General features: G+C 65.2%; 55 protein-coding genes (2 of these 55 running past the window's edge). 35 read left to right on the top strand and 20 right to left on the bottom strand.

Annotated features, from left to right (window positions below; translation table 11 throughout):
- The 9 genes from gntA to SPHI_RS04770 form a co-directional block, all read right to left on the bottom strand.
- Positions 1-26, bottom strand: the start of a protein-coding gene (gntA, locus tag SPHI_RS04810) for a guanitoxin biosynthesis heme-dependent pre-guanitoxin N-hydroxylase GntA (RefSeq protein ID WP_076743756.1). Its footprint begins 682 nt before the window's first position; 26 of the gene's 708 nt are visible here — the first part of the coding sequence; its start codon is at positions 24-26; its stop codon lies beyond the left edge, outside the window.
- Between the two features lie 160 nt (positions 27-186).
- On the bottom strand, positions 187-933 hold the full coding sequence (locus SPHI_RS04805) for a sigma-70 family RNA polymerase sigma factor (RefSeq protein ID WP_076743755.1): 747 nt from the start codon (positions 931-933) through the stop codon (positions 187-189).
- Positions 930-3,026 carry a flagellar biosynthesis protein FlhA gene (flhA, locus tag SPHI_RS04800; protein WP_076743754.1) on the bottom strand — a complete coding sequence of 699 codons (2,097 nt, stop codon included), beginning with the start codon at positions 3,024-3,026 and terminating at the stop codon, positions 930-932. The genes SPHI_RS04805 and flhA overlap by 4 nt, the downstream gene beginning before the upstream one ends.
- 4 nt (positions 3,027-3,030) lie before the next feature.
- Complete coding sequence (locus tag SPHI_RS04795; protein WP_076743753.1) at positions 3,031-3,903, bottom strand: lytic transglycosylase domain-containing protein; 873 nt, start codon at positions 3,901-3,903, stop codon at positions 3,031-3,033.
- Between the two features lie 221 nt (positions 3,904-4,124).
- Positions 4,125-4,436 carry a flagellar protein FlgN gene (locus SPHI_RS04790; protein ID WP_076743752.1) on the bottom strand — a complete coding sequence of 104 codons (312 nt, stop codon included), beginning with the start codon at positions 4,434-4,436 and terminating at the stop codon, positions 4,125-4,127.
- Positions 4,423-4,701 (bottom strand): flagellar biosynthesis anti-sigma factor FlgM, encoded by a 279-nt coding sequence (gene flgM, locus SPHI_RS04785; RefSeq protein ID WP_076743751.1) that lies wholly within the window; start codon positions 4,699-4,701, stop codon positions 4,423-4,425. Before flgM ends, SPHI_RS04790 begins: the two co-directional genes overlap by 14 nt.
- A 69-nt stretch (positions 4,702-4,770) precedes the next feature.
- Positions 4,771-5,274: a flagella basal body P-ring formation protein FlgA gene (locus SPHI_RS04780; protein ID WP_076743750.1), complete on the bottom strand. Its 504-nt coding sequence runs from the start codon at positions 5,272-5,274 to the stop codon at positions 4,771-4,773.
- A complete protein-coding gene (locus tag SPHI_RS04775) occupies positions 5,271-5,789 on the bottom strand; it encodes a flagellar motor protein MotB (RefSeq protein WP_198927813.1) in 519 nt (172 codons plus the stop codon). Before SPHI_RS04775 ends, SPHI_RS04780 begins: the two co-directional genes overlap by 4 nt.
- On the bottom strand, positions 5,786-6,451 hold the full coding sequence (locus tag SPHI_RS04770; RefSeq protein ID WP_076743749.1) for a motility protein A: 666 nt from the start codon (positions 6,449-6,451) through the stop codon (positions 5,786-5,788). Before SPHI_RS04770 ends, SPHI_RS04775 begins: the two co-directional genes overlap by 4 nt.
- A 473-nt stretch (positions 6,452-6,924) precedes the next feature.
- On the opposite strand from SPHI_RS04770, the gene SPHI_RS04765 reads away from it, so the two are divergent.
- From SPHI_RS04765 to SPHI_RS04705, 13 genes are all read left to right on the top strand, one after another.
- Positions 6,925-7,263 carry a flagellar basal body rod protein FlgB gene (locus SPHI_RS04765; protein WP_076743748.1) on the top strand — a complete coding sequence of 113 codons (339 nt, stop codon included), beginning with the start codon at positions 6,925-6,927 and terminating at the stop codon, positions 7,261-7,263.
- A 3-nt stretch (positions 7,264-7,266) separates the two neighbouring features.
- A complete protein-coding gene (gene flgC, locus SPHI_RS04760) occupies positions 7,267-7,677 on the top strand; it encodes a flagellar basal body rod protein FlgC (RefSeq protein ID WP_076743747.1) in 411 nt (136 codons plus the stop codon).
- Positions 7,678-7,680: 3 nt separating this feature from the next.
- Positions 7,681-8,361: a flagellar hook assembly protein FlgD gene (locus tag SPHI_RS04755; protein WP_076743746.1), complete on the top strand. Its 681-nt coding sequence runs from the start codon at positions 7,681-7,683 to the stop codon at positions 8,359-8,361.
- 44 nt (positions 8,362-8,405) lie between these two features.
- Positions 8,406-9,653 carry a flagellar hook protein FlgE gene (locus SPHI_RS04750; RefSeq protein WP_076743745.1) on the top strand — a complete coding sequence of 416 codons (1,248 nt, stop codon included), beginning with the start codon at positions 8,406-8,408 and terminating at the stop codon, positions 9,651-9,653.
- Between the two features lie 125 nt (positions 9,654-9,778).
- Positions 9,779-10,531, top strand: coding sequence for a flagellar basal body rod protein FlgF (locus tag SPHI_RS04745; RefSeq protein WP_076743744.1), 753 nt, complete (start codon positions 9,779-9,781; stop codon positions 10,529-10,531).
- Between the two features lie 31 nt (positions 10,532-10,562).
- The gene (flgG, locus tag SPHI_RS04740) at positions 10,563-11,351 is read left to right on the top strand and encodes a flagellar basal-body rod protein FlgG (protein ID WP_076743743.1); all 789 of its coding nucleotides are present in this window, start codon (positions 10,563-10,565) and stop codon (positions 11,349-11,351) included.
- A 5-nt stretch (positions 11,352-11,356) separates the two neighbouring features.
- Positions 11,357-12,031, top strand: coding sequence for a flagellar basal body L-ring protein FlgH (locus tag SPHI_RS04735; RefSeq protein WP_076743943.1), 675 nt, complete (start codon positions 11,357-11,359; stop codon positions 12,029-12,031).
- A gap of 193 nt (positions 12,032-12,224) precedes the next feature.
- On the top strand, positions 12,225-13,331 hold the full coding sequence (locus SPHI_RS04730) for a flagellar basal body P-ring protein FlgI (RefSeq protein WP_198927822.1): 1,107 nt from the start codon (positions 12,225-12,227) through the stop codon (positions 13,329-13,331).
- On the top strand, positions 13,328-13,723 hold the full coding sequence (locus tag SPHI_RS04725) for a rod-binding protein (protein WP_083719789.1): 396 nt from the start codon (positions 13,328-13,330) through the stop codon (positions 13,721-13,723). Before SPHI_RS04730 ends, SPHI_RS04725 begins: the two co-directional genes overlap by 4 nt.
- A gap of 7 nt (positions 13,724-13,730) precedes the next feature.
- On the top strand, positions 13,731-15,068 hold the full coding sequence (flgK, locus tag SPHI_RS04720) for a flagellar hook-associated protein FlgK (RefSeq protein ID WP_076743742.1): 1,338 nt from the start codon (positions 13,731-13,733) through the stop codon (positions 15,066-15,068).
- A complete protein-coding gene (flgL, locus tag SPHI_RS04715) occupies positions 15,068-15,958 on the top strand; it encodes a flagellar hook-associated protein FlgL (protein WP_076743741.1) in 891 nt (296 codons plus the stop codon). Before flgK ends, flgL begins: the two co-directional genes overlap by 1 nt.
- Before the next feature lie 248 nt (positions 15,959-16,206).
- Entirely contained in the window at positions 16,207-17,070 is an 864-nt protein-coding gene (gene motA, locus SPHI_RS04710) for a flagellar motor stator protein MotA (RefSeq protein ID WP_076743740.1), read from the top strand.
- A gap of 223 nt (positions 17,071-17,293) precedes the next feature.
- A complete protein-coding gene (locus SPHI_RS04705; protein ID WP_076743739.1) occupies positions 17,294-18,199 on the top strand; it encodes a flagellar motor protein MotB in 906 nt (301 codons plus the stop codon).
- A gap of 15 nt (positions 18,200-18,214) precedes the next feature.
- On the opposite strand, the gene SPHI_RS04700 is transcribed toward SPHI_RS04705, so the two are convergent.
- The gene (locus SPHI_RS04700) at positions 18,215-18,688 is read right to left on the bottom strand and encodes a winged helix-turn-helix transcriptional regulator (RefSeq protein ID WP_076743738.1); all 474 of its coding nucleotides are present in this window, start codon (positions 18,686-18,688) and stop codon (positions 18,215-18,217) included.
- A gap of 156 nt (positions 18,689-18,844) precedes the next feature.
- Between SPHI_RS04700 and SPHI_RS04695 the strand changes: the two genes are divergently transcribed.
- Together SPHI_RS04695 and SPHI_RS04690 are read left to right on the top strand one after the other, a co-directional pair.
- Positions 18,845-19,204 carry a CC_3452 family protein gene (locus SPHI_RS04695; RefSeq protein ID WP_076743737.1) on the top strand — a complete coding sequence of 120 codons (360 nt, stop codon included), beginning with the start codon at positions 18,845-18,847 and terminating at the stop codon, positions 19,202-19,204.
- Between the two features lie 109 nt (positions 19,205-19,313).
- Complete coding sequence (locus tag SPHI_RS04690) at positions 19,314-21,419, top strand: RelA/SpoT family protein (RefSeq protein WP_076743941.1); 2,106 nt, start codon at positions 19,314-19,316, stop codon at positions 21,417-21,419.
- A 131-nt stretch (positions 21,420-21,550) separates the two neighbouring features.
- Here SPHI_RS04690 and SPHI_RS04685 read toward each other — a convergent pair whose 3' ends face one another.
- Complete coding sequence (locus tag SPHI_RS04685) at positions 21,551-22,882, bottom strand: MFS transporter (RefSeq protein ID WP_076743736.1); 1,332 nt, start codon at positions 22,880-22,882, stop codon at positions 21,551-21,553.
- A 155-nt stretch (positions 22,883-23,037) separates the two neighbouring features.
- Here SPHI_RS04685 and cyoA point away from each other — a divergent pair, with 155 nt between their 5' ends.
- The 8 genes from cyoA to SPHI_RS04645 all read left to right on the top strand — a co-directional run bounded on the left by cyoA (position 23,038) and on the right by SPHI_RS04645 (position 31,596).
- Positions 23,038-24,201 carry a ubiquinol oxidase subunit II gene (gene cyoA, locus SPHI_RS04680; protein WP_076743735.1) on the top strand — a complete coding sequence of 388 codons (1,164 nt, stop codon included), beginning with the start codon at positions 23,038-23,040 and terminating at the stop codon, positions 24,199-24,201.
- Between the two features lie 15 nt (positions 24,202-24,216).
- Complete coding sequence (cyoB, locus tag SPHI_RS04675) at positions 24,217-26,205, top strand: cytochrome o ubiquinol oxidase subunit I (protein ID WP_076743734.1); 1,989 nt, start codon at positions 24,217-24,219, stop codon at positions 26,203-26,205.
- A 1-nt stretch (position 26,206) separates the two neighbouring features.
- Entirely contained in the window at positions 26,207-26,869 is a 663-nt protein-coding gene (gene cyoC, locus SPHI_RS04670; protein WP_076743733.1) for a cytochrome o ubiquinol oxidase subunit III, read from the top strand.
- Positions 26,866-27,267, top strand: coding sequence for a cytochrome o ubiquinol oxidase subunit IV (cyoD, locus tag SPHI_RS04665; RefSeq protein ID WP_076743732.1), 402 nt, complete (start codon positions 26,866-26,868; stop codon positions 27,265-27,267). The genes cyoC and cyoD overlap by 4 nt, the downstream gene beginning before the upstream one ends.
- Entirely contained in the window at positions 27,264-27,968 is a 705-nt protein-coding gene (locus SPHI_RS04660; protein ID WP_076743731.1) for an SURF1 family protein, read from the top strand. The genes cyoD and SPHI_RS04660 overlap by 4 nt, the downstream gene beginning before the upstream one ends.
- A 115-nt stretch (positions 27,969-28,083) precedes the next feature.
- Positions 28,084-29,385 (top strand): ATP-binding protein, encoded by a 1,302-nt coding sequence (locus SPHI_RS04655; protein WP_076743730.1) that lies wholly within the window; start codon positions 28,084-28,086, stop codon positions 29,383-29,385.
- Between the two features lie 126 nt (positions 29,386-29,511).
- Entirely contained in the window at positions 29,512-30,048 is a 537-nt protein-coding gene (locus SPHI_RS04650; RefSeq protein WP_076743729.1) for a response regulator transcription factor, read from the top strand.
- A gap of 72 nt (positions 30,049-30,120) precedes the next feature.
- Complete coding sequence (locus SPHI_RS04645) at positions 30,121-31,596, top strand: diguanylate cyclase domain-containing protein (RefSeq protein WP_076743728.1); 1,476 nt, start codon at positions 30,121-30,123, stop codon at positions 31,594-31,596.
- Positions 31,597-31,789: 193 nt separating this feature from the next.
- Here SPHI_RS04645 and SPHI_RS04640 read toward each other — a convergent pair whose 3' ends face one another.
- The 3 genes from SPHI_RS04640 to SPHI_RS04630 form a co-directional block, all read right to left on the bottom strand.
- A complete protein-coding gene (locus tag SPHI_RS04640) occupies positions 31,790-32,182 on the bottom strand; it encodes a DUF1801 domain-containing protein (RefSeq protein ID WP_233130691.1) in 393 nt (130 codons plus the stop codon).
- Positions 32,183-32,311: 129 nt separating this feature from the next.
- Positions 32,312-32,716 (bottom strand): DUF6165 family protein, encoded by a 405-nt coding sequence (locus SPHI_RS04635; RefSeq protein ID WP_076743726.1) that lies wholly within the window; start codon positions 32,714-32,716, stop codon positions 32,312-32,314.
- Positions 32,673-33,593, bottom strand: coding sequence for a glycosyltransferase family 9 protein (locus SPHI_RS04630; RefSeq protein ID WP_076743725.1), 921 nt, complete (start codon positions 33,591-33,593; stop codon positions 32,673-32,675). Before SPHI_RS04630 ends, SPHI_RS04635 begins: the two co-directional genes overlap by 44 nt.
- Before the next feature lie 353 nt (positions 33,594-33,946).
- Between SPHI_RS04630 and SPHI_RS04625 the strand changes: the two genes are divergently transcribed.
- From SPHI_RS04625 to SPHI_RS04605, 5 genes are read left to right on the top strand one after another with little or no spacing between them, the layout of a single operon-like run.
- Positions 33,947-34,750, top strand: a complete 804-nt coding sequence (locus SPHI_RS04625; protein ID WP_076743724.1) for a TIGR04290 family methyltransferase — start codon at positions 33,947-33,949, stop codon at positions 34,748-34,750.
- A complete protein-coding gene (locus SPHI_RS04620; protein ID WP_076743723.1) occupies positions 34,747-35,673 on the top strand; it encodes a glycosyl hydrolase in 927 nt (308 codons plus the stop codon). The genes SPHI_RS04625 and SPHI_RS04620 overlap by 4 nt, the downstream gene beginning before the upstream one ends.
- A gap of 1 nt (position 35,674) precedes the next feature.
- Positions 35,675-36,649 (top strand): Gfo/Idh/MocA family protein, encoded by a 975-nt coding sequence (locus SPHI_RS04615; protein WP_083719778.1) that lies wholly within the window; start codon positions 35,675-35,677, stop codon positions 36,647-36,649.
- A 6-nt stretch (positions 36,650-36,655) separates the two neighbouring features.
- A complete protein-coding gene (locus SPHI_RS04610; protein ID WP_076743721.1) occupies positions 36,656-37,717 on the top strand; it encodes a polysaccharide pyruvyl transferase family protein in 1,062 nt (353 codons plus the stop codon).
- Positions 37,704-39,257, top strand: coding sequence for a Coenzyme F420 hydrogenase/dehydrogenase, beta subunit C-terminal domain (locus SPHI_RS04605; protein ID WP_408640473.1), 1,554 nt, complete (start codon positions 37,704-37,706; stop codon positions 39,255-39,257). The genes SPHI_RS04610 and SPHI_RS04605 overlap by 14 nt, the downstream gene beginning before the upstream one ends.
- 92 nt (positions 39,258-39,349) lie before the next feature.
- Here SPHI_RS04605 and SPHI_RS04600 read toward each other — a convergent pair whose 3' ends face one another.
- Positions 39,350-40,246, bottom strand: a complete 897-nt coding sequence (locus SPHI_RS04600; RefSeq protein ID WP_076743719.1) for a thymidylate synthase — start codon at positions 40,244-40,246, stop codon at positions 39,350-39,352.
- A 96-nt stretch (positions 40,247-40,342) separates the two neighbouring features.
- Between SPHI_RS04600 and SPHI_RS04595 the strand changes: the two genes are divergently transcribed.
- Entirely contained in the window at positions 40,343-40,711 is a 369-nt protein-coding gene (locus SPHI_RS04595) for a JAB domain-containing protein (RefSeq protein WP_076743718.1), read from the top strand.
- Here the strand turns inward: SPHI_RS04595 and SPHI_RS04590 are convergent.
- The 4 genes from SPHI_RS04590 to SPHI_RS04575 form a co-directional block, all read right to left on the bottom strand.
- Complete coding sequence (locus SPHI_RS04590; protein ID WP_076743717.1) at positions 40,634-41,407, bottom strand: class I SAM-dependent methyltransferase; 774 nt, start codon at positions 41,405-41,407, stop codon at positions 40,634-40,636. The genes SPHI_RS04595 and SPHI_RS04590 overlap by 78 nt on opposite strands.
- 29 nt (positions 41,408-41,436) lie before the next feature.
- On the bottom strand, positions 41,437-42,564 hold the full coding sequence (gene prfB, locus SPHI_RS04585; protein ID WP_076743716.1) for a peptide chain release factor 2: 1,128 nt from the start codon (positions 42,562-42,564) through the stop codon (positions 41,437-41,439).
- 115 nt (positions 42,565-42,679) lie between these two features.
- On the bottom strand, positions 42,680-45,187 hold the full coding sequence (locus SPHI_RS04580) for a penicillin-binding protein 1A (protein ID WP_076743715.1): 2,508 nt from the start codon (positions 45,185-45,187) through the stop codon (positions 42,680-42,682).
- A gap of 180 nt (positions 45,188-45,367) precedes the next feature.
- Complete coding sequence (locus tag SPHI_RS04575; RefSeq protein WP_076743940.1) at positions 45,368-46,600, bottom strand: N-acetylmuramoyl-L-alanine amidase; 1,233 nt, start codon at positions 46,598-46,600, stop codon at positions 45,368-45,370.
- Between the two features lie 454 nt (positions 46,601-47,054).
- Between SPHI_RS04575 and SPHI_RS04570 the strand changes: the two genes are divergently transcribed.
- The 6 genes from SPHI_RS04570 (at position 47,055) to SPHI_RS04545 (ending at position 56,455) form a co-directional block, all read left to right on the top strand.
- Positions 47,055-49,754, top strand: coding sequence for a ribonuclease E/G (locus SPHI_RS04570; RefSeq protein WP_408640472.1), 2,700 nt, complete (start codon positions 47,055-47,057; stop codon positions 49,752-49,754).
- A gap of 110 nt (positions 49,755-49,864) precedes the next feature.
- Positions 49,865-51,229 (top strand): M48 family metalloprotease, encoded by a 1,365-nt coding sequence (locus SPHI_RS04565; RefSeq protein WP_076743714.1) that lies wholly within the window; start codon positions 49,865-49,867, stop codon positions 51,227-51,229.
- Complete coding sequence (locus SPHI_RS04560; protein WP_076743713.1) at positions 51,226-51,948, top strand: DsbA family protein; 723 nt, start codon at positions 51,226-51,228, stop codon at positions 51,946-51,948. Before SPHI_RS04565 ends, SPHI_RS04560 begins: the two co-directional genes overlap by 4 nt.
- 133 nt (positions 51,949-52,081) lie before the next feature.
- A complete protein-coding gene (locus SPHI_RS04555; RefSeq protein ID WP_076743712.1) occupies positions 52,082-53,899 on the top strand; it encodes a DUF885 domain-containing protein in 1,818 nt (605 codons plus the stop codon).
- 78 nt (positions 53,900-53,977) lie between these two features.
- Positions 53,978-55,417, top strand: coding sequence for a M48 family metalloprotease (locus SPHI_RS04550; protein WP_076743711.1), 1,440 nt, complete (start codon positions 53,978-53,980; stop codon positions 55,415-55,417).
- A gap of 21 nt (positions 55,418-55,438) precedes the next feature.
- Positions 55,439-56,455 (top strand): glycosyltransferase family 2 protein, encoded by a 1,017-nt coding sequence (locus SPHI_RS04545; RefSeq protein ID WP_076743710.1) that lies wholly within the window; start codon positions 55,439-55,441, stop codon positions 56,453-56,455.
- 198 nt (positions 56,456-56,653) lie between these two features.
- Here the strand turns inward: SPHI_RS04545 and SPHI_RS04540 are convergent, their stop codons facing one another.
- On the bottom strand, positions 56,654-56,768 hold the final stretch of the coding sequence (locus tag SPHI_RS04540) for a class I SAM-dependent methyltransferase (RefSeq protein WP_076743709.1). It continues 614 nt past the right edge of the window; only the last 115 of its 729 coding nucleotides appear in the window; its start codon lies off the right edge, out of view; it ends in the stop codon at positions 56,654-56,656.

Here is a 56,768-nt window from a genome sequence, read left to right as displayed (position 1 = left end):
AACAAGGGTGTGACAGGCGCAGGCATGGGTGGAAGATACGCGTAGGCGGGGCGCCGTGTTCCCGGGATTCGGGCTGATCTGGGTTAGGAGCCCTCCCCGCTCGCCCTGAGCCTCTCGAAGAGCTGCCTTATCTTTCCAAGAAAGTGCAGGGTTTCGACAAGCTCAGCCGAATGGGGTTGAGGGTGCTCAGCCCCGCAGCAGCGCCTTCTTGAGCTTCGCGTGCGCGGCGCTCTTGATCTGGCAGACGCGGGCGGCGCCGACCCCCAGTACCTCGCCGATTTCCTCGAGGTTCAGTTCCTCGACGTGGTAAAGCTGGATCACCATCTGCTCCCGCTCGGGCAGTGCGGTGATCGCCGCAATCAGGCGGTCGCGCTGCTGGCCTTCGGCAAGCTGGTCGAAGGCGCTGGGTTCGTCGCTGGCGAACCAAGGTTGGTCGTCGGCATAGACTTCATCGATCGAATCGAACTTCACCGCGTCCGCCGTGGCATAATCCGCGCGCAGCTTTTCGACGGTGATGCCGATGCGGGTCGCGATCTCGCCTTCCCCCGGCGCCCGGCGCAGCTCGGCAGTGAGCGCTTTCACCGCATTGTTATAGTCGCGGCGGCGCTTGATCGCACCGCGCGTCATGGCGGCATGACGGCGCAGTTCGTCAATCATCGCGCCGCGCAGGCGGGTGGTGAGATATTGCTTGAACGTGACCTGCCCCCGATCCTCAAAGGCGGTCGCCGCCTCGACCAACGCCACCAAACCTGTCTGCACGAGATCCTCCACCTCGACCGCTGTCGAGACGCTGCCGTGAATGTGCCAGGCGAGCCGGCGGACGAGCGGCAGATGCTCGCGCACCAGCGCCCCCTCCTCGCGTGCGCGCGGGCGCGGAGAATAGGTGAGCGGGGTCGCGTTCTCAAAGGCTGAGCGCATCGGCAGCGCGCTCATGCTGCCAGCGCCTGCGGCTGATGGCCGCCGATTGCCGGATGCGTGTCGTTGGCGCCGATCACGGCGACGACCTCGACGGCCTTGTCCTCGGGAACTTCGAAGAAGCTCATGACGGGGGTATCCGGCAGGACGGTCTTGACCAATTTGCGCACCGCCACGCGGATCGCGGGCTGGACGACGAGCGCGAAGGGCTTTGCCTCGGCAATCATCGGCTGAGCGGCGCGCTGAAGCGCATCGACGATGCGGCGGCCGAGATCGGGCTCAATGACGTGGCGGCGCGACGGATCGGCGCGCATCGCCTGACCGAGCAGGCCCTCGAGCCCGCCCTCCAACGTCATCACCCGCAGCGGCTCGCGCACGCCGCAGAGCTTCTGGATGATGAGAGGCCCAAGTTCCGGGCGGATCAGCTCGACGATCTCCTCGGCATCCTGCGTGCGCTGCGCGATCACCGCCACGGCGGCGGCGATGCGGCGGAATTCCTTGAGGGTGATGCCCTCGTTGAGGAGTGCCTTGAGCACGCTGGTGAGCGTGGTTAGCGAGAGCGGCGACGGGCACAGCGAGGCAACGAGCTGCGGATTGCGCTCCTTGAGGCCCTCGAGCAGCGCCTGCACCTCGTCGGCGCCGAGCATGTCGGCGGCATTGGCGCCGAGGGCGTGGTTAAGGTGGGTGGCGATGACGGTGCCGGAGTCGACCACGAGGAAGCCGGCGCCGGTGGCGGCATCGGCGTCGCCGGGCGCGATCCAGGTCGCGTCGAGGCCGAAGGTGGGGTCCTTGGCCTTCTTGCCCTTAAGCTCGCCGAAGCCGGTGCCAGTGTCGAGCGCCAGCATCTCGTCGGGCGAGACCTGGTCCTCGCCGACCACCACGCCGCCGACGACGAGACGATAGGTGTAGGGCGCGAGGTTGATGTCGTCGCGCACCTTTACCTGCGGGACGACGAAGCCGAGTTCCTTGGACAGCTGGCGGCGCACGCCAGTGATCCGCGCCATTAGCGGCGCGCCCTTGCGCTCATCCACCAAGGGCACGAGGCCGTAGCCGATGTCGAGGTTGACGAGCATGCCATCGGTCACTTCCTCCCAGCCGATGCGGGACTGGTCGATGGGCTCGGCAGGTGCGGCTTCTTCGATCGGGGCGGGGCGCTGGGCGATCTTGTGCAGCTTCCAAGCGGCGAAGCCGGCGATTCCGGCGGCGGGAAGCAGGATCATGTGCGGCATGCCGGGGAGCACACCGAGCAGGCCGAGGATGCCAGCGACGGGTGCCCATGTGCGCGGGCTGCCGAACTGGCTGCCGATCTGGCCGGCGAGATCCTTTTCGCTCGACACGCGGGTGACGATGGCGGCGGCGGCGATCGAGAGCATCAGCGCGGGGAGCTGCGCGACCAGCGCGTCGCCGATCGCGAGCAGCGTGTAGGTCTTGGCGGCGTCGGCAATCGATAGGCCGTGGCTGACCGGGCCGAGGATCAGGCCGCCGATGATGTTTGCGGCGAGGATCAGGATCGCGGCGATCGCGTCGCCCTTCACGAACTTCGACGAACCATCCATCGAGCCGTAGAAATCGGCTTCCGTCGCGACTTCGACGCGGCGCTTCTTGGCTTCGTCGGGGGTCATCAGGCCAGCGTTCAGATCGGCGTCGATCGCCATCTGCTTGCCGGGCAATGCATCGAGGGTGAAGCGGGCGGAGACTTCGGAGACGCGGCCGGCGCCCTTGGTCACCACGATCAAGTTGATGACCATCAAGATCGCGAAGACGAAGATGCCGACGATGTAATCGCCGCCGATCAGGAAGCTGCCGAACGCCTCGATGACATGGCCGGCCGCCGCCTCGCCCTCATGGCCATGGACCAGCACGACGCGGGTGGAGGCGACGTTGAGGCCGAGGCGGAACAAGGTGGTGAATAGCAGGACGGTCGGGAAGGACGAGAAATCGAGCGGCTTCTGCGCGTTCAGCGCGACCATCAGCACCGCGAGGCTGATCGCGATGTTGGTGACAAAGAAGATGTCGAGCAGGAAGGCCGGGATCGGCACGACCATGACGAGCACGAGCAGCAGGATCGCGGCGGGCAGCGCCGCCTGGCGTGAATTGGCGAGAAGCTTCACTGGATCAGCCCCCCATGCTCGCGAGCATCATGTACGCGAGCCGCGCATTGTCGGGTGACGGGCGGAGCAGGCTGGCGGTCTGGACGCGCGCCTCGGGCGTGTTGCGGCCCATGGCAGCGGTGGCCCAGCTCATCGCGTCGCTGGCGGACTGGTTGGCGCCGGTGATGACCGTGGCGCCCTCCATATCGAGCATCTGGGCGGCGAATTGCAGGCGCGGCAATTCGTTGCCGGTGTTGCCGGCAGGGGCGGCACCGCCGTCCGCGCCCGCGCCGAGCTTGGCGCCGAAGCGCTGGTAGACCTGCGCAAGCGAGCGGGCCGAGCCATCGCTGTTGTAGAACACCGGGCGGTTGGCGCGGGCAGCGGACGGGAACATGCTGGCGGCGGTGCGATCGGGCGACACCTGCATCGCGCGCAGGAACTGCTTGGCGCCGCCGAGACCGAGGAAGTGAGCCATGTAGAGATCGGTGCCATTCGCCTCGCGGCCAAGGCTCGCCTCCAGCGCGTCCTTGTTGTCGGAGGCGTGCTCGGCGGCCATCAGCGAGGCAACGTCGGGGTTGAAGCGCAAGTCGAGGATCGCGCGGCGCATGCCGGGATCGCTGACCGACAGGCGACCCGAGGAGGTGCGCTGGATGCCATCGGACGCCCAGGCCATGCCGTGCTTGGCGCCATGATCCTTCATCACGGCGAGCCAGCTTTGCTCAATGAACTGGTAGAGGCCGCTGGCCGAGGAGGTGCGCGCGCGGGCGGACGCGTTGAAGCCGCTTTCGACCTTTGCCTGACCCATCAGGTAATCGAAATCGATGCCGGTGCGGGCGGCGGCGCGCTGGATCGCGGACTGCACCCGGCCGGCGGTGGTATAGACGGCGTTGACGGTCATCGTTGCTGTGCGCACTTCCCTGTTCTTGAGGGAGTGATCAGCAAGAGACGTGCCAGTTGTTTAGGATGTTTCCTCCCCGGCGCAGGGGAGGCTAACAATGCACGGCATGGTGACAGAGCCGGCTTGGAGGAAGCGTGCGGTGAACCAAGCGCCTCTACCACTCGCCTGCGGCGAGCGGTCCCTCTCCCCACGCTTCGCGTAGGGAGGATTAAACGCACTACCTACGCGTAGGCCACGGGGCCGCGGCGGTAGGCGCTGCCGCCCTCGCCGGTCAAAAGCTGCAGGCGGCGGCGGACATTTGCCGCCATCAGGTTCACGTAGATGCGGCAGGTGTCGTTAAGGCGATCGGCCTCGTCGGCAAGCTCGCGCAGCTCCGGGCCGGCAGGACCTTCGTCGAGGCCGCGCAGCGTCTCGATCGCGACGAGCTTGGCCGAGGTCGCCTTTTCGAGACCCGCGACGTTATTGGATTTGAGCGCGTCGATCTCGCTGTGGAGCGTATCGATCACGCGGATCAGGGCGTCACGCCTTGTCATGCGACATCCATTCGTAGCGGGCAGCGATCAGCGTGTCCGCGATCGTTGTGGGCGAAAGGGGGAAGTTGCCACTGGCTACCGCCTGCTTGATGCGGGCGACGCGGTCCATGTCGACCGGCGCCGAGGCGGCAAGCTGGGCCGCAACCGTGGGCACCTGCGCTGTTCCCGGTTGCTTGGTGACGCTGGCGGCGGCGGCTGGCGTGGCCACGCGCGTCACCCCAGCGACCTTGTTCGTTGACAGTTTTGACCCGATTGAGTCGACCATGACCGTACCTGCTGCGCCTCGATACCGAGAGCTTAAACGGCCGGTGGCGCGACACCTTTAGGATTTTTTTCACTCTACCCAGCCGGGCAACGTCGCACGGCCGGACTCCACCGCCACGGCCTGTACGGGCATTTTGCCATCCTCGACCCGGACCATCAGCCGCTCACCCGCGGCAGCGTCCGCCATTGCGACGCCCGAGCGGGTGATGGAGAAGCCTTCCGACCCTGCCTCGATCATGATCGGATCGCCGCGACGGATGACCTTCACCGCCTTCGCCGGTGCAGCGGGAGCAACAGCGGTTCCAACCGCGGCGGGTGCAGCCGCCGCCTTGCGGATCGGGACGAACAGCCGCCACTCCGGGCCGGCGCACGTCACGACCACGGCATCATGCGCCTCCGTGCGCCACGACAGCGCGACGGTGGGGCATTGCGCCAGTTTCAGACGGCCATCGATCGCGGCGCGGGCACCCCCGTCATCGCCGATCCCACGGCCAGTGAAAGCGGCCACCGCCTTGTCGAGCGTGGCGGTATCCTGATGGGCAACGGCGCCGAGCGCCAGTGCAAGCGCGATCACTGTGTTTCTCCGGTGAAGGCTAAGGTGACGACCACCTGGCGGCGCGACGGCCGGTCGGCGGTGAGGATGACGAGGCGGTCGGCGGCGACCGGTGCGAGTGCAGCGCCGACAGCGCGTGCGCGGTCGGCGGCGAGCACGGCGGCGCTGCCGGTCGCCGGATCGACGTCAGCGGGCGTGCCGTCGACGGCGGCGGTGATGCGCAGCGACACCCGCGGGTCGCGCAGCGCCTCGCGCGCCCAGGCGATGAGGCTGTCGGGCGCGGTCGGGAGCGTCGCGGAGCCGGGCGCGAAGTTGAACATGCCGGCGGCGGCGACGGGAAGCGGATCGGCGGCGGGCTTTTCAGCGGAGGCGCCGAACGCGGCGCGGATGCCGCTCGCCAGTGCCTTACGATCGACCTGCTGGTTCGCCTGGAGCAGCACGAAGAAGCCGACCAGCAGCAAAGCGAGGTCAGCAAGCGTGATCAGCCACAAGGGGCGGCCTTGCGGCGCGGCGGGGAAATCGTCGGCGACCGTCATGCCGCTTCGCTCGGGTGATGCGGCGAGAAGCTGACCGGGCGCGGGCGCTCGCGCTCGGCCAGCGCGGCGAGCGGCGCTTCGAGGCGGCCGCGTTCGAATGCCTCGACGCGGGCGGCGGCGCGCAGGCGGTTGGCGATCGGCATGGCGACGAGGTTGGCGAGGAGCGCGCCGTAGAGTGTCGCGAGCAAGGCGACAGCCATGGCGCTGCCGATCGCCTGCGGATCGGCCATCTGCACGAACATCGCGACGAGGCCCACCAGGGTTCCGATCATGCCCATGGCAGGCGCGGCCTCGGCCATGCCCGCCCAGGCGTCGGCGGCGGCGACGTGGCGCTCGATGCGGGCGCGGCGTAGGTGCTGGAGGCGCGCCGCGACATGATCGGGGCCGTGGCCATCGACGATGTCGGCGACGGCGGCGGCGAGATCCTTGTCGGCGATCACCGAGCGGTCGAGCGCCATGGCGCCGTGACGGCGCGCGATGCGGCCGAAGGCGGTGATCTGTTCGAGCAATGGCTCGGCCGAGAAGCGGCGGCGCGGGAGGGTGCGCAGCGCTGCGATTGCGCGTGCAAGATCGGCGGCAGGGGTGCGCAGGATCGCCGACAGGATCGTCCCGCCGCCGACGATGGCCAGCGCGGTGGGATCGAGAAAGGTGGCGAGGTTCATGCGCGGGGCTACGCAAGGGACGGGCCAGATTGGTTGCGGGTGACGCCCTCGCCTCTCCGTTCGTCCCGAGCGCAGTCGAGGGACGAGCCGAGGAGGTGGCGCTTGTGTCCTGTCCCTCGACTTCGCTCGGGACGAACGATGGTGATGCCGTCATCCCGCCCTTGCGCCGGGATGACGTTGGTGGCGGGGCGAACGTCCTATCCTTCGTCATGCCGGGCTTGTCCCGGCATCCAGGCATCCGCAAACTCGCCGGCTGAGTATACGCGGCCCCCTGGATACCGGTATAGGCCGGCATGGCGGAGTGGGTGGTTCCGGCCTCAGCGCGCCCAAAGCCCGCGCCCCTCCGGCAAGCTTGCCGGCCGCCCGGCAAAGCCTTGCCGGCCCACCCTGCCGCACTCGGCAAACCGCTCCGACAGCTCCAATTGGCACATCCCTTGCTGAACACCCCGCGCACAGGACGTGCAGGAGATCACATGGCCAACGGCAATCTGTTCGGGGTTCACGGCGCGGCGCTTGAGGTGCGGGCGCAGCGGATGAACCTGCTTGCCTCGAACATCGCCAATGCGTCGACGCCAAACTTCAAGGCGAAGGACATCGACTTCACTCAGGCGCTGGCCTCGGTGGAGCGGCAGGGCGGGATCGATGGGGCGATGCTGTATCGCGTTCCCGATTCCCCTTCGATGGACGGCAATACGGTGGAGCTCAGCAAGGAGCAGACCGCCTTTGCCGAAAACGCCGTCCAGTATCAGACCACGCTCTCGTTCTTGAACGGGCGCATCAACCAGCTCACGCGCGCGCTCAAGGGAGAATAAGCCGTGGCGAACCAGCCCCTCTCGATCTTCCAGGTCGCCGGCCGCGCGATGTCTGCGCAGCTGACGCGGATGAACACCACTGCGTCCAATCTCGCCAATGCCGGCGCGGTGAGCGGTTCGGCCGAAACCGCCTATCGCAGCATGAAGCCGGTGTTCCGCACGCAGTTCGACCAAGCGAGCGGCATGGCCACCGTCGATGTCGAGCGCGTCGTGACCGCCGGCGAGGAGCCGACCAAGATCCGCGATCCCAACAACCCGATGGCCGATGCCGAGGGCTTTGTTTACCAGTCCGCCGTCGACGAGACGCGCGAGTTGGTCGACATGATGGAGACCGCGCGCTCCTATCAAAACAACGTGGAGGTGATGAACACCGCCAAGTCGCTGATCGTCGACACGCTGAAGATGGGGCGCTGATAGATGGCGACCTCCTTTGACACGACGCTGGGTAATCTGGGCATCAGCAGCACGGCCAAGACCGCGGCGAACAATGCGACCGCCAAGTCGGCATCGCTCGGCCAGGCCGATTTCCTGAAGCTGATGACCGCGCAGATGAAGAACCAGGATCCGTTCGATCCGGTCGACAACACGCAGATGGTTGCGCAGATGGCGCAATTCTCCTCGCTGGCCGGCATCACCGAGATGGGCTCGACGCTGAAGGCGATCGCCGACAAGCTCGGGGCGACCAGCATGCAGGATGCGGTGAGCTATGTCGGGCGCACGGTGCTGACGCCCGGCAATGTGGCGTACGGCCGCGCCTCGGGCGGGATCGCCGGCGCGGTGGAGCTTGGTGCCGACGCCAGCAACGTCGTCGTCTCGATCTCGGATGGGAACGGGCAGTTGCTGCACACCGCCGATCTGGGCGCGCAAAAGGCCGGCACGATCGCTTACGAGTGGGACGGCAAGACCGCCGCCGGCGCGGACGCCGGATCGGGTCCGTTCTCCGTCACCGTCACGGCCAACGACGGCACGCAAGGCGTCGCCGCGAACGGGCTCGTCTGGGCGCCGGTCACCTCCGTTTCGACCACCAGCGGCGCCGCCGTCCTCACCTTGCCGGGCATCGGCGAGGTCCCTGCCAGCGCCGTTCGCCAGATCGGCTGATTACCCCCCCCCCCCAAATCTCACCCTTTCCAGGAGTACCCCCGATGTCCTTCTACACTTCGCTTTCCGGCCTTCAGGCAGCGCAGACCGACATGTCGACCATCTCGCACAACATCGCCAACGTCTCGACCAATGGCTTCAAGAAAAGCCGCAGCGAATTCACCGACATCATGGCGTCCAACTTCACCAGCGATCCGCGCCGGCTGACCGGTTCGGGTGCGGCGCTGGCACAGAACAAGCAGATGTTCGGCGCAGGCAGCCTGGTAACCACCGGCTCCTCGCTTGACCTGGCGGTGGCCGGTGACGGCTTTTTCGCGGTGAAGACCATGACTTCCGGCGGCGCCACCACCGCTTATACCCGCAACGGCAGCTTCAGCGTCGATCCCAACCGCTACATCACCGACGCTCAGGGCAGCCGCCTGCAGGCGTTCTCCGTGGAAACCGACGGCACGGTTCCCAATGGCGGCACACTGGCCGATGTGCGCGTGCCGATGACAAGCGGTGAAGCGAAGGCAACCGGCGGCGTCACGCTGAAGGCTAACCTGAACGTCGGCGCGACGGTGCCGACCGATCCGACGTTCGATCCCGCAAAGCCGGCAAGCTACAACAATGCCACCAGCACGACGATCTATGACGACAAGGGCAACGCGCAGACGCTCACCAACTATTTCGTCCGCAAGGCACCGACTGACGCGGCGAGCACCGCCAGCGAGTGGACGGTGTACAGCTATGTCGGCGGCGAGAAGATGAACGACGGCACCGGCGTGGGCGTCAGCTTCGATGCCGCCGGCAATCTGACCTCCGATAATCTGACCCTCACCGTGCCGGTTGCCGGCTCCACCGACCCGCGCACGATCAAGCTCGACCTCACCGGCAGCACCGCCGCAAAGCAGCCGTTCTCGATCGAGTCGCGCAGCCAGGACGGCACCGCGTTGGGCGAGTTCGCCGGCATCACCGTCGACAACGCCGGCATCATCACCGCCAGCTATTCCAACGGTGACGCGGTGAAGCTGGGCAAGGTGGCATTGGCGAACTTCGTCAATCCGACCGGCCTGCGCCAGAACGGCGGGCAATATTGGAGCGCGACCGGCCTGTCGGGCACGGCCACGGTAGGCGCGGCGAACGAGAACGGCTTTGGCAAGCTGATGTCGGGCACCATCGAGGGATCGAACGTCGATATCACGGAAGAGCTGGTCGAGCTGATCGCGGCGCAGCGCAACTTCCAGGCGAACGCCAAGGCGCTCGATACCTCCAGCCAGATCTCGCAGACGATCTTCAACATCCGCGCGTGATTCTGGCCTGACTCTTGCTCTCCGTTCGGGCTGAGCCTGTCGAAGCCTTGCTCTTCTTCCTCGAAGAAAAGGGCAGTCCTTCGACAAGCTCAGGACGAACGGAAGAGAAGACCCAAGGATAAGCGATGGACAAGCTGGTCTACACGGCGGCGACAGGCCTCAAGGCGCACATGGCGGCGCAGGCCGCGATCGCCAACAATATGGCGAACGCCTCCACCACCGGCTTTCGTGCCGATCGCGTCGTATTCGACCGGATCGAGCTGAAGGGCGGCGGCGCGCGCTTCGAGGCACGCGCGCCGGCGGCCGAGGAAGTGACAGACGCGGATCGCAGCGTCGGCGCGATCGTGCAGACCGGCCGCAATCTCGACGTGGCGCTGACTGACAGCGACACGTGGCTGACGGTGCAGGCGCCCGACGGGACCGAGGCGTACACGCGCCGCGGCGACCTGACCGTCACCGCGTCGGGCACGCTGCAGACAGGGGACGGGTATCTGGTGATGGGGTCGGGGGGCCCCATCACCATCCCGCCGTATAACTCACTGTCGATCGGATCGGACGGGTCGATCTCGATCGTCCCGCAGGGTGGCGCGGCCACCGACGCCACCGTCGTCGACAAGCTCAAGCTCGTCTCGGACAAGGGCTCCACGACGGTGAAGGGGCTCGACAACCTCATGCACGTGCGCGGGGGCGGAGTGCTGCCCGAGAATATGGACGCCAAGATCGCGTCCGGCTCGCTCGAGCAGAGCAACGTCAACATGACTCAGGTGCTGGTCGACATGATCGAGAACCAGCGCAGCTACGAGGTCCAGGCCAACTTGCTCAAGGAAGCCAAGACCATGGACGAAGGCGCCGCATCCGTGATGCGGATGCCCGGCTGATCCCCCGCGCGATTTGTAAGGAAACAAGGACATGACCACCGCCGCCATGCACATCGCGCGTACCGGGCTCGACGCCCAGGATACGCGCATGCGGGTGATCTCGAACAACCTCGCGAACGTGAACACCACTGGGTACAAGCGCGATCGCGCCTCGTTCGAGACGCTGAGCTATCAGGTGATCACCGCACCGGGTGCGCAATCGACGCAGGAAACACGTTATGCCACCGGGCTGAACCTGGGCACCGGCGTGCGCGTGCAGGCCAATGCACGGATCGACACGCAAGGGTCGCTCAACACCACCGGCAACAGCCTCGACATGGCGCTGGACGGCGACGGATATTTTCAGGTGCAGCTGCCGGGCGGGCAGCTGGGCTATACCCGCGCGGGCAATTTCTCGCGTTCGCCCGAGGGGCTGCTGATCACCAGCGAGGGGTATCAGGTGATGCCGGGCATCAACGTGCCCGAAAACGCCACCGCCATCACCATCGGCATGGACGGCACCGTATCCGCCACCATCCCGGGCCAGGCGGAAGCGGCAAACCTGGGTCAGATCCAAGTTGCAAGCTTTCCGAACACCGCTGGCCTTCAGTCGATCGGCGACAACTACCTCGTCGAAACCGCCGCGTCGGGCACCGCCAACATGGGGGTCCCGGGCGAAGACGGTCGCGGCAAGATCCGCCAGGGCATGCTGGAGGCGTCGAACGTCAATGTCGTCGAGGAGCTGGTCGACATGATTGAGACGCAGCGGGCGTATGAGGTTAATTCCAAGATGATCTCCGCGACCGACGACATGCTCAAGTACGTCAACCAGAACATCTGATGGCCATGCGCGCTCTCACCCTTGCGGCCACCATGCTGGTGGTCGCGGCGCCGGCACAAGCCGGGCTGTTCGGCAAGAAGAAGCCGGCGGAAGACTTCACCGCGGTGCATCCGATGCCGGTTGCCGCGCCTGCACCGGCGCCGGCGACGGGTTCGATCTTCCAGGTGGCGGATGGCTATGCCGCGCTGCACGAAGGCTGGCGGGCGCGGCGGGTCGGCGATCCGCTGACCATCGTGCTGGTAGAGCGGACGGCGGCGTCCAAGTCCTCGACCTCCAAGCTCGATTCGGGTGGTGGGTTCGGCATCACGCCGCCGACCACCGGGCCGCTCAACCTGTTCAATACCACCGATGCGAGCATCAGCGGCACGCGCGGGTTCAACGGCACCGGCACCGCTGGCCAGGCCAATTCGCTGTCGGGCGAAATCTCGGTGACGGTGGCGCAGGTCTATCCCAACGGCACGATGCTGGTGCAGGGCCAGAAGCGCGTAACCCTCAATCGCGGCGACGAATTCGTGCAGATCAAGGGGCTGGTGCGCACGGCCGACGTGGATCGCGACAATCGCGTGCTCTCCACGCGGGTGGCGGATGCGCAGATCGCCTATACCGGCAAGGGGGATGTGGCGCGTGCCGGACGGCAGGGCTGGCTGAGCCGGTTCTTCCAGGTGGTGAGCCCGTTCTGATCATGGGCGATCACCCCTCCCCCGTTCGGGCTGGAAGCTCAACCAGGCGCTCTCCTCCGCTCGTCCTGAGCTTGTCGAAGGACGTGCGACAGGCCGCGGCGGCGTTTGGGGCACGGGCTTCGACAGGCTCAGCCCGAACGGGAGTGATTGCACGCCTTGTGCCGATGTTAACCACATTTCCCCTAAACCGAGCATCATGACCATGGTCCGCACCCTTCTCGCCTGCCTTGCCGCGCTGATCGTCGCGACGACGCCTGCTGCGGCCGACCGGATCAAGGATCTGGGTGGCTTTCAGGGCATCCGGTCGAACCAGCTGACCGGCTATGGCGTGGTCGTCGGCCTGCCCGGCACGGGCGATGACAATCTCGAGTATACCGTGCAGTCGATGAAGGCGGTCGCCTCGCGCTTCGGCCTCCAGCTGCCGCCCAACGCGAACCAGGGGCTGAAGAATGCCGCGGTGGTGATGATCACCGCCGAGCTGCCGGCGTTCGCCAAGCCGGGGCAGCGGATCGACATTACGGTGTCTTCGATGGGCAAGGCCAAGTCCTTGCGTGGCGGCAGCCTGATCATGGCGCCGCTGCTCGGCGCGGACGGGCAGATCTATGCCATGGCGCAGGGCAATCTCGCCGTCGGTGGACTCGGCGCCGAGGGGCGTGACGGATCGCAGATCGTCGTCAACACGCCCTCGACCGGCCGCATTCCGGAGGGTGCGACGGTTGAGCGGGCGGTGGCGACCGGCTTTGCCAATTCGCCTAACCTCACCTTCAATCTCCAGCGGGCGGACTTCACGACGGCGCAGAATGTTGCGGCGGCGATCAACCAGAAGCTGGGCTTCGGCGTGGCGCAGGCGGTCGATGCGGTATCAGTGGCGGTGCGCGCACCGATGGGCGCGGACGTGCGCGCGACCTTGATGTCGACGATTGAGAATCTCGACGTCACCGCCGCCGAGCCGCCGGCCAAGGTGATCGTCAACGCGCGCTCGGGGACCGTTGTCATCAACTCCGCGGTGCGCGTCGGCGCGGCGGCGGTGACGCACGGCAAATTGACCGTGAGAATTGATGAGAATCAACGCATTAGCCAGCCGGCGCCCTTCAGCCGCGGGCAGACGGCGGTGGAGCAGAATTCGGGCGTGGCGGTGGACGAGGAGCGGCGGCCGATGTTCCTGCTCAATCCCGGCCCCAAGCTGGCCGACATCGTCAAGGCGGTGAACGCCATTGGCGCTTCCCCGGCCGACCTCGTCGCGATCCTGGAGGCGCTGAAGGAAGCCGGCGCGCTCAAGGCGGAGCTGATCGTCCTGTGAGCACTGGGCCAACACCAAGCACGATCGGGCACATCTCCGGCGCCACCGGCATCGATTCGGGCCTGAAGCGCACCGCCACGGGCGAAAACCTGAAGGCGGCGGGCCAGCAGTTCGAGTCGGTCTTCACGTCGATGATGCTGAAGTCGATGCGGCAGGCGAAGCTCGCCGATCCGCTGTTCGACAGCCAGGCGATCGACACGTTCCGCGACATGCAGGACCAGAAACTGGTGCAGCAGATGGCGGAGCACACGCCGCTAGGCATCGGCAAGGCGATGACCGATTTCCTGGCCCGTGGCCTTTCCGCCACAATCGCGGAAAATCAGGCGGGTGCGGAAAACGGTGCGGAACCAGATCCAAATCTTCAATCGAACTTAACCACGCCGCGCCGATAACACCGGCGTGAGCGATCTTCTGTCCATCGGCGCTTCGGGCGTCCGCGCGAATCAAGCTGCGCTGGCCGTGGTGTCGGAGAACATCGCGAATGCCGGCGTATCCGGTTATTCGCGGCGGACCGTCACGACCAAGGAAATCGTCAGCGTTTCCGGAACAACGGGGGCGACGAGCGGGCATGGCGTGTTCGTCACTGGCGTTAGCCGGGCGGCCGACCAGTTCAAGGCCGCCGCAGTGCGCAGCGCGGGCGCCGACCTCGCCCGTACCGAGGCGGGCGGCGTGTGGATGGATCGCATCCAATCGGCGCTGACCGGTTCGGGGCTCGACACGCGGCTCACCAGCTTCTTCAACGCGGCCAAGGCGGTGGCCGCGGATCCCACCGCCACTGCCCCGCGCGCGGCGATGCTGGAACAGGCACGCTCGCTCGCGGCGTCGTTCACCTCGACCGGCGCGGCGCTGGCTAATGCGACAACCGAGCTCGACGCGACGGCGGATCAGGCGGCGGCCGATCTCAACAGCCTGTCGGCGGCACTCGCCAAGGTGAACGAAGGGCTCGGCCGTGCCGGCCCGGGCACCGCGGGGGCGGCGAACCTCGCCGATCAGCGCGACGACTTGCTCGAAAAGATGAGCGCGATCGTCGACGTTTCCGCCAGCTTCGACGCGGCGGGCCGTGCGACGGTGCGTGCCGGTGCGGGCGCCGGGCAGGTTCTGGTCAGCGGCAATCAGGTCGGGACGGTCAGCTACGCGCGCAATGCCGAGGGCGCGGTCGCCTTCGCGGTGACCAACGGCAAGGACGTATCGGTGCTGACGCCGAATGGCGGGGCCTTGGGCGGCGTGGTCGATGGCGCGCAGCGGATCGCCGATGCGCGCGTCGAGCTCGGCGAAATGGCGAGCGCGTTCGTCGAAGGCGTCAACGACGTGCAGGCGGGTGGCCGCACGCTTGACGGCACGCCGGGCGAACCGCTCTTTGCCGTGGGCGCGGCGCCGACCGACATCAGCCTTGCCATGACCGATCCGCGCGGCATCGCCGCTGCGTCGGCCGGCGAAGGGACGCGCGGCAACGGCAATCTGGCGGCGCTCGAGGCCGTGCGGACGAGCGGCAAGTTCGAGGGCACGCTGACCGGCATGGTCGCGGACAATGCCGCCGCGATCCAGGCGCGCGGGATGGTCGCCGATGCCCAGGCCGCGATCCGTGGCAGCGCGATCACCGCGCGCGACACGATCTCGGGCGTCGATCTGGACAGCGAAGCGGTGGACCTGCTTCGTTTCCAGCAAGCCTATCAAGCGTCGAGCCGCGTCATCTCGATCGCGCGCGATACCTTTCAGACGCTGCTGGATATCCGCTGATGAGCGTTAATCTGTCCACCAATCTGTTCTACAATCGCTCAACCAGCGCGATGCAGAAGCTGTCGGCGCAGTTCGACAATCTCAACGAACAGATCTCCACCGGCAAGAAGCTGATCGCGCCATCCGACGATAGCGTCGGTTACCAGCGGTTGCAGGTGATCAGCCGGGCCAATGCCGATGGCAAGCAGGACGCGGCCAACGTCAAGATCGCGCAATCGGTGCTGCAACAGGCGGGCACCGCGCTGACGCAGATGACCGACCAGCTACAACGCGCGTCGGAACTGGTGATCCAGGCCAGGACCGGCACCAATTTGGACACCGCCAAGGAAGCGATCGCGACCGAACTGGCCGGCATCCTCGAATCGATCGTGTCGCTCGCCAATGGCAAGGACGCGCGCGGCATGCCGCTGTTTGGTGGCAAGGACGGCGACACGGCGGTGACCAACACCGGCGGCACCTTGGGTTTCGCCGAGGGCAAGGCAGCGGCGATCCCGATCGGCGACGGCCAGAGCGTCGAGGCGACCGTCAATGCCAAGGACTTCCTCTCCGTCGAGAATGGCGGCGACATCGGCAGTGCGCTGACCGCGATCGTCGCGGCGCTGCGCGCGGGCGAGCCGGTGCCGGAGGGCGCCGCGGACACGCTGACCGCAGTGTCGGATCAGGTGACCGCAACACAGGCCTCGCTGGGCGCGCGCGAGGCGCGGGTCGATTTGCAGGCGGCACAGATCAAGAGCGCGGCGGACGACCGCGAAGTGGCGCGCACCGGCATCGAGGATGCCGATGTGACCGAGACGGTGATCGAGTTGCAGAAGACAATGACGATCCTTCAAGCGACTCAGGCGAGCTTCTCCAAGCTCTCGAGCCTGTCGCTGTTCGATTATCTGCGGTGAGAAACTTGAGCTTCGCAGCAATCTCGAACCGGCGGAACCGGTTTTTCCGTTCGTACTAAGCTTGTCGAAGTACTTGCCTGGAACACGCCCTTCGACAAGCTCAGGGCGAACGGAGACAAGCTCGACACCAAAGGTAGCCACGCTCGCGACGAACGGCGGGTAAGCGCCAGATAAAACCCACGCCGCGGTAACCACTTGGCTACCTCCGCCGATTAAAGATCGGCTCACGTTTTCGCCCGGGGAATGCAATGTTTGCCGCCATCGGCCTCGTCGTCCTCATTGTCATGGTCTTCGGTGGCTTTGCCATAACCGGCGGGTCGCTTGGGCCCGTCCTGCATGCCTTGCCGCACGAAATGCTGATCATCGGCGGCGCGGCGGCAGGCGCACTGATCATCGGCAATTCGGGCAAGGAACTGAAGGCGATGGGCGGCGGCCTTGCCAAGGTGTTCAAAGGTCCGAAGTACAAGAAGCAGGATTATCTCGACGTCATCTTCCTGGTCAGCAAGCTGATGAAGATGCTGCGCATGGAAGGGCCGATCGCGCTGGAGCCGCATGTCGAGGATCCCAGATCCTCCGCGGTGTTTGCCGAATATCCCAAACTGCTGGCCGACCATACGCTCGTCAACCTGATCGCGGATACGCTGCGGCTTGTCGTCGTGTCTTCGGGCACGCTGGATGTGCATGCGGTGGAAGAGGTGATGGATAACGGCATCAAGACCCACCACCATGAGGTGGAGGGGCCGCACACCACCCTCTCCTCGCTTGCGGATGCGCTGCCGGCGCTGGGCATCGTCGCGGCGGTGCTGGGCGTGGTGAAGACGATGGGCTCGATCGACCAGCCGCCGTCGGTGCTGGGCGGGATGATCGGTTCGGCGCTGGTGGGCACGTTCCTCGGCGTGCTGCTGGCCTATGGCATCGTCAGCCCGCTCGCCTCACGGTTGAAGCAGGTGATCGATGCCGATGCGGCGATCTACCATGTGGTGAAGCAGATCATTGTCGCCTCTTTGCACGGCCACCCGCAGCCGCTGGTGATCGAAGCGGCCCGTTCGGGGATCGCACATGTCAACCAGCCTGGGTTCGCCGAGGTGTTCGACGGGTTGCGCGGGAAGTGATTGTTCACGCGAGGGCGGTAAGCCGGTCCAGAGCGACGCCGCAGGCGGGAGAGAAGAATAGCTCCCTCCTCGTTCGCCCTGAGCTTGTCGAAGGGTTGCCTTCCATTGTGAGGAAGGACGGGGCTTCGACAAGCTCAGCCCGAACGAGAGGGGTGACGCAGCCCCGCCTGCTGTCACTTCGCGTCTTCGCGCCTTCGTGTGAACAAAACCGGAGCGCCGCATAATGGCCGCGCGTGCGCCGCATGGGGCGAACCAGCCGCCCAAGATCATCGTCAAGAAGATCTATATCGAGGGACACGGCGGCCATCATGGCGGCGCGTGGAAGGTCGCTTATGCCGATTTCGTAACGGCGATGATGGCGTTCTTTCTCCTGATGTGGCTGCTCGGCGCCACCACCGAAAAACAGCGCAAGGGCATTGCCGATTATTTCGCGCCCACGATCCTCAACACCAAGTCGCTGGGCATCGGCGGCGGTGGATTGCTGGGCGGGCAATCGGTGACGACCGATCAAAGGACCGGGCCGCACGACGGCAATTCACGCATGCCCGCGATCGTGTCGCGTCCCGATGGCACCGGCGGGCCGCAGATGGGCACCGGCAAGAAGGGCTCGCTGCGGAGCCGCGAAGCGATCGCGGCGGAGGATCGCCAGAACTTCGCCAAGTTGAAGCAGCAGGTCGAGCAGCAATTGAAGGAGCGCAAGAGCCTGGCCGCGTTGGCCAAGCACATTCGCTTCACCATGACGCCGAACGGCATGCGGATCGACCTGGTCGATGATGCGGATTACTCCATGTTCGGGCTTGGCACGACGGCGCTGGAAAGCGATGCGGCGTCGCTGATCGGGATGGTGGCGGAAGGAATCCGCGCGACGCAAAATCCGATCATGATTCGCGGCCATACCGACAGCCTGCCCTATGGCGATCCGCGCGCGATGAATAACTGGATGCTCGCCACCGGCCGCGCCGAAGCGACCCGGCGACGGCTTGCGCTGGGCGGCATCCCCGAGAATCGTTTCCACCGCATCGAAGGTGTCGCCGATCGCGAGCCAATGATCGTCGACAACCCGCAGGACCCGCGCAATCGACGGGTGGCGATAACCTTGCTCTATCGCGCTGGCGCGTTCGGGCAGTAGGACGTCGGGGAACGCTTACGCCGCGGCGTCGCGTTCCTCGGCATCCACTTCGCCGGGCAGCGCCCAGTGCAGATCGCCCTTGCCCAGCACGCGGCCGTCGTGGCTAAGCACCGCGACTTGCTGAATCGGGCGATTGTCGCGGGCATCGACCAGGATCGGAAAGGCCGGGCAGCCGGTTTCCCAGCGTTCGCCCCATTGCCGCAGCGCGACCATCGTCGGCAGCAGCGCATACCCCTTGTCGGTGAGGCAGTAAGCGATCTTGCGACGATCCTCGGGGAGCGACTGCCGCTGCATGAGGCCGTGATCGACAAAACGGCCCAGCCGGCTGGCCAGAATGTTGCGCGCAATCCCCAGCTCTGACTGGAATTCCTCGAAATGCTGCAGCCCGTTGAATGCCGCGCGCAGGATCAAGAACGCCCAGCGTTCGCCCATCGTCTCCAGCGCGGCCGGAAGGCTGCATTCTCCTAGCGGCTCGCGCAGCTCGCCCATTGAAACTCCTCTTTCACATGAAGGTAACGCATTGCGCCATTGCCGCCGAATAGAAAATAATAGTAGCTAATTGCAACTCGCACCTGCGAGTTTTGTATTGAAACTCGCTTGCGCAGCATCTAGATGGAACACATTAGGTTTTTGGGAGTGTCCATCATGATTCGCATGCTCGCCAGTTCGGTTCTCGCTTCCGCTGCCCTGCTTGCCGCCGCTGGCGTTTCGGCTCAGCCGAACGGGGCCTATGTTGCAACGCCGGCCGCAGCGCCCACCAAATCCGTGCTGATGACCCGCGACACCGCGTGGCAGGTCCGGGACGGCGCCTATGTCGTCAGCAATGCGCCGATGCGTGAAATGGCTGCTTGCCAGCTCGTCGCCCGCAGCGCCGGCGCGCTGACCGGCTTCAGCGCCAATGGTCAGGCATTCGATGCCGCGCAGCTCGATGCGTGCAATGCCAAGGCCAAGGGCGGCAAGACGATGGTTGCTAAGACCGCAGCGGCGCCCGCCACTGCCAACTGATCGGCGCTCCCGCCGATAAACGGAGAGGGCCTGCACCCCACGGTGCGGGCCCTTTTCGTTACCAACCTTTTTTGTTGCAAAGAATGTCGTGGCTGCTCAAGTCCATGCCGTGCTGCGGCAATATGAACTTGTGGACCGGGTCCTTGAATATGACCCCGACGCCGACGAAGCGCTTCTCAACCGCGCTTATGTGTTTTCGGTCAACGCGCATGGCACGCAAAAGCGCGCCAGTGGAGACCCCTATTTCAGCCATCCGATCGAAGTAGCCGGCATTCTGACCGAGCTTCACCTCGACGACGAAACGATCGCCACCGCGATCCTTCACGATACCGTCGAGGATACCGTCGCCACCAGCGACCAAATTCGCCAGGTGTTCGGCGACAATGTCGCGCGACTGGTGGATGGCGTGACCAAGCTGTCCAAGATCGAGGCGCAGACCGAAAGCGAGCGCGCGGCGGAGAATCTGCGCAAGTTCCTGCTCGCCATGTCGGGCGACATCCGCGTGCTGCTAGTGAAGCTGGCCGACCGGCTGCACAACATGCGCACGCTTCACTTCATCAAGAATCCGGACAAGCGCAAGCGCATCGCGCGCGAGACCATGGATATCTACGCGCCGCTCGCCGAGCGGATCGGCATGTACGAGTTCATGAAGGAGATGCAGACGCTCGCCTTCGCGCAACTCGAGCCGGAAGCGTATGAATCGATCACGCGGCGGCTGGAGCAGCTGAAGACCGGTGGCGGGGACCGGATCGCCAAGATCGCATCGGGGCTGACGCTGCTGCTGTCGCGTCACGGCGTCGACGTGGAAGTGATGGGGCGCGAGAAGCATCCGTACAGCATCTGGCGGAAGATGCAGGAGCGCCACATCAGCTTCGAGCAACTATCGGATATCATGGCGTTTCGTGCGATCGTGAAGACCGAGGAGGATTGCTACACCGCGCTTGGCCATATCCACCGCCGCTGGCCGATGGTGCCGGGTCGGTTCAAGGATTACATCTCCACCCCCAAGCGCAACGGGTATCGATCACTGCATACTTCGGTGATCCACGCCGAGAACCAGCGCGTGGAGATCCAGATCCGCACCGAGGAGATGCACGCCGAAGCCGAGTTCGGCCTCGCCGCGCATTGGGCCTACAAGCAGGGCGCGCGAGTCAGCCCGCAGACACAGCACAGCTGGATCGCGGATCTGGTCGAGATCCTCGACACGGCGGGAAGCCCCGAGGAGCTGCTCGAACATACCCGGATCGCGATGTACCAGGATCGCATCTTCGCCTTCACGCCAAAGGGTGAGCTGATCCAGTTGCCCAAGGGGGCGACACCGATCGATTTCGCTTATGCGGTGCATACCGACCTTGGCGATCAGGCGGTCGGCGCGAAGGTCAACGGGCGCGTGGTGCCGCTGCGCACGCCGATCGAGAATGGCGATCAGGTGCAGGTGCTGCGATCCAAGGCGCAGACCCCGCAGCCGAACTGGCTTGGCTTTGCAATCACCGGCAAAGCGCTCGCGGCGATCCGCCGTCACTTGCGCGGGGTTGAGCGCGAGCAGACGATCGCACTTGGCCGCAAGCTCTACGACGACATCGTTGCTCGACTGCCCGCGCCACTCGGCAGCGATGCGGTAAGCCATGCGCTCACGCGATTGAAGCTGATCGATGAAGCGGCGCTGATGCAGGCCATCGCGCGACGCACGCTGACCGATGCGCAGGTGATGGAAGCGTTGATGCCGGGTTCCGCGGGCGCCGATGTCGCGCACGCCCCCCCGCAATCCTCCGCCATCTCGATCGACGGGCTGGCACCCGGTGTCGCTTATCAGCTGGGGGAATGCTGCAATGCCGTGCCGGGGGATCGGATCGTCGGCCTGCGACGGCCGGACGCCTCGATCGAGGTGCATCGCATTGACTGCCCGACCCTGACCGAGCTTGCGGACCGGTCAGACGACGAGACCGACTGGCTGGACGTGCAATGGGGCAACGAGACCGAGGGCGCCACCGCCCGCATTGCGGTTGAGGTGAAGAACGAGCCTGGCGCGCTTGGCGTGCTGGCGACGATCATCGGCCAGCACAAGGCCAACATCATAAACCTGCGGCTCGACACCCGCGACACGCAGTTCCACACCAATGTGATCGACGTGGAGGTGCATGACGCGCACCAGTTGATGCGGTTGCTGGCGGCGTTGCGCGCGGCAGATGCGGTGAACGCCGCGGAGCGAGTTTAGCTCTCGCGGAGTAGATGATCCACCGGCCGGGCGCTTGTGGCACGCCCTTCGACAAGCTCGGGGCGAACGATCGATGTGTCGCGAACCGCGGCGGCGGCTTGGATCAGCCGACCGCCGCGGGAACCGTGAGCTTACGCCGAGCGGCGAGCGAATTCCTTATTAATGGCCAGCGCGCCCAGTGTGCAGATCGCGCCCGACAAGAGGTACAGGCCGACCGACCAGAGGCCGACGCGGCTGGCCAGGAACAGCGCGACCAGCGGGGCGAAGCCCGCGCCGATCACCCAGGCGGCGTTGGCGACGATCGCCGCGCCGGTGTAGCGCGATTCGGCGGGGAAGCTGTCATTCACCGCGCCAGACGATTGGCCGAAGGCGAGGCCAAGCAGGACGAACCCGCCGAGCATGTAGATCGCCCCGCCCGTCTCGCCGGCGTCGAGAAGACGCGGCGCGAAGCCGCTGTACACCGCGATCAGCGCTGCCGAAACGCCGAGCACCGCGCGGCGGCCGACCCGGTCGGCGATCACGCCCGAGGCGAGGATCGAGAGCAGGCCGACGACCGCGCCAAGCGCCTCGATGCCGAGGAAGCGGACTGGATCCTCGCCGACCGAGAGCGTCACCCACGACAGCGGGAAGACGGTGACGAGGTGGAACAGGGCGAAGCTCGCCAGCGGCGCGAAGGCGCCGAGGATGATCGTGCGGCGCTCACGGAACATGGTGGAGAAGGCCGGTGACGGCTGAAGCTCGCGGCTTTCGAACAGGCGCTCGAACTCCGGCGTGGCGACGAGTCGCAGCCGTGCGAACAGTGCCACGACGTTGATCGCCAGCACCACGAAGAACGGATAACGCCAGCCCCAGCTGAGGAAATCCTGCGGTGCCAGAATGGCGAGGAAATAAGCGAACAGGCACGATGCGATGATTAGGCCGAGCGGGGCGCCGAGCTGCGGGATCATCGCATACCAGCCACGCTTGTTCTCCGGCGCGTTAAGCGAAAGGAGCGAGGGCAGACCATCCCAGGCGCCGCCAAGCGCGACGCCCTGGCCGATGCGGAACAGCGCCAGCAGCACGGCCGAGAGCGATCCCACCTGTGCATAGCTGGGCAGCAAAGCGATCGCCATGGTCGATCCGCCGAGCAGGAACAGCGCGATGGTGAGCTTGGTACCGCGGCCGTGGACGCGATCGATCCACATGAACAGCAAGGTGCCGAACGGCCGAGCGATGAACGCCAGCGCGAAGATCGCGAACGAATAAAGCGTGCCCGTCAGCGCATCGACATAGGGGAACACGATTCGCGGGAACACCAGCACCGAGGCGATGGCGTACACGAAAAAATCGAAGAACTCGCTGGTCCGGCCGATGATGACGCCGATCGCGATCTCGCCCGGTGCGATATCCTTGTGGCGGGCATTCACCAGCCGCGCATCGCGCTCCAGGGGCGTCGATTCCGGCGCAGTGGTCGATGCAGTCATTCGCTCAAGCTCCCGCGGCATGTCCGCCGCACGCGATAAATGGTTGGCCCGCGTCGGGGTTCACAATACACCCCTCTGCCTAACCGACGCCAGTGACGGGATTGGACAAATTGTCCAATGTAGCAGCCCACGGACTCGGCCTAGGAGCGTGCCATATGCTCGACCAACCCGCTCTGCTGCCACGGCTTGCCCGTGCGGCCTTGATTCCGCTGCTGCTGGCCGTGGCCGGCTGCGGCGACGTGCTCGATCCCGCAGGCGATATCGCGCTCCAGCAGCGCAACCTGATCTATGCCTCGGTCGGCCTGATGCTGCTGATCATCGTGCCGGTGATGATCCTGGTCGTCGTGTTCGCCTGGCGCTATCGCGCCGGCAACAAGGACGCGACCTACGATCCGCATTTCGACCATAGCACCTCGCTGGAGCTGGTGATCTGGTCCGCACCGCTGCTGATCATCATTGCACTGGGCGCGTTGACCTGGTCGAGCACCCACCTGCTCGATCCGTTTCGTCCGCTGAACCGCATCTCGGCGGTGAAGGCCAAGACCAACGAGCGCCCGCTGCTGGTGCAGGTGGTATCGCTCGATTGGAAATGGCTGTTCATCTATCCTGAGCTCGGCATCGCGACCGTGAACGAGCTGGCGCTGCCGGTGGATCGCGAAGTCCGCTTCGACATGACGTCGTCGAACATGATGAACACCTTCTACGCGCCGACGCTGGCGGGCATGGTCTATACCATGCCGGGGATGCGCAGCACGCTGCACGCGGTCTTGAACAAGGCCGGCGATTACGAGGGCATGTCGGCCAATTATTCAGGCGCCGGCTTCTCCTACATGCGCTTCAAGCTGCGCGGGCTGGACAATGCAGGCTTCGCCAATTGGGTGGGCCAGGTGAAGGCGCGCGGCATGTCGCTCGACACCGCCAATTACCTGAAGCTGGAAAAGCCCAGCGAGAAGGTGCCGGCGATGCATTTCGCCAGCGTTCAGCCGGAGCTGTTCCAGCGCGTCTATGAGCGCTGCGTCACGCCGGGCACGCCGTGCATGAGCGAGATCATGGCACGCGATGCGGCCGCTGGCGGCGGCGGGCGCGACGCGAACGAAGCCGGAGAAGGCATGCCGGCCGGCCGCGGCTCCATTCCGCGCGAAAAGCCAGACGGCGCGCTGTTCAAGGACAAGCAGGAGATTGAGCCTGCGCCGCACTTGTCCAAGCCGCCAACATCGGACGTGCCGGGCGCCACCGACCCAGCCTCGCCGCGCAACCGCGACATGTCCTTCCTTCTCCTCCCCCCTGCGCCCGGCTCTGCCGGCGCGGCGCGCGGCTGAGCCGCCGGAGCCCTTATGTTCAGCGAATCCGTTCTGAAGACGATCTTCGGTCGCCTCAGCCTAGAATCCTTCCCGATCCACGAACCGATCCTGGTCGCGACCTTCATCGGCGTCGTCGTGCTGGGTCTCGGCATCCTGGGTGCCGTCACCAAGTATAAATTGTGGGGCTATCTGTGGACCGAATGGTTCACCAGCGTGGACCACAAGAAGATCGGGATCATGTACATGATCCTGGGCGTCATCATGCTGCTGCGCGGCTTTGCCGACGCGATCATGATGCGCGCGCAGCAGGCGCTCTCGTTCGGCGCGAACGAAGGCTATCTCAACGCGCATCACTTCGATCAGGTCTTCACCGCTCACGGGACGATCATGATCTTCTTTGTCGCGATCCCGCTGGTCGTCGGCATCGTCAACTATGTGATGCCGCTCCAGATCGGCGCGCGCGACGTGGCCTTTCCGTTCCTCAACAACTTCAGCTTCTGGCTGACGGTGGCGGGCGCGATGCTCGTCATGGTCTCGCTGTTCGTAGGCGAGTTCAGCCGCGGTGGCTGGCTCAACTACGTGCCGGTCACCAACCTGCAGAACAGCCCCGATACCGGACCAGACTATTACCTGTGGGCACTTCAGATCGCCGGCGTCGGAACGACGCTGTCGGGCATCAACATGGTGGTCACCATCATCAAGATGCGCGCGCCTGGCATGACGATGATGAAAATGCCGGTGTTCGTCTGGACGGCGCTGTGCAGCAACGTGCTGGTCATCGCGATCTTCCCGATCCTCACCGCCGCCTTCGCGATGCTGATGCTGGACCGCTATGCCGGGTTCAACTTCTTCACCAACGATCTCGGCGGCAACCCGATGATGTACTGGAACCTGGTGTGGATCTGGGGCCACCCGGAAGTGTACGTCCTGATCCTGCCGGCGTTCGGCATCTATTCGGAAATCACCTCAACCTTCACCGGCAAGCGCCTGTTCGGCTATTCGTCGATGGTTTACGCCACGGTGGTCATCACCATTCTGTCGTTCCTGGTGTGGTTGCACCACTTCTTCACCATGGGCTCGGGCGCCAGCGTCAACTCGTTCTTCGGCATCGCCACCATGGTGATCTCGATCCCGACCGGCGCGAAGATCTTCAACTGGCTGTTCACCATGTATCGTGGCCAGATTCGCTTCGAGCTGCCGATGCAATGGGTGGTCGCGTTCCTGCTCACCTTCGTGGTGGGCGGCATGACGGGCGTGATGCTTGCCATCCCGCCGGCCGACTTCGTGCTGCACAATTCGCTGTTCCTGGTCGCGCACTTCCACAACGTCATCATCGGCGGCGTGGTGTTCGCGCTGTTCGCGGCGATCGATTACTGGTTCCCCAAGGCCTTCGGCTTCAAGCTCGATCCGTTCTGGGGCCGCATCCACTTCTGGGGCTGGGTGATCGGTTACTGGGTCGCCTGGACGCCCATGTACGTCGCTGGCCTGATGGGCGTTACGCGCCGTCTGCGCCACCTCGACGATGCGACGCTCCAGCCGCTGTACATCATTGCGGGTATCGGCGTGGCAATCATCGCAATCGGCATCGGCGCCTTCTTGATCCAGCTGATCGTCAGCGTCATCAACCGTGACAAGCTGCGCGTCGGCAACGATCCCTGGGGCGGTCGCACGCTGGAATGGGCGACCAGCTCGCCGCCGCCGAACTACAATTTCGCGTTCACGCCCGTCGTCCACGAACTGGACGCCTGGCACGACATGAAGGAGCGCGGCGCAAAGACCCCCAATGGCGGCTATCTGCCGATCCACATGCCGCGCAACACCGGTGCGGGCGTGATCCTCTCGGGGCTGGCCATGGTGCTCGGCTTTGCGATGGTCTGGTACATCTGGTGGCTCGCCGCCGTTGCCTTCGTCGGCATCATCGCCGTCAGCATCGGCCACACCTTCAACTACAACCGCGATTACCACATCCCCGCCGAGGAGGTCGCCGAGACCGAACGCGCGGCCGCGGTGGCGGGAGCCTGACATGACGACCCAAGCCCAGCCGGCTTACGCCGGCAACCACTCCGCCGGAGACGACGGCACCCAGCCGCCGATCTTCTACGAAACCGAGGCGCACGAGCACGATCACAGCTCGGGCGGGACCATGCTCGGCTTCTGGATCTACCTGATGAGCGACGCGCTCATCTTCGCCACGCTGTTCGCGACTTATGGCGTGATGAGCACCAGCTATGCCGGCGGTCCGGCGCCATCGCAGATCTTTGCGCTGCCGCTGGTGGCGCTCAATACCGCCATGCTGCTGATCTCCTCGATCACTTGCGGCATGGGCATGATCGCGATGGAGGAAGGCAAGAAGGGCGCCACCCAATTGTGGTTCGCCATCACCTTCTTGTTCGGCGCGGCGTTCGTCGGCATCGAGCTGTATGAATTCGCGGAGCTGATCCACGAAGGCGCCACGCCGATGCGGTCGGGCTTCCTGTCGGCGTTCTTCACACTGGTCGGCACGCACGGGCTGCACGTCACCGTCGGCCTGATCTGGATCCTCGTCATGCTGGTTCAGATCCAGCAGCGCGGACTGGTTCCTGAAAACCGCCGCCGGATGATGTGCCTCAGCATGTTCTGGCACCTTCTGGACGTCGTCTGGATCGGCGTCTTCACCTTCGTCTATCTGCTCGGAGTTCTGCGATGAGCGCTCCCCACGCCCACAATTCCGCGCATCCGCACGGCGACCACGGTGCACCGCCGCCCGACGGCGGGCACGGCCACGGCTCGCGCCGCGGTTATGTGATCGGCTTCCTGCTATCGGCAGTGCTGACGGCGATCCCTTTCTGGCTCGTCATGACCGGTGCGCTGGCCGACGTGCAGGCGACGGCAATCACCGTTGTCGGCCTCGCCTTCGTGCAGATCATCGTCCACACCTATTTCTTCCTCCATGTGAACAACAAGGCGGAAGGCGGCTGGACCATGATGGCACTGCTGTTCACCGTGGTGATCGTCGCCATCGTGATCGCCGGATCGCTGTGGATCATGTTCCATCTCAACAGCAACATGATGCCGATGGCGCACGAAACGACGTTCGGGGGGTGAAACGCGCCGGTTTCGTCGCTCTGTGCCTGGCACTCACGGCCTTGTTCGTGGGTCTGGGCATCTGGCAGGTCGAGCGGCGCGCGTGGAAGCTCGACCTGATCGAGAAAGTGGAGGGGCGGGTGCATGCCGCCCCGTCTCCCCTACCTGCCCGGGAGCAGTGGAACGGCGATCTCGCCTATCGCCGCGTGCGCGTGACGGGCACCTTTCTTCACGATCGCGAGACGCTGGTGCAGGCGCTGACGGCGCTCGGCGGCGGCTGGTGGGTGGTGACGCCGCTGCGCACGGCGGCAGGAACGATCCTTGTCAATCGTGGCTATGTTCCCGATGACAAGCGCGATCCCGCCACCCGGCTTGCTGCGCAGCCGGTGGGCGAGGTTTCCGTCACCGGGCTGATCCGCACGACAGAGCCGGGCGGCGGCTTTCTGCGCAGCAACGATCCGGCGGGCAATCGCTGGTTTTCGCGCGATGTGGCGGCGATCGCGAAGGCGAAACGGCTGGGGGCGGTCATCCCGTTCTTCATCGATGCGGATGCAACGCCGAACCCCGGCGGATATCCGGTCGGCGGGCTGACGGTGATCGCGTTCAACAACAATCATCTGGGTTATGCGCTGACCTGGTTCTCGCTGGCGGTCTTGTGCGTGGGAGGGGTGGTGATGGTGATCCGGTCGGGCCGGCGAGGAGGCTCCAGCAACGCAGAGTGAACTCACCCGTTCGTACTGAGCTTGTCGAAGTACGTGCTTGGAACACACCCTTCGACAAGCTCAGGGCGAACGGCAGTGATGGCTGAGTCGACGGAGAAGCGGCTAAGGCACCCTTATGGACTCACCCCTGCTCGCGCTTGCGCGCCGTGCTGCCCAGGCCGGATCGTCGCTCGATAACACCGCAGCCGAAAACATGCGCCAGCTGCTCCAGCTGCGCTGGATGGCCGTGGCGGGACAGCTGATCACGATACTCGTCGTCCACTTCGGGCTCGGGGTCCGCCTCCCACTGGTGCCGATGCTTGTGGTGATCGCGCTTCAAGGGCTGGCCAACATCGTCAGCTTCATCCAGCTGCGCCGAGACCGCGTCACCAACGTGGAGTTGATGCTCGGCCTGCTGTTCGACGTCGGCTCGCTCACCGCGCAACTATCACTCAGCGGCGGAGCGACCAATCCGTTCATCTCGCTCTACCTGATCCAGGTGGTGCTCGGCGCAATCCTGCTCGAAACATGGTCAGTGTGGGTGCTCGTTGTACTTACCACCGTCTGCTACGCGGGCCTTGCCGTCGATAGCCGTCCGCTCGATTATCCCCGCCAGCTCGAGCCGCTGATCGGTGATCTCACCGCGCTCGGCGCCTGGCTCAGTTTCGTGCTCAGCGGCATCCTGCTCGCCATGTTCGTCACCCGCATCAGCCGCAACCTGCGCGCCCGCGAAGCGTATCTTGCCGACCTGCGGCAACGCGCAGCGGAGGAGGAGGGGATCGTTCGCATGGGCCTGTTCGCCAGCGGCGCCGCACACGAACTGGGCACTCCGCTTGCCTCGCTGGCCGTGATCCTGGGCGACTGGCGGCGGATGCCCAAGCTTGCCGCCGATCCTGAGCTTGCCGCCGAGATCGATGACATGCAGGCCGAAGTGCAGCGCTGCAAGGCGATCGTCACCGACATCCTCCATTCCGCCGGCGAGCCGCGCGGCGAAGCGATGCAAAGCACCGCAGCGCGCGCGTTTCTAGCCGACATCGTGGAGGAGTGGCGCCCGACGCTGGCCAGCGCGCCGCTGTCGGTTGATCTCGATGATCTCGGCGACGCGGCAGTGGTGGCCGGCCCCGCCCTGCGCCAGGCGGTGTGGAACCTGCTCGACAATGCGGCCGAAGCATCGCCGACCGGCGTGACCCTGCTTGCCAGCCGCGATTCGGACGAATTGACGGTGGCGGTGATCGACGACGGCCCCGGCTTCACCGAGAGCCAGCTCGCGGCCGTGGGCAAGCTCTACCAAAGCAGCAAGGGTGCCGGGCACGGCGTGGGCCTGTTCCTCGCCAGCAACGTCGCACGCCGGCTGGGCGGGCGGCTGGAGGCGATGAATCACGCGGGCGGCGGCGCTGAGGTGCGCATCGTCCTGCCGCTGGCGACGCCGCGGCGGTGAGCAAGGGAATTGGCAATCGATTCCTTCGCCCTGACGAAGGGCTGTTCTTTCCATCCGCAAAACACGAGCCAAGAAAAGAAAGGCAGGGCTTCGACAAGCTCAGCCTGAACGGAGTAAGAGTTCGACGTGACCGAGCAACGCCGCCTCCTGATCGTCGAGGACGATGCGACCTTCGCCCGTACCTTGCAGCGCTCGTTCGAGCGTCGCGACTATCGTGTCTGGCTCGCCCATGGCCCGGCAGAAGTGGAGGGGCTGCTCGCAGAGGCTAAGCCAGGTTTTGCGGTCGTCGACCTGAAGCTCGGCAATGCATCGGGGCTTACTTGTGTTGAGCGGCTCCACGCCTTTGACCCTGCGATGCTGATCGTCGTGCTTACCGGGTTCGCCAGCATCGCCACCGCCGTTGAGGCGATCAAGCTAGGCGCGGCCCATTATCTCGCCAAGCCCGCCAACACCGACGACATTGAAGCCGCCTTCGCCAAGGCCAGCGAGGGCAACGCTGATGTGCCGATCGAAGGGCGCAGCACGTCCATCAAGACGCTTGAATGGGAACGGATCAACGAAACCCTGGCGGAAACCGGCTTCAACATCTCGGAAACGGCTCGCCGGCTTGGCATGCATCGCCGCACGCTGGCGCGTAAGCTGGAAAAGAAGCCGCTGCGTTGAACCCGCAAAAGTGGGGCTATGCCCCGCAAGGCGTTAACCCGCGCCTAACATCTTTCGTGTGACAAGGGCGTCATGTCCCCCGCGCACGAAGAGGAGCGCCTGCAGGCGCTACGCTCGCTCGAGGTGCTCGATACAGCGCCCGAGCCCGAGTTCGAAGCGATCGTCAACGGTGCCCGTCATCTGTTCGGCTGTCGCATGGCATTTGTGTCTTTGGTCGATGCCAATCGCCAATGGTTCAAGGCACGCTGCGGCATCGACGAAGAGGAAACGGCGCGGGACGTTTCAATCTGCCACCATACCGTAGCCGCGGACGCCACCCTGGTCGTTCCCGATACGTTGCTTGATGAACGTTTCGCGAACAATCCGCTGGTCACCGGGCCGCCATTCGTCCGTTTCTATGCGGGCATTCCGCTGCGTATCAGCGTCGATCATCATGGCCAGCGCCTGCCGGTTGGCACCTTGTGCGTCGCGGACGATCGACCGCGCAATCCGTCCGCCGAAAAGATCGCGATGCTGGAAGGCATGGCGCTGGTGATCGAGGCGATCCTCCAGGCTCGTCGCGCCAGCCGCGAAAGGCTGCGCCTCTCGATCGACCGACAGGAAGCCCTGGTCGAAATCGCCCGCACCCAGCGGCTGCTGCAACAGGCGGAGCGCATGGCGAGGATCGGTTCGTGGCGGCTCGATCTGGCGACCAAACGGTCGCACTGGTCGGCACAGACCTTTGCCATCCATCATCTGCAACCGAGCGACACAGCTTCGCTTGGGCATGCGCTCGATTTCTATCCGCCCGGCGACCGGGCAAAGCTGGAAGCGGCAATCGCTGGCTGCAGGGACAACGGCGCCCCGTGGGATCTCGAACTCGACTTCATCAACGCCAAGGGTGTGCTGCGCCGGGTGCGCACCATGGGCGAAGCAGAGGAACGCGACGGCGAGGTCGTGGCGATGATCGGGGTGATTCAGGACATCACCGAACGTTACAAATTCGAACGACGCTTGCGTGAGTTTGCGCTGACGGACGATCTTACGGGCCTTGCCAGCCGCCGCGCCTTCAACGAGCAGATCGAGGAGGCTATCAACCAGGCGGACTCGGATGCCGCGCTTGCCGTTGCGATCATCGACCTCGACCGCTTCAAGGAGGTCAACGATCGTCTTGGCCACCAGGCGGGCGACGAAGTGCTGCGGCTGATGGCGGCCAAGCTACGCGCGGCCGATTATCTCGGTGACGTCGTGCCCGCGCGGCTCGGTGGCGATGAATTCATCGTGCTGCTGCACGGCAGCCATGCGAGCGAACGATTGCCCGAGGCCATTGAAGGCCTGCTGGCCGATCTGCGGCACGACGTGCCCGCGGACGGCGGCGCCATCACCGTCTCGGCAACGATCGGAGCGTGCAGGCTCGATGCCGCGCACGCCGATCGGTCGACGTTACTCAAGGCCGCCGATGAGGCGCTATACCGCGCCAAGCGCGTCCGCCGAGGGACCGGCGCAATCGCTGGTCGCGGCGGCCTCCTCACCGGCGCCGATGAACGCCCGGCCAGACGCACCGCCTGATCCATCCGCACCTGACCGGGCGGACGAAAGCCCAATCCACTTGCCCTTGGTCCGGCGGGTCAGGTGAAACTGGCGGCAGCGGTCGCAGCGATAGGGCCGCAATTCCAGACCCGCCGCTCGCGAGAACGCAACCGCTTCCGCCGCGCTGTTGAACCGTCGCTTCCGCAGGCAACGGCTCAGCTTCGTCCGCATCCTACTGTCGCTCGCCGGGCAGCGCGCTCGCCTGCGCGATCCAGTGCACCAGCTGGGGCTCATCGACTTCATCCGTTTCACGGATATCGAGATAGCGGACGTGCGGCTGCTTCGACTTGCCCGGCGGGATCGGCGCGAGCGACATGCCCTGAAAAAAGGTGACCTTCACGTATTTTTCGAAACAGTGGAAGGCCAGGAACCAGCCTTGGCCGGGCAGCCCATAAAGGGGCGTGTTCCACTTCACCGCCTTGGCGACGCCCGGCACCGTTTCCAAGACGAGCCTATCGATCAGGAGGCCGATCTGCTGCTTCCATCCCGGCATGGCATCGAGATACGCCTGAACAGGCTCATTCCCTTCACCTTTTGGGATCTGGGGATTGCCGCCGGCCAGCAATCTTGGCTGCGTCATCTTACGTCCTTCCGCCGCTCTCCTACGGAGACGATGTCGGGTGAAAGTCGCCGTCGCAATGTGCCACTCACTAAGACGCGGCTTCCGGGGTCACAGCAGGGCGGCGGAACGGACTTATGCCGCCACGCAGCTTGCGTAGCTCTTCTCCTCGATCAGCTCGGACTCGAGCGCCAGGTTGATCTCGCGCTTCAGCGCCGCGCGCTCGTCGTTGCGCTGGTACACCGCGCGGGCCAGCTTCACGAACTCCGTGCCGAACTGACGCTTCGCCTCCTGTTCGCGAATCGCATCCTCGATTTCCCACAAAGCCTCGTTCACGCGCTTCAGCGCCGCGACGAGCTGCGCCACCCCGCTGCGGCTCAGCACCTCGGCCCCGATCGCGCGCAACAGCCGATATTCGCGCGTCACGTTCGCCCGCGCCTCGGCGCGGGTAATCCGTTCGCCCTTGATCTCCAGAATGGTGATCTTGTCGAGCAACTCACCCCAGGACACGGGAACCGAGGGTGCCGCGATATGCGCCATAAGCCGACCTTTCATTGGTGATGATGTTAAGATCGCGCGCCACGTCAGCGAGCACGCCCGCCCAATCGCCAGGCGTGCGCTGCACGAACAGCCGCATGCCCGGATACCAGGGCGTGGTCTGCGATGCCGGGTTCCAGCGCCAATCTGGTTCCGCCTTCAAGAGCAGCCACGTCGGTCGCCCCATCGCGCCCGCGAGATGCGCGATCATGGTATCGACGGTGATGACAAGGTCGCACCCCGCCACCAGCGTTGCCGTTGCATCCATGGCGAACGGGCATCCCGCGGGGTTGAGAACCGGCAGGGCGCAAGGTTCAGCCACCAGGGTGATGCAGCGATGCGCCGCGGCGATCGGCGCCAGTAACGCCGGCGACAGCGAACGCGCCCGGTCCCAGTCGCCTCCTTGATAGCATAGACCGATCGTCCCGTGCGGCAACGCCGCCGGGGCGCTGCGAAGATAGGGAAAGCGTGTGTCCTCCGGCCGCGCCCCCAAGGCGAAGGGCAGCTCGGTGATCCCGATGTCGCATGCCGCGGGTTTCAGCGGATGCGCCTGGTCGAAGGGCACGATCGTGAGCGGCGCATCGATCGTCGCAAGCAAGTCACACAGGCTCCGCTGCGCCTCCACCGTCACATTTGCCGCGCGAGCCGCCAGCGCCGGCAGGAAGCGGGCATATTGGATGGTGTCGCCCAGACCATGATAGCAGCGCACCAGCACGTCGCGCCCGTCGAACGGACGCCCGTCCCACACCCAGCGCAGATGATAGGGCAATGCCGGATCGTCCCGCGTCGCCGGATCGCGCGCCGCCAGATCCGCGGCGGACAGCGCCCAGGCGCCGGCATAATCGCCGGCACGCATCTTTTGGGTCCATGGATCCGTCATCAACAAAGCTCAATGAAGCGGAGGGCGTGCGGTTCCCAATCCTTCCCGGCACCGGAAGTGGGGCCGCTCGCGAAGCGAGTGGCGCGGAGCACTTCCTCCCTCCTCGTTCGTGCTGAGCTTGTCGAAGAACGTGTCCAAGCAGCTCCGCTTGCAGCAAGCCCTTCAACAAGCTCAGGGCGAACGGAAGCGGCGCCCAATCCCTTTCACCTCGCAACAAACCGAAAGAAAGGCGCAATCCGGGAACCCCCACCCCAAACGATCGTTAGGCGTAACGAGATCACCTGTGCTGCGGCCCGGGCGACCCATCATCTTCACTGGCGCGCATCCCGCGGGCCGTCATCCCAGGGGGTTAGATGCCGGCAACCGCACGTTCCGACGATCAGCACGAGCTAAGTAGAAGGATCGCCGCGCTCGGCCCCTGGTTCCACAATATCGATCTGAACGGCACGCCCACCGCCCCCGATCACTTCCTCGGCAACTATCCGGCGGATAAATTCGCCCGTTTCGCCCAAATCTTCCCAGCCGATCTCACCGGCAAGTCGGTGCTCGACATCGGCTGCAACGCCGGCTTCTACTCGGTGGAGGCGCTTCGCCGCGGCGCCGCCCGCGTCGTCGGCATCGACAGCGACGACCGCTATCTGGCGCAAGCCGCGCTCGCGACGGAGGCACTCGGCTTCACCGGTGTCGAATTTCGCAACCTTTCCGTCTATAACGTGGCGACGCTTGGAGAGCGGTTCGACGTTGTGATCTTCATGGGCGTCCTCTACCATCTGCGCCACCCGCTGCTCGCGCTCGACCTGATCCGCGAACATGTCGCTGGTGAGGCGATGCTGTTCCAGACGCTCCAGCAGGGCTCGCAGCAAGTGGACGACGTGCCGGCGGACCATCCGTTCTTCGAACCCGGCACCTACCGGCAACCCGCTTATTTCGACGCACCCGGTTATCCCAAGATGCACTTCATCGAACAGAAGTTCGCGGGCGACTGGACCAATTGGTGGGCCCCCAACGCCGCCGCCAGCCAGGCGATGCTCCGCGCCGCCGGCTTCACCGTCGAGGCGCAGGCCGATGGCGACGTGTATCTCTGCAGGGTCGCGCCGGTGCCATTTGGGCAGTACGGTCCTGCCGCAGTCTATCCAGCAACGGGGGTGAATTCGTGATCGAAGCGGCGATGATCTGGAACGAGCCGAACAACAAGTCGCACTGGGATCCCGAAATCGACCCCGATTGGTCGTCCTACGCCGATCACGTCATCCGCGCCGGCAATTCGATCCACGCCATCAATCCCGCGATCACTCGCGTGCTCGGCGGCATGTCCCCGATCGATCCCATGTGGGTGAACCGCATGCGTGCGCACGGCGCGCTCGATGCGGTGGACGTGGTTGCCGTTCACGGCTTCCCGCTCGACTGGAACCTCTGGTCGATCCATGATTGGCCCGCCAAGATCGCCGAAATCGAGGCGGTCGTCCCGGACAAGCCGATCTGGGTAACCGAGGTCGGCGTCGGTTCGTTCGGCGCGGAGGAAGTGCAAGTGTTCGGCGTGGAGAAAACCGCCGAGCTGCTGATCGGCCGCGTTCCGAACATCTATTGGTATTCGCTCTACGATCTGCCGCACTCCTGGGGCGCCACCACCCGCCACCGCGAGGCGGAGGGCTCCAGCTATTACCGCCATTTCTACATGGGCCTGATCCGCGAGGACGGCACCCCCAAGCCCTCGCTCGACGTCTATGCCCGGTACGCCGCCGACATGGGCCTGATGCAATGGTTCCACTTCGAGGATCCGCGCCTCGACGAAGCGGTGGGCTGGCTCAAGCGCCTCGGCACGCGCAAGCTGCGCACCGGATTGAGCTGGGCCGATCGCTTCCGCCCCAATGCGCTCGACTGGTTCGATCGCCAGATGGAGGCGCTGGCGGATTTCGAGGTCACCGTCACCTTCTGCTTCACGCCCGAGCATCTCGGCGTCCAGCCGCACCACACCAGCCCGGCGCGCGACCCGCAGATGTTTGCCGATTTCTGCGCGGAGATGATCGACCGCTATGCACCGGCGCAGGCGGCTCCGCTCAAGCTCGCTGCCACGGCGTGATATGAAGCCCCGGATCGGTTTTCTCGGCACCGGCTGGATCGGTCGCCACCGCATGGCCGCGATGGTGGCCTCCGGCGCTATCGATGCGGCCGCAGTCTGCGATCCATCGCAGCAGTGCGTAGACGAAGCGCTGGCGGTTGCTCCTTCGGCCAAGGTCGTGGACTCGCTCGACGCAATGCTGGCGCTCGACCTCGAGGGGGTGGTAATTGCCACCCCGAGCGCGCTCCATGCCGACCAGTCGATCCAAGCGCTCAACGCCGGCAAAGCGGTGTTCTGCCAGAAGCCGCTCGGCAGAACCGTGGCGGAAGTGGACGCAGTCATCGCCGCCGCCCGCGCCGCCGATCGCCTGCTCGGCGTAGATCTTTCCTATCGCCACACGGCAGGCATGGAGGCGATCGCCGGCCTGATCCGCGAAGGCACATTGGGCGAGATATTCGCCGTCGATCTCACCTTTCACAACGCTTACGGCCCCGACAAGCCGTGGTTCTACGACCCCGCCCAATCCGGCGGCGGCTGCGTGGTGGACCTTGGCGTCCACCTCGTCGACCTCGCGCTTTGGACGCTCGGCTTCCCGGCAGTGTCGAACGCCGATGCCGCGCTTTACGCCGGCGGCCAGCCGCTGCACCCCGGTTCGGTCGAGGATTATGCCAGCGCAAGCTTCCAGGCCGGTGGCACCAACATTCGCCTTACCTGCTCCTGGCGTCTTCACGCCGGGCAGGACGCGGTGATCGCGGCCGATTTCTACGGCACTCAGGGCGGCGCTGCGCTGCGCAATGTCGGCGGCAGCTTCTATGACTTCACGGCCGATCACTTCACCGGCACGCACGCCAATCGACTCACCGAAGGCGCCGACGATTGGGGCGGCCGGGCGGCCGCCGCCTGGGCCACCCAGCTCGCGCACAGCCAGCGGTACGACGCTGCCGCCGACCACTATGCCCGCTCAGCACAAGTGCTAGACCTCATCTATGGTCGCTGATCCGCAATGACTCCACGCAAGGTCGGCGTTCTCACCTTCCACCGGTCAATCAACTACGGTTCCTATTGGCAGGCGCGCTGCCTGGTGGAGGGGCTGCGCGCCCGCGGGCTGGACGCGGCGCTGCTCGACCACCGCTCGCGCCGGGTGGAGTGGCGGGAGGCGCGCAACGCCTTTCAGCCCACGCTGCCCGTCCGAACCGATCCGGGTCACTTCGCCGCGCTGGGCCGCAAAACCCGCGCGTTGATCGCCGCGGTTGACGCGCTCCCATTATCGCTCGCTTTCCCGCTCGAAGACCCCGGCCAGATGCCACGCTATGACGCGATCGTGGTCGGCAGCGACGAAGTGTGGAACTTCCGCCATCCCTGGTACGGCGGCGCCTCGATCTTCTTCGGCGATCACTGCAACACCGATCGCCTGATCTCCTACGCCGCGAGTTTCGGTAACCACGACGCGGGCGATGGCATCGACACGCCATGGCTCGACCGCCTGCGCCGCTTTCATGCGGTCTCCGTCCGCGACGAGAACAGTCGCGCGATGCTCGCCCCGGCGATCGACCCACCGCTTGTCCTCGATCCGTGCCTGCAATTCCCGGAGATCATCCCCGCGGCCGCACCCTCGATCGCGCGCGAGCGTTATGCCGTGGTGTACGGCCACAGCTTCCCCGATTGGTTCACCACCCAGCTGCGCCGCTGGGCCGACCAGACCGGCACCCGCCTCGTCAGCATCGGCTATCCCGGCGCGATCGCCGATGAGCAGCGCATCGACGTCAGCCCCGCCGACTTTTCCGCGCTAATCGCGGGCGCGCACTCAGTCGCGACCAATTTCTTCCACGGCTGCGTGTTCGCGATCCGCCACGCGCGCCCGTTCATCTGCGCCGCCTCCCCCTATCGCCGCAACAAGGTCCGCGACTTGACGCGCGCATTGGGCCTTGAGGATCACCTGGTGGAGGAAGGGACGCCCGACGATCGCTTCGCCCACCTGCTCGCCACGCTGCCGAGCGATCTTCCCGATCGCCTCGCAGCCGAACGCGCCGCCTCCACCCGATTCCTAGATCATGCGCTCGCCTGACACGCTGACCCCATCGGACATCGTAGCCTCAGGCCTGTGCATCGGCTGCGGCGGCTGCGCGGCCAAGGGCATGGCTTGGGACCGCTATGGCCAGCGCAAGCCGAGCAAAGCGACGCTAGACCATTACCGTCATGCCGGCCCTGTGCCGGCATCCAGCCCTCGGCAAACTCACCAGCCTGAAAATGCGCGGCAGCCTGGATGCAGGGACAAGCTCGGCGTGACGAAAGGGAGTAGCGGTAGCCAAACCACCCCCAAGTTCCCCGACGAAGGCCGGGGCTCAGTCAGTACCGGCCCGATGCTCAACGCCGGCCCCCGCGGGGGAACAAGCGAGACCTTCGCCACCACCTGCCCCTTCTCCCCCACCGCTCGCAACGAAGACCAACTAGCCGCCACTCGCTTCCCCGCCGCCCGCCACCATGACCCCCGCCTGGGCCGCTACGAAGCCAATTACGTCGGCCACGCGCACCAGCCCCCATTCCGAGAACGCGGCAGTTCAGGCGGCATGGTAAGCTGGGTTGCGGCAGACCTCCTCGCGTCCGGCCGGATTGACGGCGTCGCCCACGTCATCCCCTCCACGGGCGACCGCCTGTTCCATTACCGCATTTCGCGCACGCCCGATCAGATCCTCGAAGGCGCCCGCTCGCGCTACTATCCCGTCGATCTCGCCGAAGTCCTCCACGAGATCCGTACCACCCCAGGCCGCTACGCGATCGTAGGCATTCCCTGCTTCATCAAGGCGGTCAGCCTGCTGCGCGAACAGGATCCGGTCCTGAACGAGCGCATCACCCACCTGCTCGGGCTGTTCTGCGGCCACATGAAAAGCGCGCAGTTCGTCGACAGCTTCGCGTGGCAACTCGGCGTCGATCGCAACGAAGTCCGCGCCGTCGAATACCGGCGCAAGGATCCTGATCGCCCCGCCAACTGGTACACCGCGCATCTCGACCTCAACGACGGCACCGCGAGATGGCAGGACTGGTTCCACCTCGCCGACGGCGATTGGGGTGCCGGCTTTTTTCAGAACAGCGCCTGCGACGCGTGCGACGACGTGGTCGCGGAATGCGCCGATGTCTCATTCGGCGATGCCTGGGTCGAGCCTTATTCTTCTGACGGTCGCGGGACCAACGTGGTGATCGTCCGCTCCCCCGAGATCGCTGCTCGCATCGCCACCGCGATCGAAGACGGGCAGCTGGACCTGAAGGGAGTAGACGCGGATTTCATCGCCAACACCCAGGCCGCCGGCTTCCGCCAGCGCCGCGACGGGCTCGCCTATCGCCTGACCTGGCAGAAGCGCCGCATCACACCCATCAAACGCGTCGCCCCGCGTGCGGACGGCCATCCGTCGCGCCGACGCGCCATCTATCGCACGCGTGCTGCGATCGCCCGCTGGAGCCACCGCATGGCCTGGGCGGCCAACCGCCTGAATTGGCCGCCGCTCTACACCCGCTGGGCGAGGGCGAGCCTCTACATCTACCAGGCTCTCGCCTACAAACGCGGTCGCCTTGGCCGATGGCTGGCGAAGCTCGATGGCGTTGAGGGTTGATAAACCCGCTCCCGTTTGCCCGCGGCGACTTGAGGCCACCGAACACCAGTGGCTCCCTACCTCCGAGCGCAAAACGGCGAGCTAGACAGGTCTCAGACGGCGACCTCGCCATGGATGGACGGATGCGGCGCGTAATCCGACACTTCGAAATCCTCGATCGTATAATCGTTGATGGACGCCGGCCGGCGCAAGAGCCGTAGTGTCGGCAGCGGCCGCGGCGCTCGGGCCATCTGCTCGCGCACCTGATCCTGATGGTTCAGGTAGATGTGAACGTCACCTCCCACCCAGACCAGCTCGCCGGGCGTCAGCCCCGCCTGCTGGGCAAGCATGTGCACCAGAGCCGCACCGCCAGTGAAGTTGAAGGCGGCGCCGAGGAACAGATCGCATGATCGTTGGAAGATCAGGCAATTCAGCTCACCGCGCGTGTTGACGTGAAACTGGTACACCATGTGGCAAGGCGGCAGCGCCATCTGGTCAAGTTCCCCGACATTCCAGGCGTGGAACAGCATCCGCCGGCTGGTCGGGTTGGTTTTCAACGTGTCGATCAACGTCGCGATCTGATCGTGCTCGGTACCGGCAGCATCGACCCACCGGCGCCACTGCTTGCCATATACGGGGCCGAGATCACCCCATTCGTTGGCAAAAGCATCATCGGCGACGATGCGATCCTCGAACGCGGCCTGGGTGATGTCCGAGCCGGTTTCGCGCCGATACCGGGCCAGCGGCCAATCGCTCCATATCCGGACATTGTCGCGGAGCAGCGGCTGGATGTTGGTGCCACCGCGCAGGAACCACAGCATCTCCTTCACCGCAGTCTTCCAATACACCCGCTTGGTGGTGAGGATTGGTACCTGGCCGGCGCTCAGGTCAAACCGCAGCAGCTCGCCAAACAGCGATTTGGTGCCCACCCCGGTGCGATCCATGCGCTCGTCGCCCTTGACGAGAACGCGATCGAGCAGATCCAGATATTGTTGCTCGGGATGACCCATTTCGCTCCTTTCGCTTGCTGCCGCTCGACTCACCGGATGGCTCCATAGTGAACCATTGAGCTTGTTCGATGGCCCGTCACCGCCAACCCGTCATACATGCACGGGCTGGACCCTTTAATCGTTCCGCACCTTCTCACCATCGCGCGAGCGACCACCGAATCGCTTGCCTTCGTCTTCCTCAACGAAGCCGGTGCGGCGATGGGCGTCCACCACATACCGTCGACCGCGATTTCCTCGATCGACGTGCCGCTGCGCACGGCCGTCGCCGTGGCGATGGCGCACGAATCGCGCCGCGTTGTCATGGCGCACAATCATCCCTCGGGCGATCCCGAACCCTCGCCCGAAGACCTGCGCACGACCAGGCGGGTCGCCGGGGCGCTGGACACGTTAGGGATTCGGCTCGTCGACCATCTCGTGCTTGCCGGCAATGCGAGCGTCAGCTTTCGCGCGCGCGGCCTGCTCTGACGTGCTGAGGCGGCAGGCGCGGATATCCTCTGGCTCCGGACGGGCGCCAGCGGCGCGGAACGTCGCGAAATAGCCGCCAGCCGAGGGCATCGGAGTCATGGTAACCAGCTGATAGCCAACCGCCGCAAACTCGCACTTGAGCAGCGGCGGGGGCGTGCCGTGATTGGCGGTAGTACGATTCGCATCGACGACCACGACCAGCCCACCCGGACGCAGCGCGGGACGCATGCGCCACAGGAACTCATACGGCTCCTCAACCTCGTGATACATGTGAACCATGAAGATACGGTCGAAACTTGCCTCGGGCAGCTTCGGATCGGCAGGTTCGCCAAGCTTCACGCTGACATTGTCGAGCCGCTCGCGTGCCACACGCTCTGCAAGCATGTCCCGAACGGCGGGGATGACGTCCTGCGCCAGCACGCGGCCATCCTGGCCAACCTTCTGCGCGAGACGGATGGTGTAATAGCCTTCCCCGGCGCCGAGATCAGCTACCGTCATTCCAGGAGTGATCGCCGCGCGTGCCATCACCTCACCCGCCTCGTTGAGTCGATCGCGCGCTTCCTCGTTCGACCAGCGCGAGGAGACGATGCTTGCCACCGGGCGATCGGCAGCCGGAAACGGGCCGGGTTCCTTGGGCTCGCGTTTGATCAGCGGCTCGCCGCCATCGCAGGCAGCGAGCAGGAACAATGCGGTCATCGCCCAACAGGAAACGGCGGTTCGCACGCTCAGTCCACATCCTCCACTTCGACCGCCTCGCCCGTCACACGCTGCGCCAGCGCAGAGGCCATGAAGTCGTCGAGGTCGCCGTCGAGCACGTCGCTGGGCGAGGTCGAGGTGGTGCCAGTGCGCAAGTCCTTCACGAGCTGATACGGCTGGAGGACGTAGGAACGGATCTGGTGTCCCCAGCCGATGTCGGTCTTGGCGGCGTTGACGGTATTCGCCTCTTCCTCGCGCTTGCGAAGCTCGTGCTCGTAGAGCCGCGCTCGTAGCTGGTTATAGGCCTCTGCCTTGTTCTTATGCTGCGAGCGTTGATTCTGGCACGCCACCACGATGCCAGTCGGCAAGTGCGTGATGCGCACCGCCGAATCGGTGGTGTTGATGTGCTGGCCGCCCGCGCCCGAGGCGCGATAAGTGTCGATACGAAGCTCGCTGTCGTTGATCTCGATGTCGATCGAATCGTCGATCACCGGATAGACCCAGACGCTGGAGAAGCTGGTGTGGCGGCGCGCAGAGCTGTCATACGGGCTGATCCGGACGAGGCGGTGAACGCCGCTTTCAACCTTGGCGTAGCCGTAAGCATTTTCGCCCTTCACCAGCAGGGTGGCGGACTTGATCCCGGCCTGCTCGCCCGAGTGATAGTCGATCAGTTCGACCTTGTAGCCGTGGCGCTCCGCCCAGCGCGTGTACATGCGCTGCAACATCTCGGCCCAGTCCTGGCTTTCAGTGCCGCCGGCGCCGGCGTTAATCTCTACATAGGTGTCGTTCGAGTCCGCTTCGCCGGACAGCAGCGCCTTGACCTTGTCCTTTTGGGCACGGTCGGCGAGTTCGGCGAGCGCACGGGTGCCGTCCGACGCCATTTCCTCGTCGCCCTCGGCCTCCGCCATCTCGATCAATTCCGATGTATCGGAAAGCTCGCGCTCGATGGTGCGCGTGGCGGTGATCGCCTCGTCGAGCCGGCGGCGTTCACGCATCACGTCCTGAGCGGCCTTGGGATCGTTCCACAAGGTCGGGTCTTCGACACGGGCGTTGAGTTCGTCGAGGCGCCGCAGCGCACGATCCCAGTCGAGGCTGCGCCGCAGCAGCGCCAGCGCCTCGTTGATCGTATCCACATGGGCCTGCGCTTCGGCGCGCATTATACTTCTCCAATTATCCGTCATTCCCGCCGAGCGGGAATCCATACTCACGGACATCGGAGCTTATGGATCCCCGCCTCCGCGGGGATGACGATCCAATGAACGAGCGTGCGATCTAGTAGATGCCGCCCTCGCGCTGCAAGAAGTCACTGTCGCTCGTCCGACGCTTCGCTGCTGCCGTGGCAGTGGCGGTCGGTTGCGCCGCGGCGGGGCGACGCGGGGCGCGGCGAGCTTCTGCTTGAGGTTTGAACGCTTCCCAGATCACCGCCGGCTTGGGATCATTGCTGGTCGGAAAGGTGCCGAAAACCGGGCGACCACTGGCGCGATCGATCCGGACCATGCGAATGCCCGCCGGGGCTCGGAACGGCAACACGTCCATCCCCTCATACGCCTTGGTGGCCCATTGCTTGAAGATCGGCGCCGCAAGCGTGCCGCCCTGCGCATAGCTGCCGAGGTTCACCGGCGAATCATAGCCAATATAGACGCCGGCCACCATTTGCGGGGTGCCGCCAATGAACCAGACGTCCTTCGGCCCGGTGTTGGTTCCCGTCTTGCCGAAGATCGGGCGCTTCAGGTCGCGCAGGATGGTCGCCGTGCCGCGTTCGATCACGCCTTCTGTGATATGCACCATCTGATAGGCTGACATGGCGTCGAGCACCTGACGCCCGCGCGTAGCGGGACGCGGCATGGCCTTGCCATCCCAATCGCGCATGTTGCAGCGATCGCAGGGACGCCAATTCTCCGGCCAGATCACCTGTCCGCGCCGGTTCTGGACGTAGTCGATCAGCGTGGGATCATGCCAGCGCCCCTGATTGGCGAGCACCCCATAAGCATTGACCATCTTGGTGACGGTCGTCTCGCCAGCACCAAGCGCGTAGGAGAGGTATGGTTGATAGTCGCCGATCTGCATGTTCTTCATCAGCCGCACGACATTCGCCATGCCCGTTTGGGCAGCGGTGCGTACCGTCATCAGGTTGCGCGACTGCTCGATGCCCCAACGCATCGTGTGGGGGCCGGCGCCACGCGAATTGCCGAAGTTCCGGAAGCACTTCTGCCCGAGTCGCGCGCCCTGATCGACGCAGAACGGCCCGTCGACGATGATCGAAGCCGGCGTCATGCCGTGCTCCAGCGCCGCAGCATAGACGATCGGCTTGATGGTCGAGCCGGGCTGGCGCATCGCCTGGGTCGCGCGGTTGAACGACTGGAGCGAGGCATCGAACCCGCCCTGCATCGCCAGAATTCGTCCGGTCTGCGGCTCCTGCACAACGAACCCGCCCGAGATCTTCGGCACCGATCGTAGCGCGAACTGACTGCCCGAAGGCGACACGGCGATGATGTCACCAGGCGTCAACGTGCCGAACGCCGGCGTGCCTTTCCCGCGCAGCGGCATCTGAGCCGCCGATCGGGGCAATGTGCCTTCCTTGCCATCGGCAAAGCCAATTCTGGCCTCGTTGCTGTCACGCGAAATCACGATCGCGGGACGCCAATCGGCATAGTCGAGCGTGATGTTGCTGCTGAGAAGCGCGACCTGCCAGCGGTCGCCATCAATCTCCACCTTCTTCAGCGGGCCAGAGAAGCCACGCCCCCGATCATAGCGCAGCAGACCATCGCGCAACGCCTCAGCAGCAGCCTCCTGCACGCGGCGATCCATCGAGGTGCGCACCCATAGGCCGCCCGAATACACGCTGTACGGGCCATCGCGCGCCGTTTCGCCGAACTTGGCAATCAATTCACGGCGAACTTCCTCGACGAAATAGCCGCCGACCCGTTCGAACTTGGGCACCCGCTGCAGGATCGCGCCGATCGGCTGCGCTTGCGCCTCTGCTCGCTGCGCGGCGGTGATGAAGCCGTTTTGCTCCATCTCGCCCAGCGCCCAGTTGCGGCGTTCCAGCGCGCGCTCCGTATCGCGGAACGGATCGTAATTGGCAGGCCCCTTTGGCAGGATGGCGATATAGGCCATCTGCGACAGGTTCAGTTCGTGCAGTTCCTTGTCGAAATAAGCATGGCTCGCGGCCTCCACGCCATAGGCATTACGGCCAAGGAAGATCTGGTTGAGGTACAATTCCAGGATCTGCGGCTTGGTCAGCGTATCCTCGATCCGCCAGGCGAGAATCGCCTCCTTGATCTTGCGCGTGGGCGAATATTCGTTGCCGATCAGCAGGTTCTTGGCGACCTGCTGCGTGATCGTCGAACCGCCGCGCGCGCGCTGGCCGCTGCCCATCTTGGACACGTAATCGACCACTGCGCCGGCAAGGCCGGGAAAATCGACGCCATGGTGCTCGAAGAAGGTCTTGTCCTCCGCAGCCAGAAAGGCGCGGATCAGGAGCGGCGGATATTCGGCGAAGCTCAGTTCCACCCGTCGCTCGCGGGCGTAGGAATAAACCGGCGAACCGTCGATCGCGCGCACGTTTGTGGGAAGCGGCGGCTCATAGGTGCGCAGTTGCTCGACGGACGGCAGATCGCGTGAGATGAACCACCAGCCGCCGCCCGCCACGAGGAGGCCGATCGCGGCAAGGATCGCTAATCCCTTTACCCACCGGCGGCTCCAAAGGTCGGACAGGCGCGCGCCCACATCGCTCATGCGGTGGCGCAGCTTCATTGGTTCGGGAGGGGTGGACGCCATACGCAGCGCTGGTGTTTAGGCGGCGGGTTCGAGGCTGGCAACGCGGATTGAAGCGGCACCGGCAAAACTCCCCTGCCGACTGCGAGGGGGCTAGCGAAGGGCGTGCCCTCAGGCGCTGCACTGTGGGGCGACGCAGCCAGGCCTACCCCTCCCGCTAGGCGTGAGAGGAACAGTAAGGCGTCACCGCGATGCCGTTTGCAGTGCGCGGCGGGCGAAGTGGATTTCCACCGCGCGGCGCACGCTCTGCGCAATACGCTGGCGGCCCTCGCGGCTGTCGAGAAATGCGGCGTCCTGCGCGTTTGACAGATAGCCTGTTTCGAACAGGATCGACGGCATGTCGGGCGCCTTGAGCACCAGCAGCGACGCCATGCGATGGAAGTTCGCCTTCACCGGGATCAACGGCCTCGCCTCACGCCCTAGCAACCGCGCAAAGCCAGCGGAGGCGTTCATCGTTTCGCGCTGGGTGAGGTCGATCAGGATCGAGGACACGTCCTCCTCCTCCGCCAGATTCACACCGGCGATGATGTCCGCCTTGTTCTCGCGTGCCGCGAGCCGAGCAGCCTCCTTATCGGATGCGACATCGGACAAGGTATAGGCGGTCGCACCAGTCGCCTCGACATTGCCCGCGCTATCACAGTGGATAGAGATAAACAGGTCTGCACCCAGCCGCCTGGCCATGCCGAACCGTTCACGATGAAGAATGTAGCGATCGTCGTCGCGCGTCAGCGCCACCCGCACGCGCCCGGAGTCGAGCAGTTCGTCGCGGATCGCCTTAGCGATTCTCAGCGTCACGTCCTTTTCGCGCAGGCCGGTTTCCGGGTTGATCGCGCCGGGATCGTTGCCGCCGTGCCCGGCATCGATCACCACCAGCGGCCGGCTGTCGTCGCCGCGGACCTCGGGCAGGACGCTCTTTGCGGCGGGCGGCACCGGGATCGACACCTTGTACTTGGGCTTTGGCTTGCCCCACAGGAAGCTGAGCGGCGATGCCGCGCTCGCCAGACTGAAGCGTTGGCGATCCACCTCGCGCAGCGACAACTCCAAACTGCGCCCTTCGTCATCGAACGAGCCCTTGGCCACGATCATCGGCTGGGCGAGATCAAGCACGACGCGCGCACCGTCCGGCCCACGCCACCCCTGCCGGATCGCCGCGATCGGCCCGTCACCGTTTGCCGCACGGCCCGGCCGCGCGCCGTCGATGTCGATCGCGATCCGCTGCGGCCCGTCCAGGATGAAGCTTGACGCGCCGCGCACCGCTTCGTCGAAACGGATCGTAATCCGCTCACCGCGTACTTCCACGCGCTGCACGGTTGCGGCCAATACGGGTCCGCCTACCACCAGGCTGACGAGGGCGAACAGCAGCGACATGCTACGTGCATGCCGCGCCGCCCGGCTACCGGTCCAGCGAAAAGCCATGAAACGCATACCCTTTTTCCCTGTCCATCGGGATAGCGGCCGCGCCTCAAGCCAGGGTTTCCCGGAACGGTTAAAAAGCTGTTCGGCATGATTTTGCCGGCCGGCCGGCAGGCTTGTTCCAGTTGCCGAACGACGCGGGACTTGCTACCTCGCATCCTGATCGGTGTGCGGGCGCTCCGCTTCCGCCGCCGACCCACTGCTCGACCGGCGTTTCAAGCCGGTATGAGCCATCAGGTTGACGTACGCATGTCGCATATCCCTTCACCGCAGTTCCGACCGGCCTCTGCCGGCGGCGCGGGCACGGGATCGTTCCAGGGCGCAGCGCCCGGAAATGCGCGGTGGACGAAGGCACGTTTCATCACCATCCGCCTGCCCGCCCGTGAGGGGCCGGCAGCGCCTTATCATCGCGCGACCCCGCCGTTCGGCGGCGCGAGTCGCGCGTGGAGACAATTCAATGACCATGCGCATGCTGATCGACGCACGCCACCGGGAGGAAACCCGCGTGGCCGTCGTCAAGGGAAACCGTATCGAGGAGTTTGATTTCGAGAGTGCCGAGCGCAAGCAGCTCAAGGGAAATATCTATCTTGCCAAGGTGACGCGGGTCGAACCGTCGCTGCAGGCGGCGTTCATCGATTACGGCGGCAACCGCCACGGCTTCCTCGCCTTCTCTGAAATCCACCCCGATTATTATCAGATCCCCAAGGAGGATCGTGACGCGCTGCTGGCCGAAGAGGCCGAGCATGCGGCCGAAGAAGCAAAGCTGCGCGCCGAGCAGGAAGCGCACGAAGACGATGACGCGTCTGATGGTGATGCAGATTTCGCCGAGGATGACGCCGACAGTGAAGCGGAAGACGGCGAGGAGATCGAGGGTGAGGACCGCCTCGCCCGGCCCGCGACCGGCATCAACGACGATCAGGTGGAGGCGCTGCGCCAGCGCCGTATGAATCTGCGCCGCCGCTACAAGATTCAGGACGTGATCCGCCGCCGGCAGGTATTGCTGGTTCAGGTCGTCAAGGAAGAGCGCGGAAACAAGGGCGCGGCGCTGACGACATACCTGTCGCTCGCCGGCCGTTATTGCGTGCTGATGCCCAACACGTCGCACGGCGGCGGGATCAGCCGCAAGATCAGCAATTCTGCCGATCGCAAGCGTCTGAAGTCGATCATGGCGGAAATGGAACTGCCGCCGTCAATGGGATGTATTGTGCGTACCGCCGGCCTCAGCCGCACGCGTACCGAGATCAAGCGGGACTTTGATTATCTCGCCCGACTGTGGGACGGCATTCGCGAACAGACGCTTTCCAGCGCCGCTCCGGCGCTGATCTATGGCGATTCGGATCTCATCAAGCGAGCGATCCGCGACATCTACAACAAGGACATCGACGAGGTGATCGTCGAGGGCGACGAAGGTTATCGCCAGGCGAAGGAATTCATGCGCCTGCTGATGCCCAGCCACGCCAAGAAGGTGAAGCATTACAGCGACCCCATTCCCTTGTTCCAGCGCTGCCATGTCGAGGACCAGCTCGCCGCCATGTACCATCCGGTGGTGCAGCTGAAATCGGGTGGCTATCTCGTCATCAATCCGACCGAGGCCTTGGTGTCGATCGACATCAACTCCGGGCGGTCGACGCGCGAGCACAATATCGAGCAGACGGCGACCGCGACCAACCTTGAGGCGGCGCAGGAAATCGCGCGTCAGCTGCGGCTGCGCGACATGGCCGGCCTGGTCGTCATCGACTTCATCGACATGGATAACAATTCCAATGTCCGGAAGGTCGAGAAGGCGATGAAGGAGGCGCTGAAGAACGATCGCGCTCGCATCCAGGTCGGCCGTATCTCAAGCTTCGGTCTGATGGAGATGAGCCGCCAGCGCCTGCGCACCGGCGTGCTCGAAGCATCAACCCGTCCCTGCCCGCATTGCGAGGGCACGGGGTTTGTGCGCACGGCGTCGTCGTCTGGTCTCAGCGCATTGCGCCTGATCGAGGATGAGGCGGCACGTGGTCGCGGTTCGTTGCTGACGCTGCGCTGCAGCCAGGAAGCCGCCTTCTACGTCCTCAACCGCAAGCGTGCCGACATTGCCGAGATTGAGGATCGCTATGGCGTGACGGTCGAGATCCTGCCGGACGGCGAGCAGGAAGGCGCGCGTATGTCGGTCGAGGCTTCGGGTCCGCCGCCGGCTTATGCGCCCAAATTCGATCCTCCCGTCATCGAGATCGACGAGGACATCGAAGACGAGATCGAGGAGGAAGAGGACGAGGAGGCCGTAGCCGAGGACGAGGCGCCTCGGCCGGACGAGCAGCGCAGCGAGGAGCCGCGCGAGGGCGGCCGCAAGCGGCGCCGTCGCCGCGGACGTCGCGGGCGCACCCTTGGTGAAGGGGAGGCTACGCCGGCTTCCAACGCCGACTTGAGCGACGTCGAGGATGAGACGGCCGACGAAGAGGAAGCGGGCGAGGCTGTCGCCGCTGGCGACGAGGGTGAGGCAGCCGGCGAGAGCGAAGGCGGCCGTCGCCGCCGCAATCGTCGCGGCCGTCGCGGTCGTCGTCGCGAGGGCGGCGTAGAAGGCGAAGCTCAGGCCGAAGCGGCCGAGTTGACCGGCGAGCCGGAAGCGGTGGAAGCTCCCGTTTCGGAGCCGGCCGCCGAGGAAGCACCGCAGGTCGAAGCGCCGATTGCTGAAGCCGTGCCAGAGCCGGAGCAGCCTGCGCCGAAGACGCGCCGTCGCCCCCGCGCCAAGAAGGCGGTCGAGGAAGCGACTGTCGAGGCGGCACCAGCCGACGCTGCCGCCGCGCCGATCGAGACGCCCGGCATCGAGGCGATCGCGCCCGCGACCGAGGAGGCACCGGCCAAGCCGAAGCGCACGCGTCGCAAAAAGGCCGACGCACCGTCGGTGGAGGAAGCGGCGACCGTTGCGCCAGCCGAGATTGAGGCACCCGCCAAGCCGAAGCGCACGCGCCGCAAGAAGGCCGATGTGCCGGCAGCGGACGTGCCCTCCGCTGAACTGCCAGCGCCAGAAGCGACGGAGACCGGCACGCTTGCCGCGAACGACGTCGATGGCGCAGCGCCGCCGGACGCTGCGGTCGAAGGTTCGGTCGAGGCGCCCGAGGGTGACGCCGCCAACACGCCGCGCCGCGGCTGGTGGCAGCGGACCTTCGGTGCGTAAGGGCCGCTGAGTGATAGAAATGCGCCGGGCTTCAGCGGTGGTTCAGCCGCCGTCGTGCTGGGTCCGGCGCATGTTCCTTCACCGTCGACCAAATGGCGCGCGGTAAGCCAATGCCGCTCCGCCGCCCAGCCGTCCGCTTTGTCGCGGTTGCCACACTCACCTGCCTGGCTTGGGCGCAGCCCGCAAAGGCGCAGTCGATCCTGCGCGATGCGGAAACGGAGATGCTGCTCGCCGACATGGCGGCACCGCTGATCACCGCCGCGGGGCTGCGCCCCAACGACGTCCGCGTGGTCCTGATCAACGATGATTCGATCAACGCCTTCGTCGCGGGCGGGCAGATCGTCTACATGCACTCCGGCACGTTGCAGGCCGCCAAGAGCGCCAACGAAGTGCAGGGCGTGATCGCGCACGAACTCGGCCACATCACCGGCGGCCATGTGTCGCTGTCGGGCCGCGGCGCGCAGGAAGCGACCGGCATCACCATCCTGTCGATGGTGCTTGGCCTCGCCGCCATGGCCGCCGGCGCTGGCGAGGCAGGTGCCGGCGTGCTCGCCGCGGGGCAGCAGGCCGCGATGGGCAAATATCTCGCCTTCTCGCGCCAGCAGGAAGCATCCACCGACGCGGCGGGCACCAAATATCTCATTGGCGCGGGCATCACCGGCAAGGGATATCTGAACTTCTTCAAGACGATGCAGCAGATGGAATATCGCTACGGCATCACTCGGAAGGTCGAGTATATGCTCAGCCATCCGGTGTCGTCCGAGCGCGTGGCTGCCATTTCCGAGACGCTGCAAGCGGCGCCGTCGTGGAACAAGCCGCTCAACCAGGATTGGGAGACGCGGTTCAAGCGCGTGCAGGCGAAGCTCGACGGCTATCTCCTGCCGCCGCAGCAGGCGCTGCAGAAATATCCGGAAAGCGACCAGACGATCGAGGGGCATTACGCCCGTGCCTATGCCTATCACCGCAGCGGGTATCCGCAGAAGGCCGACGCCGAAGCGGCGGCATTGGTGAAGGCGAAGCCCGAGGATCCTTTTTTCCTCGAGATCATGGGCCAGATCCTGCTTGAAGGCGGCAAGCCGCAGGCGGCGCTCGCTCCGCTTCGTGCCGCGACGCAGGGCTCGCGCAGCAATCCGCTGATCGCGACCACCTTCGGCCATGCGCTGATCGCGACCGAGGACAAGGCGAATCTGAAAGAAGCGGAGCAGGTGTTGCGCATCGCTGTGGCGCGGGACGACCAGAATCCGTTCGCCTGGCAGCAGCTGGGCACCGTTTATGATCGTACCGGCGACGGCGCCCGGGCGGCGCTCGCTACGGCCGAACGCGCCGCGATGATGGGCGACGATCGCACCGCAGCGATCAGCGCCGGCTATGCAATGGCCGGTATCCCGCAGAACACACCGGATTGGATCCGGGCACAGGATATTTCGATGACCTCACGCCACGCGCTCGAAGACGGCAAGCGCAAGCGCCGATGACCCGCTTTCACTTGCTGCTTCTTGTCCTGCTTGGGGCGGTGTTCGGCGCCGGCGGCATGTGGCTGGCCGAGCGCGCCGCGACCGGGGAGCTTTCCGGTGCTGACCAGACCCGGATCGAACAGGTTGTGCGCGATTATGTGCTCGCCAACCCAGAATTGATCCCGCAGGCCATGCAGCGGCTGCAGGAGCGCGAAAGCGGCCGCGCGATCGCGGCGGACCGCTCGCGGATCGAAGCGCCGTACAAAGGTGCAGTGATGGGCAACCCGAACGGGGACGTCACGTTGGTCGAGTTCTTTGATTATAATTGCGGCTATTGCCGCGCGAGTTTGCCCGTGATCGAGCAATTGGTGAAGGCCGATCCCAAGCTGCGCGTAGTGTTCCGCGAGTTGCCGATCCTCGCCGAGGAAAGCCGTGATGCCGCTCGCGCGTCGCTGGCGGCCGCGGACCAGGGCAAGTTCGCGGCGTTCCACGATGCACTCTATGCGGCTGGGCCGGTCAGCGCGGAGACGATCGCCGCCACTGCCAAGCATACCGGCGTGGATCTGTCGAAGGTTCCCGAGGATGCCGACACCGAGATCGCCGGCAATATCGGAATTGCCACCAAGCTCGGCATCAGCGGCACGCCGGCATGGGTGGTCGGCGATCGCGTGCTCTCCGGTGCGCTTCCATACGATCGCTTGCAGGAAGCGATCGCTGCCGCCCGCGCCAAAACGAAGTAGTTGGTCGAGCTTCCATTTGGCGGCTGATGGACCATCCGGTGGACAGCCGTCCCCGGTTGGCGAGACCTACTTGCGACATCATCACTGCCGTGTCTAGGATCGTGCCAGACCACCAACGAAAGGCAACAAGCCCTTGGATCGCCGTTCCTTCCTTACCTCCGCCACCGCCGCGTCCGCCTTTGCGCTGATCCCCGAGGCGCTCCGGGCGCAGACGACGGCCGCCGCGTCGGCAAACCCAGCGGATGCCAAGCTGAATGTGCTGTTCGATCAGGTCTTCGCCAAGACGCTGCAACGCGCGCCCGAGCTCGCGACATCGCTGGGCATGGACAAGGGCGCCAATGCAGCGTTGAAGCACAAGCTGTCGGATGAATCGCCGGCGGGCAAGGCGGCCGCGCGTGCCGAGCTGAAGCAGGCCATTGCGATGATCCGAGCGGTCGATTCCGCGCCGCTCTCCGCTCGGTCGAAGCTGGATCGCGAAGTTATCCTCTACTCGCTCGAAAGCCGGGCACTGCCCTACGACCAGTTCAAGCTAGAAGGGGTGCAGCGGCCGTTCACCATTACTCAGCAGGGCGGTTCGTATTTCTCGACGCCGGACTTCCTGAATTCGGCGCACACGATCAACAATGCCGAGGATTGCGAGGCCTATCTCGACCGGCTCTCTGCTTTCGCCCGGCGGCTCGACGAAGATAGCGCCGACCAGAAGGAAGAAGCATCGCGCGGCTATCTCGCGCCCGACTTCTCGCTCGATCTGGCGCTCGGCCAGATGGTCAAGCTGCGCGAACCCAGCGCGGCCAGCAGCGGGCTCGCAAAATCTGTCGCCGAGCGCGCCGCGGCCAAGAACATCGCCGGCGATTGGCAGGCACGCGCCGCCAGGATCGTAGAGGGCGATGTTTACCCTGCCCTTGACCGCCAAATCGCGTTGGTGAAGGCGCTGCGGACAAAGGCACGCAGTTCCGCCGGCATCTGGGACGTACCTCAGGGCGATGCTCTCTACGCTGCGGCACTCGAGCAGGCGACGACCACCAAGTACACGCCCGAGGAGGTCCACAAGATGGGTCTCGACCAAGTGGCGGAGATCAGTGCCCAACTCGATACAATCCTGAAGAAGCAGGGGCTGACTCAAGGGAACGTCGGCGAGCGTCTGAATGCGCTAAACGTCCGGCCGGACCAGCTCTACCCTGACACGGCGGAGGGCCGGGCGGCGCTGATCAAGAGCCTGAATGAGGGTAATGCGGCAATGACCGCCAAGCTCGGGCAGATCATCATCAATCCGCCCAGCGAGCCGCTCGACATCCGTGCGGTGCCGGCCGAGATCCAGGACGGTGCCTCAAACGGCTACTACAACCGCGCTGCGCTCGACGGCTCGCGGCCGGCGATTTACTGGATCAACCTCAAGAGCGTTGGCGACTGGCCAAAATATTCGCTGCCGAGCCTGACCTACCACGAGGGCGTGCCGGGACATCACTTGCAGATCTCGATTGCACAAAAAGCGCCGCAGCCGCTGTTGCGCAACCTGTCGTTCTTCAGCGGTTATACGGAAGGCTGGGCGCTTTACGCCGAAAGTCTGGCGGACGAGCTTGGCGGCTATGCCAACGATCTAGAACGGGCAGGCTTCCTGCAAAGCTATCTGTTTCGCGCTGCACGGCTGGTGATCGACACCGGGCTTCACACCAAGCGGTGGACCCGCGATCAAGCGACCGATTACATGGTCCGGACCGTCGGTTTCGCGCGCCCACGCTCTCAGCGCGAAGTCGAGCGTTATTGCACGATGCCGGGGCAGGCGTGCAGCTACAAGGTCGGGCACGCCGCCTGGACGCGGGCACGGGAGACTGCGCAGAAGATCCGCGGTGATCGCTTCGATCTGAAGCAGTTCCACGAAGTGCTGCAATTTGGGGCGGTGCCGCTGACGATCTTCGAGCGGTTAGTGGAGGAGCAGGCGCGCGCGGTCTAGGCGCTTCAAGAATCGGCGGGGTAACGGAACCGTGTCACCGGCAACGGCGTAGGTGGGCAAAAGGGAGCTCTCTAGCCGATGATACGACCGTTCGCCGCCGCCCTCCTCCTGCCAGCCGCGGCGATCGCAGTGCCCTCCCCCGTAATCGCGCAGGCCCGATCGATCTCAGCGAGCGACAAGGCGCAGGGCGCGCAAGCTAATCCGCAGCTGCTGGCGGAGTTTGGCGGCAGATATAACGGCCCACAGGCGGCATATGTGGAGCAGGTGGGCAAGCGCGTCGCGGTGCAATCGGGCCTGTCGAACGCGCAAGGTGACTTCACCGTCGCCTTGCTCAACTCGCCGGTCGAGAATGCTTTCGCCATCCCGGGCGGCTATATCTACGTCACTCGGCAGTTGCTGGCGCTGATGAACAGCGAGGCGGAGCTGGCAAGTGTGATGGGGCATGAGGTGGGCCATGTCGCCGCGCGGCATTCGGCAGGGCGACAGCGCACCTCCAGCATCGGCTCCGTGCTCGCCGGGGTGGTCGGCGCCGTCGCCGGTAACAGCACATTTGGGCGGCTGGCCAGTGCCGGAGCGCGCAACGTGGCCCAACTCTACACGCTGAAATATGGTCGCGATCAGGAATATGCCGCGGATGCGCTCGGGGTGCGTTACATCGCGGCCGCCGGCTACAATCCTTATGCCGCCAGCGACATGCTCGAACAACTCGGTGCAGCGAGCAGCCTTACGGCGCGTGTTTCGGGGCAGGATGCCAATGCGGTGCCGGGCTGGGCATCGACCCACCCCAACAGCCGCGAGCGGGTAATCCGGGCGCGTCAGTTGGCGCAGCAAACCGGGCGCCCGGCATCGCCGGTGGTACAGGATACGGTATTTCTCCGCCGGCTGGATGGGCTGGTCTATGACGACGATCCAAGCCGGGGCGTGATCGACGACCAGACGTTTCGCCATCCGGTCATGCGGCTGCGCTTCACGGCGCCGACCGGCTACCGACTCGCCAATGGCAGCAATGCGGTGACCGTGGTAGGTTCCGGCGGGCAGGCCCAGTTCAAGGCTGCCGCGGCAACCAGCGATCTACCCGCCTTCATCACGCAGCAGTTTCGCACGCTCGGCGCAAACACCGCGCCGGTCGCGCAGACTGGCCGCGCAAATGGGATCGAATATGCCTGGTCGACGATACGGGCGAATGCGAATGGGCAGGCGGTCGATGCCAGCCTGGTCGCTTATCGCTTCCCGACCGCGACCTATTTCTGGACGATCATCACGCCCGCGGGACGGGGCATTGCGCCGTTCAACAGCCTGATCGCCAGTGTCGCGCCGATCTCCGCTGCGGAAGCCGGCGAAATTCGCGGCAAGCGGCTGCGCATCGTCACGATAAAGGCCGGCGACACGATCGACAGCGTTTCGCGCCGGATGGCCTATGACGATTTTCAGCGTGATCGCTTCCTGACGCTCAACGGGCTCGAAGCGAATGCCCGGCTGAGTCCGGGAATGCTCGTCAAGATCGTGACGGCCGGCTGAGCATCCTGTAACGGCGCGCGGATGCATCGTCCCGCGCTTTCCATCGTCATCCCCTGCTACAACGAAGCGGCTAGCCTGCCGCTGCTTCACAAGCGCGTGTCAGCCGTCGCAAAGTCCGTAGCGGGCGACGATCATGAGATCGTGCTGATCAATGACGGCTCGCGCGACGACAGCTGGCGGATCATGCAGTTTCTCGCCAGCGCCGATCCGCGGCTGGTGGCGATCAACCTGTCGCGCAATCACGGCCATCAGTTGGCGCTGACCGCCGGACTGGACCTGTGTTCGGGCGAGCAGATCCTGATTATCGATGCCGATCTTCAGGATCCGCCCGAACTGCTGGCCGACATGTGCGAGACGATGACGCGCGAGGACGCCGACGTGGTCTATGCCGTGCGCCGTAAGCGTGCCGGCGAAACGTTATTCAAGAAGGTGACGGCCGCCGCCTTCTACCGGCTCCTCGATCGGTTGACTGACACGCCGATTCCGCTCGACACCGGCGATTTCCGACTGATGAGCCGCCGCGCGCTGGACGCCTTGCTGTCGCTGCCGGAGCAGGCGCGATTCATCCGCGGCATGGTGGCGTGGGTCGGGTTCCGGCAGGTGCCCTTCCCTTATGATCGTGCGGAACGGCACGCGGGGGAGACGAACTACCCGCTGTCCAAGATGCTGCGCCTCGCGCTTGATGCGGTGACCGGCTTCTCGACCGCGCCTTTGCGCTTCGCCAGCCATGCGTCGGTGGCGCTGGCGGGCCTGTCATTGCTGCTGCTGTTCTACATCGCCTGGGGCTATTTCGAGGGCGACCCGGTGCAGGGCTGGACATCGACCATGCTGGTGGTGACGGTGCTGAGTTCCGTGCAGATGTTCGTGCTGGGAATGATCGGCGAGTATATTGGTCGGCTATATATCGAATCGAAGCGCCGACCGCTGTATCTGGTCGCCGACATCGCCGGGACGGTGCACCGGTGCACGACTTTGGGGTTTCAGGCCGAGCGAACGCGCATCCCGGAGAGCGAGATCGCCGGCGAAGAGCGGCGGTAAGGCTCCGGCCATTAACGCTGCCACCTTCAAGTGCGAACGTGCCCGTCCGTTAGCCTCCGTCATGCCGGGCTTGTCCGGCATCCACGGTGCGGCGTGCCCCACACACCTCTTGGTTCGCGGATCACTGGACCCGGCGCAAGACCGGGGCGACCGAAGATAGGTGGAGGCGGAACTTCCTGCGCCTCCGTTCCGGAGCGGTCAGGCTGGCTCCGCCAAGGTCACGATCGACACGCCCGGCGGCATGGGCACTCGTCCGACCAGGTGCCGCTCAAGACGGAAAATTCCTTCAAACAGCTTGTTCACCAGCCGCGGC

This window comes from Sphingomonas jeddahensis, from assembly GCF_001981525.1.
Classification (GTDB): domain Bacteria; phylum Pseudomonadota; class Alphaproteobacteria; order Sphingomonadales; family Sphingomonadaceae; genus Sphingomonas; species Sphingomonas jeddahensis.
This window is presented reverse-complemented; position numbering and strand designations above follow the sequence as displayed.

Coding starts and splice junctions, on each gene's coding strand:
- SPHI_RS04775 (WP_198927813.1), bottom strand. CDS start 5,789: ATGACGGTCGCCGACGATTTCCCCGCCGCGCCGCAAGGCCGCCCCTTG.
- SPHI_RS04735 (WP_076743943.1), top strand. CDS start 11,357: ATGCGCGCTCTCACCCTTGCGGCCACCATGCTGGTGGTCGCGGCGCCG.
- SPHI_RS04795 (WP_076743753.1), bottom strand. CDS start 3,903: ATGACCGTCAACGCCGTCTATACCACCGCCGGCCGGGTGCAGTCCGCG.
- SPHI_RS04685 (WP_076743736.1), bottom strand. CDS start 22,882: ATGACTGCATCGACCACTGCGCCGGAATCGACGCCCCTGGAGCGCGAT.
- SPHI_RS04605 (WP_408640473.1), top strand. CDS start 37,704: ATGCGCTCGCCTGACACGCTGACCCCATCGGACATCGTAGCCTCAGGC.
- SPHI_RS04550 (WP_076743711.1), top strand. CDS start 53,978: ATGATACGACCGTTCGCCGCCGCCCTCCTCCTGCCAGCCGCGGCGATC.
- SPHI_RS04705 (WP_076743739.1), top strand. CDS start 17,294: ATGGCCGCGCGTGCGCCGCATGGGGCGAACCAGCCGCCCAAGATCATC.
- SPHI_RS04630 (WP_076743725.1), bottom strand. CDS start 33,593: ATGACGGATCCATGGACCCAAAAGATGCGTGCCGGCGATTATGCCGGC.
- SPHI_RS04700 (WP_076743738.1), bottom strand. CDS start 18,688: ATGGGCGAGCTGCGCGAGCCGCTAGGAGAATGCAGCCTTCCGGCCGCG.
- SPHI_RS04600 (WP_076743719.1), bottom strand. CDS start 40,246: ATGGGTCATCCCGAGCAACAATATCTGGATCTGCTCGATCGCGTTCTC.
- motA (WP_076743740.1), top strand. CDS start 16,207: ATGTTTGCCGCCATCGGCCTCGTCGTCCTCATTGTCATGGTCTTCGGT.
- cyoB (WP_076743734.1), top strand. CDS start 24,217: ATGTTCAGCGAATCCGTTCTGAAGACGATCTTCGGTCGCCTCAGCCTA.
- SPHI_RS04750 (WP_076743745.1), top strand. CDS start 8,406: ATGTCCTTCTACACTTCGCTTTCCGGCCTTCAGGCAGCGCAGACCGAC.
- SPHI_RS04805 (WP_076743755.1), bottom strand. CDS start 933: ATGAGCGCGCTGCCGATGCGCTCAGCCTTTGAGAACGCGACCCCGCTC.
- SPHI_RS04545 (WP_076743710.1), top strand. CDS start 55,439: ATGCATCGTCCCGCGCTTTCCATCGTCATCCCCTGCTACAACGAAGCG.
- flgL (WP_076743741.1), top strand. CDS start 15,068: ATGAGCGTTAATCTGTCCACCAATCTGTTCTACAATCGCTCAACCAGC.
- SPHI_RS04580 (WP_076743715.1), bottom strand. CDS start 45,187: ATGGCGTCCACCCCTCCCGAACCAATGAAGCTGCGCCACCGCATGAGC.
- SPHI_RS04765 (WP_076743748.1), top strand. CDS start 6,925: ATGGCCAACGGCAATCTGTTCGGGGTTCACGGCGCGGCGCTTGAGGTG.
- SPHI_RS04770 (WP_076743749.1), bottom strand. CDS start 6,451: ATGAACCTCGCCACCTTTCTCGATCCCACCGCGCTGGCCATCGTCGGC.
- SPHI_RS04565 (WP_076743714.1), top strand. CDS start 49,865: ATGCCGCTCCGCCGCCCAGCCGTCCGCTTTGTCGCGGTTGCCACACTC.
- cyoA (WP_076743735.1), top strand. CDS start 23,038: ATGCTCGACCAACCCGCTCTGCTGCCACGGCTTGCCCGTGCGGCCTTG.
- flgM (WP_076743751.1), bottom strand. CDS start 4,701: ATGGTCGACTCAATCGGGTCAAAACTGTCAACGAACAAGGTCGCTGGG.
- flgG (WP_076743743.1), top strand. CDS start 10,563: ATGACCACCGCCGCCATGCACATCGCGCGTACCGGGCTCGACGCCCAG.
- cyoD (WP_076743732.1), top strand. CDS start 26,866: ATGAGCGCTCCCCACGCCCACAATTCCGCGCATCCGCACGGCGACCAC.
- cyoC (WP_076743733.1), top strand. CDS start 26,207: ATGACGACCCAAGCCCAGCCGGCTTACGCCGGCAACCACTCCGCCGGA.
- SPHI_RS04745 (WP_076743744.1), top strand. CDS start 9,779: ATGGACAAGCTGGTCTACACGGCGGCGACAGGCCTCAAGGCGCACATG.
- SPHI_RS04575 (WP_076743940.1), bottom strand. CDS start 46,600: ATGGCTTTTCGCTGGACCGGTAGCCGGGCGGCGCGGCATGCACGTAGC.
- SPHI_RS04595 (WP_076743718.1), top strand. CDS start 40,343: ATGCACGGGCTGGACCCTTTAATCGTTCCGCACCTTCTCACCATCGCG.
- SPHI_RS04645 (WP_076743728.1), top strand. CDS start 30,121: ATGTCCCCCGCGCACGAAGAGGAGCGCCTGCAGGCGCTACGCTCGCTC.
- prfB (WP_076743716.1), bottom strand. CDS start 42,564: ATGCGCGCCGAAGCGCAGGCCCATGTGGATACGATCAACGAGGCGCTG.
- SPHI_RS04625 (WP_076743724.1), top strand. CDS start 33,947: ATGCCGGCAACCGCACGTTCCGACGATCAGCACGAGCTAAGTAGAAGG.
- SPHI_RS04655 (WP_076743730.1), top strand. CDS start 28,084: ATGGACTCACCCCTGCTCGCGCTTGCGCGCCGTGCTGCCCAGGCCGGA.
- SPHI_RS04590 (WP_076743717.1), bottom strand. CDS start 41,407: ATGACCGCATTGTTCCTGCTCGCTGCCTGCGATGGCGGCGAGCCGCTG.
- SPHI_RS04610 (WP_076743721.1), top strand. CDS start 36,656: ATGACTCCACGCAAGGTCGGCGTTCTCACCTTCCACCGGTCAATCAAC.
- SPHI_RS04695 (WP_076743737.1), top strand. CDS start 18,845: ATGATTCGCATGCTCGCCAGTTCGGTTCTCGCTTCCGCTGCCCTGCTT.
- SPHI_RS04635 (WP_076743726.1), bottom strand. CDS start 32,716: ATGGCGCATATCGCGGCACCCTCGGTTCCCGTGTCCTGGGGTGAGTTG.
- SPHI_RS04560 (WP_076743713.1), top strand. CDS start 51,226: ATGACCCGCTTTCACTTGCTGCTTCTTGTCCTGCTTGGGGCGGTGTTC.
- SPHI_RS04790 (WP_076743752.1), bottom strand. CDS start 4,436: ATGACAAGGCGTGACGCCCTGATCCGCGTGATCGATACGCTCCACAGC.
- SPHI_RS04570 (WP_408640472.1), top strand. CDS start 47,055: ATGACCATGCGCATGCTGATCGACGCACGCCACCGGGAGGAAACCCGC.
- SPHI_RS04755 (WP_076743746.1), top strand. CDS start 7,681: ATGGCGACCTCCTTTGACACGACGCTGGGTAATCTGGGCATCAGCAGC.
- SPHI_RS04615 (WP_083719778.1), top strand. CDS start 35,675: ATGAAGCCCCGGATCGGTTTTCTCGGCACCGGCTGGATCGGTCGCCAC.